The organism is Pseudomonas sp. LY-1 (assembly GCF_053502595.1).
On sequence record NZ_CP094353.1, the window covers coordinates 6,400,613 to 6,456,301 of the forward strand.

Below are 55,689 nucleotides of genomic sequence, written 5' to 3' on the forward strand. Positions count from 1 at the left end.
GCTGAACATGGTCCTGCACCATTTCGCCGCCCCCGCCGACGCCCTCAAGCAGATGGCGAATTTGCTGCAACCCGGCGGTAGCCTGCTGGTTACAGATTTATGCAGCCACAACCAGAATTGGGCCAGGGAGGCCTGCGGTGATCTCTGGTTGGGTTTTGAACAGGACGATCTGGCCCGTTGGGCCACCGCTGCGGGACTCGTTCCCGGGGAAAGCCTCTATGTAGGTTTACGTAATGGTTTCCAGATTCAGGTCCGCCATTTTCAGCGACCGGCTGGCGACACTCACCATCGGTAAATATCAGGAAAACATCGAGATGAGCGAATACTCCCTTTTCACCTCCGAGTCCGTGTCTGAAGGGCATCCGGACAAAATCGCCGACCAGATTTCTGATGCGGTGCTGGACGCCATCATTGCTGAAGACAAGTTCGCCCGTGTGGCGTGCGAGACTCTGGTGAAAACGGGCGTGGCGATCATCGCCGGCGAAGTCACCACCACGGCCTGGGTCGACCTGGAGCATATCGTCCGCGAGGTGATCACCAACATCGGCTATAACAGCTCCAACGTCGGCTTCGACGGCGCGACCTGCGGCGTGATGAACATCATCGGCAAGCAGTCCCCGGACATCAACCAGGGTGTCGACCGCGCCAAGCCAGAAGACCAGGGCGCCGGCGACCAGGGCCTGATGTTCGGCTACGCCAGCAACGAAACCGACGTGCTGATGCCAGCGCCGATCACCTTCTCGCACCAACTGGTGCAGCGCCAGGCCGAAGCCCGCAAATCCGGCCTGCTGCCGTGGCTGCGTCCGGACGCCAAGTCCCAGGTGACGTGCCGTTATGAAGGCGGCAAAGTGGTCGGTATCGATGCTGTCGTGCTGTCGACCCAGCACAACCCGGACGTTTCCTACGCCGACTTGCGCGAAGGCGTGATGGAACTGATCGTCAAGCACGTGCTGCCGGCTGAACTGCTGAACAAGGACACCCAGTTCCACATCAACCCGACCGGCAAGTTCATCATCGGTGGCCCGGTGGGCGACTGCGGCCTGACCGGGCGCAAGATCATCGTCGACAGCTATGGCGGCATGGCCCGTCACGGCGGTGGCGCGTTCTCCGGCAAAGACCCATCCAAGGTTGACCGTTCGGCGGCCTACGCCGGTCGCTACGTGGCCAAGAACATCGTTGCCGCTGGCCTGGCCGAGCGTTGCGAGATTCAGGTGTCCTACGCCATCGGCGTGGCCCAGCCTACGTCGATCTCGCTGAACACCTTCGGCACCGGCAAGATCAGCGATGACAAGATCGTCAAACTGGTGCGCGAGATCTTCGACCTGCGCCCTTACGCGATCACCACCATGCTCGACCTGCTGCACCCGATGTACCAGGAAACCGCGGCCTACGGCCACTTCGGCCGTACCCCGGCGCAGAAGACGGTCGGCGACGACACCTTCACCACCTTCACCTGGGAAAAAACCGACCGCGCCAACGACCTGCGTATCGCTGCCGGCTTGTAATCGCTTGCGCTACCCAAAGCCCTGCCGGGTTCGCCCGGCGGGGCTTTTTATTGTCGGGAGTTTCGCCTCGGTGTTCACATTTTTTGGATCCAAACCTTGCAGGCTAAATAGTGGCCCACTAGAATCCGCGCCCTCTCGGGCCCTCCACCTTATTCTGGATATTGCACTGCGCCGGCTCGGGACTCATCAGCGCGCAGGCAATCGGACATTGAGGTTTTCATGCAAATTTCCACGCTCGCCCCTGCCGCCCTGCTGCTCAGCCTGTTTGCCCTGCCGGTGAACGCCGCCGACCTGAGCGCACTGAGTGGCGCACTGAGCTCCCAGCTCGGTGGCGGCAACTCCGGCGACTGCCAGCAGCATGCCAAAGACCTGCAAACCAAGATCGACGCGGCCAACGCCAAGAACGACGCGTTGAAAGTGAAGGCCTTCGAAGCTGCGCTGGAGCAGGTCAACAAAGGCTGTAACAAACTCGCCGAGTCCCAGGCCAACGTCGATGCCAAGCAGCAAAAGCAGCAGGCCAAGGCAGAAAACAACGATGCCGTGAAAGCCCTGGGTGGTCTGTTCAAGTAAGCAGAAACACCCGGTAAAAAGCCCCGCTCTGTCGGGGCTTTTTTGTGGGCGCGAAGATCCCTTAGGCTGAACGCCCCTTACCGAGCAAGGATGCTCCCGATGCGCTTGCTGATCGTTCTTTTACTCAGTGTTCTAACCGGGTTGGCCAGGGCTGAAGAGTGCCCCGATGACGCACGGGCGCAAATCGGCCCGCTGGCTCGGCAAATCAGCCTCTGGGACGACAGTTACCACCGGCTCGGCCATTCGCCCATCAGCGACGAACTCTACGACCAGGCCCGCCAGCGCCTGGCTCACTGGCAGCGGTGTTTCCCGCAACCGGCGGCGGTGGCCGACAAGCCTCTGGCCAGCTCACGGGGCACCTCGCCGCACCCGGTGGCCCATACGGGCCTGGACAAATTGCTCGACGAACACGCCGTCGGCGAATGGCTCCAGGTTCGCCAAGATGTGTGGGTCCAGCCCAAGGTCGATGGTGTCGCCGTGACCCTGGTGTACCGCCAGGGGCGCCTGCACCAGGTGATCAGCCGGGGCGACGGCCTGCTCGGCCAGGACTGGTCGGCCTGCGCGAAAAAAATCCCCGGTATCGTCCAGCAACTGCCGGAGCCCATCGACCTGGTGCTGCAAGGTGAGCTCTATTGGCGTCTCGACGACCATGTGCAATCAAGCCTGGGCGGGCTCAATGCGCGCAGCAAGGTGGCCGGTTTGATGAACCGTCGACAGTTGAGCGACGCCGAGGCCGCCGGGATCGGTCTGTTTGTCTGGGCCTGGCCCGACGGCCCGGCGGACTTCACCGAGCGCCTGGCCACCCTGGCAGGCTGGGGCTTCATCGACAGCCAACGCTACAGCCGGCCCATCCAGGACATCGCCGGCGCCGCCCGCTGGCGCACCTACTGGTACAACCATCCACTGCCTTTTGCCAGTGATGGCGTCGTGCTGCACCAGGCCACGCGCGCACCCGCCAAGCGCTGGCAGGTCAGTGCGCCTTACTGGGCAGTCGCCTGGAAATACCCCGCCGCCAAAGCCCTCGCGCTGGTACGCAAGGTGCAGTTCAACATCGGCCGCACCGGGCGCATCACCCCTATCCTGGAACTCGAACCGGTGCGCCTGGACGACCGGCAGATCAGCCGCGTCAGCACCGGCTCCCTGCAACGCTGGAAAACCCTGGATATCCGCCCCGGCGACCAGGTCGCCATCAGCCTCGCCGGCCAGGTCATCCCGCGACTGGACGAGGTGGTCCTGCGCAACGAGACCAGAGTGGACATCCAAGTTCCCAACGCCCGGGACTTTCACGCCCTGAGTTGCTGGCAACTGGACCCTGGCTGCGAAGAACAGTTGCTGTCCCGCCTGACCTGGTTGAGCGGCAACCAGGGCCTGGGCCTGCCGCATATGGGCCGGGAGACGTGGAACGTATTGATCCAGGCCGGTCTAATCGCAGGCTTCCTCGATTGGTTGACCCTCGATGCGGCAGAGCTTGCTAACATTGAGGGCTTCGGCGATCGCAGCCGTGCGCGGGTGCTCGACAGTATCCAAAGCGCGCGGCAACGGCCTTTCGCTCAATGGCTCAAAGCCCTGGGCGTACCGCCTGCGGCACGCAATAACCTGGAAGGCGACTGGCAGGCGCTGGTTGCCAAGGACACCCAAGCCTGGCTGGCCCTGGATGGCATCGGCCCGGGCCGCGCGGCGCAACTCAGCGCTTTTTTTCGCGACCCGCAGATACAGGCTTTGGCTGAGACACTACGCGTGGCCGGAATAGACGGGTTTTGAACCCGACCCGGCCATCAGATTGCGACTTTGGAGCTCCATATGAAATTTTTAGCCCCTTTTGCCCTGCTGACCGTCGCATGCTTCATGGCGACGCCGCTGCTGGCAGCCGAAGAAGCAACCCCGCTGACCGGCTGCGCCGCCAAGCGCCAGGCCATCAGCACCCAGATCGAACAGGCCAAGGCCCATGGTGACAGCGCGCAACAGGCCGGCCTGGAGAAAGCCCTGAGTGAAGTCACGGCCAACTGCAACGACGCGACCTTGAAAAAGGAACGCGAAAACAAGGTGCTCGACGCCAAGCATGACGTCAGCCGCCGTCAGGCCGACCTCGACAAGGCGATGAAAAAAGGCGACGCGGACAAGATCAACAAACGCAAGGACAAACTGGCCGAGTCGCGCAAAGCACTGCAGGATGCGGTGGAAGAACTCGACCAGTAAACCGGTCAGTGGTCCCGGAACTGCTTATGACAAGCGCTGCAGGCATCTTCGACTTTCTGCACTGCAGGCGAAAGGTTACTGGCCTTGTAAGGCTGCACCTTGCTTGCGATCACCAATTCACCGGTGGCCGCTTCGAGGTCGCGGGCCATTTGCTGGAATTGCGCCTGTTTTTGCCAGACGTCGTCCTTGGCGCTGGTGTGGTCTTCCTCACGCACGCTCGGAAAATGCTTCCATGGCTCATGGGACAGCGCATCGAGCTTGACCGCGCCTTCGGCGAACTTCGCGCCGTCGAACGGGATGCGCCCACGCAACATGCCACCCAGGTCTTCGCCGGTCTTGAGCATTTGCTTGAAAATCGCTTTGCGCTGGCCCAGGGGCGAATTCGGATCAACGCCGCCACAGGCGGACAGCGCCAGGCAGGCCAGCAGTACAACAGTCAGTTTTTTAAAAGTCATGGTGGCTTCGAGGTCACGGGAAACGGCGGCCAGTATCCTCGCCCCACCCGCAAAGACCAATAGCCCTATTAACGATAAGGGTTGCCCAAACGCGTCGACGCACGGGCAATCGCTTCAGGAATTGCTTGTATGAATATCGCTTTGAAACCCTGGAGCCGCCGTCTGGCGTGGGCTCTACCGATGATCGCGGTGCTGGCCGGCTGCGATGCGGGCAAGGACACGCACAAAGATGAAACAATCAAACCCCATGCGGTGGCCACCTATGTGAACGCACCGTGGGAAGCCCTGCCGGCAGTGTCCGACAGCGAACTGCTGGCCGGGTTTGAGTCCTGGCGCAGCGCCTGCCAACGCCTCAAGGCTGACCCGGTGTGGGGCACGACCTGCGCGGCGGCAACGGCGGTACCAGGCGATGCCGCGGCAGTTCGCGGTTTTCTCAAAGAACGCCTGGACGTATTCGGCCTGCGCTCGGCCGACAACACACCGAACGGCCTGATCACCGGCTACTACGAACCCGTCTACCCCGGCAGCCTGACCGAAACCCCCACCGCCCATGTGCCGGTGTACGGCGTGCCGGACGACCTGATCATCGTCAACCTCGAAAGCATCTACCCGGAACTCAAGGGCAAGCGCCTGCGCGGCCGCCTGGAAGGTCGTGTACTCAAGCCGTATGACGACGCCAGCACGATCAACGGCCAAGGCTCCACCGCCAAGCCGATCGCCTGGCTGACCGACCCGATGGACCTGCAGTTCCTGCAGATCCAGGGTTCGGGGCGGATTCAACTGGCAGGCGGGCGCCAATTGCGCATCGGCTATGGCGACCAGAACGGCTACCCCTACCGTCCTATCGGCCGCTGGCTGGTGGAGCAAGGCGAACTGAAGAAAGAAGACGTGACCATGGGTGCCATCGGCGCCTGGGCCAAGGCGCATCCGCAGCGCATTCCGGAACTGCTGGCGAGCAACCCCAGCTACGTGTTCTTCAGCGCCCGCCCCGACAGCAACGAAGGCCCTCGCGGCTCGCTGAACGTGCCGCTGACCGCCGGCTACAGCGTGGCGGTGGATCGCAAGGTGATTCCGCTGGGCAGCTTGTTGTGGCTGTCGACCACACGCCCGGACGGTGCGCCGATCGTGCGCCCCGTCGCCGCGCAGGATACTGGCGGCGCAATCACCGGCGAAGTGCGCGCAGACTTGTTCTGGGGCACAGGGGCGGCCGCAGGCGAACTGGCAGGGAATATGAAGCAGCAGGGGCAGATCTGGATGTTGTGGCCAAAGGGCGCCGCATTACCCCAGGTACCGGATGCCCCGGCCGGCACCTGACAGACGCTGATCGACAGTGTGGGGCAAGCCAGCCCCCACACTGCGGCAAGCGTTAGATCGAGACGAAGAAGAAACTCGCAATCAGCGCCATGCCCACCGCCCACACCAACGAGCGCAGGATGGCCCAGTCCGCCAGGTAGCAGATGATGTACAGCAGGCGGCTGGTGATAAACAGCACCGCGAGGACATTGATCGTGACCAGTTCGGCGGTGCCGGCCAGGTGCGCGATGATCACTGCGGCAGCAAACGCCGGGGTCACTTCAAAGCTGTTGAGCTGCGCGTTATGGGCGCGTTTGGCGAAGCCTTCCAGGGTATCGAGGAAGGCACGCGGGTCATGGTTCTGCCGTGGCCCGAACTTGCCGCCACTGAATTTGGCCACACCGGTACACAGGTACGGCAGAAAGATTGCAATCAATACACACCAGAAAGCGACAGTCATCACTCATTCCTTTTTTGGTTTTATCAAGGCGATCAACGCTTTATCACAAACATGCAGATCCGCATCCAGCCACAGGCTCTGCGCCCAACCGCATGGCCCAAAGCACTCAAGCGTAGCTCATCAAAACGCACACCCCCAACCGCCATGGGTTGTGTCGGCAGCGCGTTGATTCTGCCGCTCACTGATCCTTATTGATCCGCTGCGGATGCCTCGGGTCCGCTGCAACCTTACCCGGCAAGCTGCTTTCGCTGCGGATCTGCGCATGACTGATCAGCGCAAAGATACAGCTGCCGCCAATGATATTGCCGGCCAGGGTCGGCCCGGCGAATATCAGCCAGAAATCCTTCCACGGCAGTTCACCGGCAAATACCAGGTAAGACACTTCCGCCGAGCCGACCACGATGTGGGTGAAATCCCCCAGCGCCATCAAGTAGGTGATCAGGATGATGATCCAGAGCTTGGCGCTTTCCATCGACGGAATCATCCACACCATGGTGGCGATCATCCAGCCGGAAACGATGCCCTTGGCGAACATCTGGCCGGGGGCGTTTTCCATGACTTTGCGTCCGATCTCAAGGAAGGCCTGATCGGTCTTGGTATCGAAGATCGGCAGGTGCAGCATCACATAAGCCACCAGCAAGGTGCCGCACAGGTTGCCCACCAGCACCACCGTCCACAGCCGCAGCAAGCGCCCGGCATTGGCCAGGGTCGGTTTGCTCATCACCGGCAGCACTGCGGTCAGGGTGTTTTCGGTGAACAACTGCTGACGCGCGAGAATCACCGCCAAAAAGCCCGCGCAGTAACCGAAACTGGCGATGACTTTGAACCCTTCACCGTCCGGCAGGCGCGAATTGAGCAGGCCCATGCCCATCAATGACAGGCCCATGGTCAGGCCGGCCGCCAGCGCCGACCACCACAATGCCGCCACCGTGCGCTCCAGTTCCTGGTCGCCCTGGGTGCGGATGATTTCATGCAGCACCGCCGCGCGGGGTGGCTGGTTCTTGTCGACGTCGTGCTGCTCTTCCTTCGACAGGTTGGGGGTCTTGCCGTCGTCGTGCGTGGCCATGATGCTCCAGAGTCCAAGGGGTGCCTGTAGCTACGACAGGCTGGAACGATGGCTGTTCAGTGGCCTGGCAACTAAACCGGTATGCGCCAGGCCTTGGCCATCTCCACCGTGGTCGAGCTGAACGGTTTTGACCAGGGCTTGTTGCGCGCGCCGTAGTGCCGAATGATCTCGTCGAGCACCCGGTTGAACGCCGCGGGGGTGGTCGCCTTGGCCAAATCCGCCGCAGCGCGTTGCAGCAGGTCGACATTGGCGTCGGTCTGGCCCGGCCGGTACAGCGATGGGTAGATGACCTCGCGGGTGAAGTTTTCGGCCTTTACCGCGATGTCGCGCCGTTTCATTTCGGCGACCGCACTGGCCATGACGCTGGACATCGGCGAGGCGCCCGAAGCCTGCTTGGCCGCCACCTGCAACAACTGCTGAAAATTGCGCTGCCCCACGGCATTCAATCGACGCCCCAGCCACTCGACGTGCTCAGGCCGGCTGGCGAGCGCATCCAGGTTACGCAGCGCGGCAGACAGCTCAGGGGTGAAGATCAGGGTGTCGTGGGCCTGGTTCACCTTGGCAATGGCACTGTCCAGGGTTTGCAGCGCTTGTTGTGCGTTCTGTCTGAACATCAACACCGCGGCGGCGGCCGGGTCTTTCTGCAAGGTTGCCTGCGCACTGGCCAGCATCGCATCGTCCATTGCCAGCACCGCGTCATCCAACGAGGCGAACGTGTGATGCTCGCGCACCGTGTCGCGTTGTTCCAAGTGCGCCGCCACGGTTTTGCGCGCCTGTGCCTGTAGATGCTGCTTGTCTTGCGCGCTCATGGTGAAATTCACGGTGCCGTTGAGCGTGCCGCGAAAGTCCCCCTTATCCGTCTTCAGCGGCAGGACCACGGTCTGCTCGGCAAACGCCTTGAGCCGCTCATTTTGATAGGCCTCGGCGGACGCATGGGGCGTTCCGGTCAGCTTGTCGACGAGGCTGCTGAAAAAACCGCCGCCTTTTTTCGGCGTCGCTGCGTCTTCGGCTTCAAACTTGACGATCAGAGACTCGTGCTGGCTCAACGGGCTTTCTGCAAACGAGGGCTCGATCACCCCGGGGGCCGGCGTGTTGAGCAGCAGGCCGCCGTCCTGGAATGCAGTGGCTTCGGCGGTTTCCTGGAAGGCATGCCCCTGCTCGCCAGGGCGCTTGAAAAGCACCGGCAACGACGCCGAGATGTGCGCGGCGCGGGCGATGTCCATGTCCGGGGTCAGGCTGGCGTTGAACGTCACCAGTTGCGGGCGGCCGTCGAACATCCCTGTGCCGGTGATATTGAGCGGTTTGATCGCCGGGATATGTCGGTTCAACACCTCAAGATCGCGAAACGTCAGAGCCTCGCCGGCGCTGATCCGGTCGGCGATTTTCATGACTTCACCAGGCCGGGTGGCCCTTGGCGTAGCGGCGATATGGGCAAGGACCGATTGGCGCGACTCATCGCGCAGCAATTGCTCCAAGGGACGCGCCTCGGTTTGCAGGCGCGGCATCATGGTCAGCAACAATTGAGAGATATTGCCCGCCGGGCCTGGCAAGCGCCTGGTGAGTTTGCCCAGGCGAGCACTGGCCTCTTGCAGCCAGGCTGTCAACGGGTCGTCGCTGTTCAACAGGCTCGGCAGGTCGATGCGGTTCGATAGCTTGCCGAAGACCTCGGCGTTCATGCCGCTGGCGAGCAACGAGGCAGAAATCGCGCCGGCGGATGAGCCGGAAATAACCTGGATACCTTGCAGCTTCCCACTGTCCTCCAGCGCCTGCACCATTCCCGGATAGGCAATGCCTTTGGCACCTCCGCCGCTGAGCACCAGATGGCTGGGCGGTGGCGGCGACAACACCACCTCCACCTGGCCGTCAATATTGCGGGAAAGACTCAGTTTGCGCGGTCCCGCGGCCTCAACCAACGTGGTTTTCACGTCTTGGCTGAGGGGGGCTTGCGATGACTGGAGCGAAAGCGGCTGCATCTGCTCAGCCGGATTGGACGACACTCTCATACATAGGCTCTCGATACAGAACGTAGTCCTGAGTCGTGAGAAAGCCTGGGAAAGATCCACGCGGAATGATTTGGTAAAGCAATCAAACCGCTGTGCGGTTACACAGGAGGGCTGTCTTCCTTGAACTGGTCTTTCACGTATTTGATCTCGGTCCGGCCGTGAGGCGCGGGCAAACCGTCTTCGCCGAGGTTGACGAAGACCATTTTTTCCACGGTGAGGATGCTTTTGCGGGTGATCTTGTTGCGCACTTCACAGGTCAGCGTGATGGAGGTGCGGCCGAAATCGGTGGCGGTGATACCCAGCTCGATGATGTCGCCCTGGCGCGAGGCGCTGACGAAGTTGATTTCGGAAATGTACTTGGTCACCACGCGCTGGTTGCCCAATTGGACAATCGCGTAGATGGCTGCTTCCTCGTCGATCCAACGCAGCAGGCTGCCGCCGAACAGGGTGCCGTTGGGGTTGAGGTCTTCAGGTTTTACCCATTTGCGGGTGTGGAAGTTCATGGTCACTCCAAAGCGTCTTGCCGAATGATGGGCAATATCATGGCAGAGCCTGGGCGCAAGCTCTATGCGCCATTGCCTATCGCCCCCATGCGGGATCTTCATATCGCCGACAGAAAGGCTTGGGAAGTGCCGCGTACACAGCTATAATCGCACCCGCTTCAAAACGGTCATCTTCAGTTGATACCGTTCTCCCGCCACCTGTCCGAGGGGCGCTGCAGCAGGTTAGACCTGTCAGGCTCGGATGGGGCGTTGTCCGGCCTGGTTGTCCTGGCCTGATACTAAACGCACAACGGCGCCCATTCGCACACTACGAATGGAGGCTCTTCATGAGCGCTGTAATTACGCCTGCAGATTTCAACGACTACAAAGTCGCCGACATGTCCCTCGCTGCCTGGGGCCGTCGCGAAACCTTTATCGCCGAATCCGAAATGCCTGCGCTGATGGGCCTGCGTCGCAAGTACGCCGCTGAGCAACCGCTCAAGGGCGCGAAGATTCTCGGCTGCATCCACATGACCATCCAGACTGCCGTGCTGATCGAAACCCTGGTTGCCCTGGGTGCCGAAGTGCGTTGGTCGTCCTGCAACATCTTCTCGACACAAGACCAGGCCGCCGCCGCCATCGCTGCTGCCGGTATCCCGGTATTCGCCTGGAAAGGCGAGACCGAAGCAGAGTACGAATGGTGCCTGGAGCAAACCATCCTGAAAGATGGCGCGCCTTGGGATGCCAACATGGTCCTCGACGACGGCGGCGACCTGACCGAGCTGCTGCACAAGAAGTACCCGCAGATCCTCGACCGCGTCCACGGCGTGACCGAAGAAACCACCACCGGCGTACACCGCCTGCTGGACATGCTGGCCAAGGGCGAGCTGAAAATCCCGGCCATCAACGTCAACGACTCGGTGACCAAGAGCAAGAACGACAACAAGTACGGCTGCCGTCACAGCCTGAACGATGCGATCAAGCGCGGCACCGACCACCTGCTGTCGGGCAAGCAAGCCCTGGTGATCGGCTACGGTGACGTGGGCAAGGGTTCGTCCCAGTCCCTGCGCCAGGAAGGCATGATCGTCAAGGTCTCCGAAGTCGACCCGATCTGCGCCATGCAAGCCTGCATGGACGGTTTCGAAGTGGTTTCGCCGTTCATCGATGGCATCAACGATGGCAGCGAAGCGAGCATCGACAAGGCCCTGCTGGGCAAGATCGACCTGATCGTCACCACCACCGGTAACGTGAATGTCTGCGATGCCAACATGCTCAAGGCCCTGAAGAAGCGCGCCGTGGTGTGCAACATCGGTCACTTCGACAATGAAATCGACACCGCTTTCATGCGCAAGAACTGGGCATGGGAAGAAGTGAAGCCACAGGTACACAAGGTTCACCGTACCGGCTCGGGCGATTTCGACCCGCAGAACGACGACTACCTGATCCTGCTGGCCGAAGGCCGCCTGGTAAACCTGGGTAACGCCACTGGCCACCCAAGCCGCATCATGGACGGCTCGTTCGCCAACCAGGTACTGGCGCAGATCTTCCTGTTCGGCCAGAAGTACGCCGACCTGTCGCCGGCCCAGAAAGCCGAGCGTCTGACCGTGGAAGTGCTGCCGAAGAAACTCGACGAAGAAGTGGCCCTGGAAATGGTCCGCGGCTTCGGCGGCGTGGTGACTCAACTGACCAAGACCCAGGCCGACTACATCGGCGTGACCGTCGAAGGTCCGTTCAAGCCGCACGCTTACCGCTACTAAGTAACCAGCTCCACCTGCTCTAACCTGTAGGAGCGAGCTTGCTCGCGAAAAACCCAAGGGCACCGCGTACAGCCTGTTTGACGCGTTATCGTTGACGTTCTTCGCGAGCAAGCTCGCTCCTGCAGTGCAGGTGGGTTGCACAGTCGGCTTCTGAGTTTCCAAGGGTATTACCATGTCCCAAGACCGTCGCTACAGCTTCGAGTTCTTTCCGACCAAGACCGATGCTGGGCATGAAAAACTGATGGCGACTGCCAAGCAGTTGGCCAGCTACCACCCCGACTTCTTCTCCTGCACCTACGGCGCTGGCGGCTCGACCCGTGACCGCACGATCAACACCGTGTTGCAGCTGGAAAGCGAAGTCAAAATTCCCGCCGCGCCGCACTTGTCGTGCGTGGGCGACAGCAAGGCCGACCTGCGCGCCCTGCTGACCCAATACAAAGGCGCCGGCATCAAGCGCATCGTCGCCCTGCGCGGTGACCTGCCATCCGGCATGGGCATGGCCAGCGGTGAGCTGCGCTACGCCAACGACCTGGTGAGCTTCATCCGCGAAGAAAGCGGCGATCACTTCCACATCGAAGTGGCGGCTTACCCGGAGATGCACCCACAGGCGCGCAACTTCGAAGACGATCTGCAGAATTTCGTGCGCAAGGCCAACGCCGGCGCCGACAGTGCGATCACCCAGTACTTCTTCAACGCCGACAGCTACTTCTACTTCGTCGAGCGTGTACGGGCCATGGGTGTGAACATCCCGATCGTGCCGGGCATCATGCCGATCACCAACTACAGCAAGCTGGCGCGCTTCTCCGACGCCTGCGGTGCTGAGATCCCACGCTGGGTACGTAAACAACTGGAAGCCTATGGCGACGACGTCAAAAGCATCCAGGCATTCGGCGAACAGGTAATCAGTGAGATGTGTGAACAATTGTTGCAAGGTGGTGCGCCAGGGCTGCATTTCTATACCCTGAACCAGGCTGAACCTAGCCTTGCCATCTGGAACAACCTCAAGCTGCCACGCTGAAGTTTGCCCGGCTGTGCCAAGGCCCTCGTTTCTACGAGGGCCTTTGTCGTTTTACATGCCCACGGAACCCAGCAGTCCATGAATACAGTGCCCTCGACTTCCCGCCCGCAACTGGTGTATCTGGTTTTCGGTGCCCAGACCTACCATCAGGAAGCCGTCTTCAGTATCGCCAGCGCCTTGGCTTTTCTGCAGGACACCCCGGACGCCGTCGTGGACATCCAGGTATTCAGCGACAACCCCGAACCCTATCGCCTGCTGCCGGTACGCGTGCGCCCGCTGGACGACGCCACCCGCAAACGCTGGAGCGAGCCCCACGGCTATCACTTCCGCACCAAACACGTGGTGCTGCGCCAGGTGCTGGAAGAGTCGTCGACAGCCCTGCTGATCGACACCGACACCTTCTTCCACCATTCGCCCACAGCCCTGTTCGAGCGCGTGCAACCCGGCACTCTGCTGTGCAACGCCTTCTACACCAAGTACGGCGACAATCACGAAAGCATCCTCTATAGCGCCCTGCACCAGCGCCTGCTGGACATGGGCGTGGCCGACGATGACATGATGACCCTCAACTCCGGCGTCATCGGCCTGACGCAACAGGACGCGCACATCCTCGATCACTCCATCGAGTTGATGGATGAACTGTTCCCCCACGCCCAGGGCGCCTACACCCTGGAAGAGTTCTGCCTGTCGATCGCCGCCTACCGCACCGTGAATGTGCGCGAGTGCCCGGACCTGATCCACCATTACTGGAGCCGCAAGCAGCTGTTCCGCGCCAAGGTCAAGGCGTGGATCGCCAAGCATGCGGCCGCCCCCACCAGCGCGCAGGCCCTGGCCGACACGCGTCAGGTTTCCTCGCACCTACCGCGCCCGCCGCGCTTGCAGCGCCTGATGTACAAACTGATCACCCTGCTCTTGCCCAAGCACCAGCAGCAGTTCATCCGCGAAGTTCTCTACGGTTGCTACGAGCACGAGAACGAGTTCGACCAGGCGTGTGGCCCGGTGTGGTGGGACAAGGCGCGGCAGAATCAGGAAGAGCGCCAGCAACGTCCGCTCGACGCCCACCAACTGGAGCACTGGTTCGCCAACCCGGTGGTCAGGCTGATTCTGGGCGAGCGGCGCAGCGCGATCTACGAACATTTGATAACCTCGCCCGCCAAATAACGATCCTTGCAGATGCGCGTGCCAGAGCTTCTCTTTCATTCAGGAGCATCGTAACCTCAGGCCATGTCCGCCCTTCTGAAGCTGTTGACTGCGACTCTTTTTACTTGCCTGAGCCTGGCCGCTCACGGCGAGAAATTGCGCATCGTCACCGAACCGTGGGCGCCTTACGTGTATGACGACAACGGCACGATGCGCGGGCTGGACTATGAAACCACGGTGATCGTGTTCCAGCGCCTGGGCGTCGATGTGCAGTGGCAATTCCTGCCGTGGAAACGCTGCCTGGCGATGCTCGAACAAGGCCACGCCGACGGCGCGCTGGACATTTTCCACAGCCATGAGCGCGATGCCCTGCTGCTGTACCCCAGCGAACCGCTGTCGGAAGTGGAGTTCGTGCTGTTCTACGCCAATGAGCGGCCCCACCCGGTCCAGACCCTCGACGAGTTGCGCGGGCTGACCGTGGGCACCTCGCCGGGTTACCTGTACGGCGCCGAATTCAGTGAGTCCAGCGTGTTCCAACGCGAGCCGGCGCCGAGTCATGAAGCGAACTTCGGCAAATTGCTGCTTGGCCGCATCGATCTGCTGGTGACTGACCGCAGGGTCGGCCAGCATGTGATCGCGGCCTTGGGCCTGGAAGGCCAGGTCAGCCAGGCGCCCGCCGTGATCCGCCGCCAGCAGCAGTTCCTTGCCGTGCGCCGTGGCGCGGGCATGGACCTGCTGGTGCAGCGCTTTGCCGCCGAACTCAAGCGTTTCAAGCAAGAGCCGGCCTACGCCGCCTTGAGCGCCAAATATGGTGGTATTCAAAGCGCAGCGGCGCCGATTACACTGCACGAACACACCGTTGAGCAGCAGGAAAGCAGCGCGCGGTGATTGCTCTGTTATACTCGGACCTTCCCGCCAGGCTTACGCCCGGCCGCTGAGGTCTTGAAAAAGACACCCAACCCAGCTACTGCGCAGCTTTGCGGCCCGCGCGAGCCATTGGAGTGTCCGCCAGACGCAGCAGGACCGGACGGGGTTGCGCTCCCCTAAGCGCCATTCACGCCCGGCAAGATTATCCCTTTGGGCCAAGCCCTAACTAAAACAGGATTACTCATGTCCTTTGCTTCCCTCGGTCTCTCCGAGGCTTTAGTCCGCGCCATCGAGGCAGCGGGCTATACCGAGCCTACTCCGGTGCAACAGCGGGCTATTCCCGCCGTGTTGCAAGGTCGCGACCTGATGGTTGCGGCTCAGACAGGTACTGGTAAAACCGGCGGCTTCGCCCTCCCGATTCTGGAGCGGTTGTTCCCCAATGGTCACCCGGACAAGTCCCAGCGTCATGGCCCGCGCCAACCGCGCGTACTGGTCCTGACCCCTACCCGCGAACTCGCCGCCCAAGTGCACGACAGCTTCAAGCTGTATGCCCGCGACCTGAAGTTCGTCAGCGCCTGCATCTTCGGCGGCGTCGGCATGAACCCACAGGTTCAGGCCATGTCCCGTGGCGTTGACGTCCTCGTCGCCTGCCCGGGTCGCCTGCTCGACCTGTGCGGCCAAGGCAGCGTCGATTTGTCCCACGTGGAAATCCTCGTGCTCGACGAAGCCGACCGCATGCTCGACATGGGCTTTGTCCATGACGTGAAAAAGGTCCTCGCCCGCCTGCCGGCCAAACGTCAGAACCTGCTGTTCTCGGCAACGTTCTCCAACGACATCACCGCCCTGGCCGGCAAGTTGCTGCACAACCCGGAGCGCATCGAGGTCACGCCGCCGAACACCACGGTCGAGCGTATCGAACAACGCGTGTTCCGCCTGGCCGCCAGCCACAAGCGTTCGTTGCTGGCGCACCTGATCACCCACGGCGCGTGGGAACAAGTGCTGGTGTTCACCCGCACCAAGCACGGCGCCAACCGCCTGGCCGAGTACCTGGACAAGCACGGCCTCACCGCCGTCGCCATCCACGGCAACAAGAGCCAGAACGCGCGCACCAAAGCGCTGGCCGACTTCAAGGCCGGTGAAGTACGCATCCTGGTGGCCACCGATATCGCCGCACGCGGCCTGGATATCGACCAACTGCCGCACGTGGTCAACTTCGAGCTGCCTAACGTCGACGAAGACTACGTACACCGTATCGGCCGTACCGGCCGTGCCGGTCGTTCGGGCGAAGCCATCTCCCTGGTTGCGCCGGACGAAGAAAAACTGCTGAAAAGCATCGAGCGCATGACCAAGCAGAAAATCGCCGACGGCGACCTGATGGGCTTCGATGCCAGCACCGTTGAGGCCGAGAAGCCTGAGGTGCGCGAGCGTCCGGACGTGCGTAACCCACGCAACCCACGCGGTCCGAAGGGCGATGGCCCGAACGGCGGCGGTGGTGGTGGCGGTCGTCGCGACAAGGGCAAGGACAAGGGCGGCAAGGAAAAAGCGCCGACCAACGGCCGTGGCGAACGCCCGGCCCGCGAGCAGAAGCCCCGCGAAGGCACCCCGGCCCGCGAACAGCGTCAGCCGAGCCAGCCAAGCCAGCCAAGCCAGCCGCCACGCGCCAGCGCCGACCGCGCGCCGGACGAGTTCCTCGACGACGATGTGGATAACTTCGGTAACCGCGTCGACTACGTGCCCCAGGCCAAACCGGCCCAGGGCCGTGGCCGTCGTCCAGGCGCTCCGGCTCCGGGCGCTGGCACTGGCGCACCGCGTGGCGGCCAGCCACAGGGCGCGCGTCAGAACGGCCCGCGCAACAGCAGCGGCGGCACCACCGGTACGCCACCGGCCAAGCGCAGCGGCCCGCGTAACGGCGCACCGCGTGATGGCCAAGCGCGTCGCGAAGACTCGCGCAGCAACAACCGCCGCCCGGCCCGTGACGACCAGCCACGCTTGTCCGAGCCAGCGGTGCAGAACCCGCGCGGCGGCCCTGCGCCGAAGATCATCCACAAGGAGTCGAAAGCCGACCGCTTCCCGACACCAGAGCAGCTGGATCAGCTGCCAGGCCGTCCTCGTGGTGAAAAACCAGCGCTGCTGACCCGCAACCGCGAAGCATAAAAAAAAACCCGTATCGCGAGATACGGTTTTTTTTGCCTGTAGGAGCGAGCTTGCTCGCGAAGGTCGTCAACGATAACGCTGGCAGCCTGAAAAAACGCGGTGTCTCTACGTTTTTCGCGAGCAAGCTCGCTCCAACAAGTGAAGCGTTACTTCGCTTTCACACCTTCAAACGTCACGTACAGCTCAACATTGTTGGACGCTGGGCCCAGGTCCATCTGCTTGCCGAAGTCTTGGCGATTGAAGCTGGTAGTGCCTTCAAAACCGGCACGGTAGCCGCCCCATGGATCCTTGCCTTCACCCAGGAAGGTGGCCTTGACGACGATCGGCTTGGTCACGCCGTGCAGGGTCAGGTCGCCGGTCACGTCGGCAGTGACTTGGCCCGCAGCATTCTTACCGGTGGTTTTAACACTGGTGGAGACGAACTTGGCATCGGCAAACTTGCCAACGTCCAGGAAGTCTTTGCTGGAGATGTGCTTGTCACGCTCAGCGTGGTTGGTGAACACGCTGGCGGTGCGGACGTTGAACTCAATCTTGCTGTCTTCAGGCTTGGCGGCATCGAAGCTGAACTTGCCGTCCAGGTCCTTGAACGTACCGGTGATGAAGCTGTAGCCCAAGTGGCTGATCTTGAAGTCGACGAAGGCGTGCTGGCCTTCTTTGTCGACAACATAGTCAGCGGCCATCACCTGGCCTGCGGACAGCAGAGCAGAACCGATTGCCAGAGCAGCGAGTGTCTTTTTCAACATGCTTTCTATTCCTTGTGAGTCGAGGTTGAACATCAGGCTTTGCGCCCCAGCATTCGCGTGAGGGTCGCATCACGATCGATAAAGTGGTGTTTCAACGCGGCCACGCCGTGCAGGCCGGCGAAAACCACCAGCACCCAGGCGAGGTACAGATGCACCACGCCTGCGGTGTCTGCCTGGTCCGGCAAGCCGGAAACCAAGGCAGGAATCTCAAACAGGCCAAACACCGGGATACCCACACCGTCCGCGGTGGAAATCAGGTAACCGGCGATCATCACGGCAAACAAGCCGACATAAAGGAACCCATGGCCAAATGCAGCACCGATCCGCGTCAGCCGGCTGTAGCTGGCCAGCGCCGGTGGCGGCGGGCTGATCAGGCGCCAGACGATACGCACCAGCATGATGGCGAACAGCGTGATGCCTATGCTTTTGTGCAGATCCGGCGCGTCTTTGCGCCATGCGCTGTAGTAGTCGAGACCGACCATCCACAAGCCCAGGGCGAATAGACCAAACACCACCAGGGCCACGCCCCAGTGCAATACCATGCTGACCCAGCCGTAGCGGGCTGGTGAGTTACGTAGCTGCATGTACTTAATCCCGTAAGAACTGTGCTCAAGACTAACGATTTACCTATCGAATTAAAGCGCAATTTTTTGCTTTGAAATATCGAGAAATATGATCATAAGCCTAGGCACAATACGTTAACGAGGGATTAAGACTATTCCTAAGAAACGTGACAGACCGTCCTGTGTTTACTGCGAATTGCCCCACAATGGCTTGTGACACGGGCCTCCATTGCATAGGCTTGCGCGATTGTTTCACCTGCGCCGGGCGCAGGACCGCTTCGAGGAGATAGACGATGGGCTTGAACAACCAGTGGATGCAACGCGACCTTGCGGTGCTGTGGCATCCCTGCACCCAGATGAAAGACCACCAGCAACTGCCGCTGATCCCGATCAAGCGCGGTGAAGGCGTGTGGCTGGAAGACTTCGAAGGCAAGCGCTACCTCGACGCCGTCAGCTCCTGGTGGGTCAACGTGTTCGGCCACGCCAACCCGCGCATCAACCAACGCATCAAAGACCAGGTCGACCAGCTGGAACACGTGATCCTCGCCGGTTTCAGCCACCAGCCGGTGATCGAACTGTCCGAGCGCCTGGTGGCGATGACGCCCGCAGGCCTGACCCGGTGCTTCTACGCCGATAACGGTTCGTCGTGCATCGAAGTCGCGTTGAAGATGAGCTTTCACTATTGGCTCAACCGCGGCCTGCCGAACAAAAAACGCTTCGTCACCCTGACCAACAGCTACCACGGCGAAACCATCGCCGCGATGTCGGTGGGCGACGTGCCGCTGTTCACCGAAACCTACAAAGCGCTGCTGCTCGACACCATCAAGGTGCCAAGCCCGGACTGCTACCTGCGCCCCGAGGGCATGAGCTGGGAAGAACACTCGCGCAACATGTTCCTGGCCATGGAACAGACCCTGGCGGACAACCACGACACAGTCGCCGCCGTAATCGTCGAACCGCTGATCCAGGGCGCCGGCGGCATGCGTATGTACCACCCGGTATACCTCAAGCTGCTGCGCGAAGCCTGCGACCGCTACGGCGTACACCTGATCCACGACGAAATCGCCGTGGGCTTCGGCCGCACCGGCAGCATGTTCGCCTGTGAACAAGCCGGCATCCGCCCGGACTTCCTGTGCCTGTCCAAGGCCCTCACCGGCGGCTACCTGCCGCTGGCGGCGGTGGTCACCACCGAAGATGTCTACAGCGCCTTCTACGACGACTACCCGACCCTGCGCGCCTTCCTGCATTCCCACAGCTACACCGGCAACCCGCTGGCGTGCGCAGCGGCCCTGGCGACCCTGGATATTTTCGAAGAAGACAACGTCATCGAAAACAACAAGGCCCTGGCCCAGCGCATGGCCACGGCCACCGCGCACCTGGCGGACCACCCCCATGTGTCAGAAGTGCGCCAGACCGGCATGGTGCTGGCCATCGAGATGGTCCAGGACAAAGCCACCAAGACCGCCTACCCCTGGCAGGAACGCCGTGGCCTGAAGGTGTTCGAGCACGCCCTGGCGCGCGGCGCGCTGCTGCGGCCGTTGGGCAGCGTGGTGTACTTCCTGCCGCCGTATGTGATTACGCCGGAGCAGATCGACTTTTTGGCGGAAGTGGCCAGCGAAGGGATCGATATCGCCACCAACAGCAAGGTGAGCGTTGCCGTGCCCAAAGACTTCCACCCAGGCTTTCGCGATCCAGGTTGATTTGCCCTTCAAGCTTTGTATTTTTTCCAGAGAACAGACATGAGACTGTCCCGCTTTTTCACCGACACCCCGCTGAGCCTCGGCGATCACGAATTGCCTGAAGCCCAGGCGCACTACATCAGCCGCGTGCTGCGCATGGGCGAAGGCGATGCCGTGCAATTGTTCGACGGTTCCGGCCAGGAGTTTCGCGGCACGTTGCTGGAGGTCGGTAAAAAACACGTCAGCGTGCAACTGACCGAGCAATTCGCCGGGCAGGCCGAATCGCCGCTGCACATTCACCTCGGCCAGGGCCTGTCCCGCGGCGAGCGGATGGATTGGGCGATTCAGAAAGCCACCGAACTGGGCGTCAACGCCATCACGCCGATTTTCAGCGAACGCTGCGAAGTGCGCCTCAAGGACGAACGCGCCGACAAACGCCTGCTGCACTGGCGCCAGGTGGCAATCAGCGCCTGCGAGCAATGCGGGCGCTCGACGGTGCCGGTGATTCATCCACCGCTGCTACTGGCCGATTGGCTGAAGCAGACCGAGGCGGACCTGAAGCTGGTGCTGCACCCGGTGGCCGAGCCGATGGTCAGCCATGCCAAGCCATCGAGCCTGGCGTTCCTGATCGGGCCCGAAGGCGGCTTGACCGACCCTGAAGTCGACACCGCCCAAGACGCCGGCTTCCACGCCGCCCGCCTCGGCCCGCGCGTGTTGCGCACCGAAACCGCGCCGGTCGTCGCGCTGGCCGTCGCCCAACAACTGTGGGGCGACTTCTGACCGGCCCGAGGAGCGGGTTTATTCCACCGGGTCGCTGACCGGCGTGGCGAAGATCGCCTTCAACTCGGCGGTCATCGGAAACTCCAGGTTCAGGCCCTTCGGTGGGATCGGCTGTTCAAACCAGCGCCGGTAAATCCCGTTGATCTCACCGGTGCGGTACAGATCGCCCAAGGTGTCGTTGACCACCGCGAGAAACTGCGGATCGTCCTTGCGCACCATGCAGCTGTAGATCTCCCGCGACTGCTCCTCGCCCACCACCACCCAGCGATGCGGGTCCCTGGCCTTGGCGCGCTCGCCGTAGAGCAACGCATCGTCCATATAGAACGCGGCTGCGCGGCCGGTCTCGAGCATCTTGAAGGCTTCGCCATGGTCCTTGGCGCTGATCACCGACAGGTTGCCGTTGTGCTCGGCGTTGTAACTTTTGAGGAAGCGTTCGTTGGTGGTGCCGGCGGTCGTCACCACGTTCTTGCCCTTGAGGTCGGCGAAGCCTTGGATGCCACTGTCTTTCGCCGTCAGCAGTTGCCCCTTCACGTAGATGAAGCCGTAGGAAAACGCCACCTGCTTCTGCCGCTCGGCGGTCACCCCGGTAGAACCGCACTCCAGGTCGACGGTGCCGTTCTGCACCAGCGGGATACGGGTCTGGGAAGTCACCAGGTTGTACTTCACGCTAAGGTTGGCCACCCCGGTTTTCTGCTGGATGCGCTCGACAATCTTGTTGGCCAGGTCCACCGAATAGCCCATGGGCTTGCCGCTCTGGTCGCCCACGTAGGAAAACGGCACCGACGCATCGCGATAACCCAAGGTGATGGACTTGGTGCTGGCGATCTTACTCAACGTGCCCTCTGCCGGCGGTTCATTCGCCTGAACCGGCGCGCCGAACAAAAGCCCCAGGGTGCAACCGGTCAACAGGATTTTTCTCATTGTTATTCTCCGTTGGTGTGTGACGATTCAAGCGGCGCGGGGCGCCAGGCCCTGCATATCAATTGATGGCATGTGCTGGCTGATCAGTTCGGCCAGCAGTTGGCCGCTGCCGCAGGCCAGGGTAAAACCGAGCGCGCCATGGCCCAGGTTCAGCCACAGGTTGCGATAGGCACTGGCGCCGATCAGCGGCACCCCGGTCGGCGTGGCGGGACGCATGCCGGCCCATTCGACCGCGTGGGCGTAGTCGCCGGCCAAGGGGAATGTCTCGACCGCCTGGCGCCTGATCAACGCGAGCCGCTTGGGCTCGAGGCCGGCGTCGAAACCGACGATATCGACCATCGCCGCCACCCGCAATTGCTCGCCGATCCGGGCGTACACGATCTTGCGGTCGTAGTCGGTGATGCTCACATTCGGCGCCCGATGCTGCGCGCCAATCGGCACGCTCAGGCTGTAGCCCTTGAGCGGATACAGCGGCAGCGCCAGCCCCGGCAACCCCAACTCAGCGCTGCGATGCCCGGCGGCGAGGACCAGTTGCTCGACCGGCATTACCTCCTCGCCCAACTCAATGGCCTGCACCGCACCGGCGCTGTGACGGATCCCGGTGACCTTGCGCCCCAGCAAGAAGCGACAATGCCCCGACGCTTGCAGGCGCGCCGCCAGGCGTTGGCAGAAGGCGTGACAATCGGCCACTTCCTCGTTCGGCGTGTAGATCCCACCGACAAAACCACCGCTCGCCAGCGCTGGCTCCAGGCGGGTGCAATCGGCCGCCGACAGCACCTGCTGTTGCAGGATATCCGTGACCTTGCGGCGCGCATGCTCGAAGGTGTCGGCGTTGCGAAACGTCACCAGCTTGCCGTTGCGCCGCCAGTCGAAGCCGTCCAGACGATCATCCTCGCGCCACTGCTCCAAGGTGGCCTGGCTCAGGCTCGCCAGGCGCAGCAGGTGGGCGGCATTGCGCCGGTTCACCGAGCCACGGCAGGCGCCGAGGAACGCCGCCATCCAGCGCCATTGCTGCGGGTCGAGGCGCGGGCGCAGCTTCAATGGCGAATCACCGCGCAGCAGCCAGCCAAGCGCTTGCAGCGGCACGCCGGCATCGGCCAGCGGCGCAACGTAGCGATACGACAACTGCCCACCGTTGGCGAAACTGGTTTCGCTGCCCAGGGTGTCGCGCGCGTCGATCAGCGTCACATCATGCCCGGCGCGCACCAGCGCGTAGGCGCTTGCCAGGCCGATGACCCCACCCCCAATGATACAAACCTGCCTGGCCATCCCCGCTCCTCGCCGTTGAATAAGACGGCTCAAGCGTAGGGGCAGGTGACAGGCCCGCGACAATGAATAAAGATGGGTCACCTATAAGCAAAGGTTATGGACTCGCCATGCGCTTGCGTCATATCGAAATCTTCCAGGCCATCCGCCAGACCGGCTCCATCAGCGCCGCCGCGCAATTGCTGCACGTTTCGCAACCGGCGGTGAGCAAAGTGTTGCAGCACGCCGAGTTGCAACTGGGCTTCCCGCTGTTTCTGCGCGTGCGCGGCAAATTGCAGCCCACGCCAGAAGCCCTGGCGTTGGAACGCGAAGTCGAGAAAGTCAGCGAAAGCCTGCAAGGCGTAAGGCGCCTGGCCAAGAGTCTGCGCCGGTCGCCGGCGCAGAGTGTGCGGATCGGCGCGATCCCGGCGCTGGCGCTGTCGTTGCTGCCACCGGCGATTCTGCAGTGGAAACGCGCTTACCCGGACATCGCCTGCGAACTGTCCAGCGACCATAGCCGCGAGTTGGTGCAGAAGCTGTTGATGCGCGAAATCGACCTGGCGCTGACCCTCAACTTCGCCGGCCACCCGGGGCTCACCACCCAAGTGCTGGCCAACGGAGCCTTGGTCGCGCTGGCGTCCAAGGGCTATTGGAGCGACGCACAAACCCGCCAGCCGCTGCCGTTGGCGGAGCTGGCGGGAGCGCCGTTGATTGGCCTGTCCAGCGCCGACCCGTTGGCGGCAAAGCTCGACAGTTACCTGGAGAAAGTCGACCCGCCACCACGGGTGAGCCTCTCGGTGCAGACCTACTCCCTGGCTCGCGCGATGGTCGAATCCGGCGCCGGCCTGACCGTCATCGACCCCTTCACCGCCCTCGGCGCGTCGACGGCGACCACCTGCATCCGCACGCTCACACCGCCGCTGCCGATCACCCTGTACGCCCTGACCCGCGCCGACGAACCGCCGCCGCACATGTTGGCCAACCTGCTGCAGATCTTCGGTGAGCGTGCCCGGGAGTTGCTCGAACGCCTGTAGTCAGCGCCCTCACCCCACTGAAGAACCAATGTGGGAGGGGGCTTGCCCCCGATGGCTGTGGTTCAGCCAGCATATTTGCCAACTGACACACCGCCATCGAGGGCAAGCCCCCTCCCACATTTTTTTAGACCGCGTCGTGCGTTAGAGCACGTAATGCATGATCGCCACGAAATGCAGCAAACTGCCGCCGATCACAAACAGATGCCAGATCCCATGGGAATGCCGCAGGCGATCCTCCAGGGCAAAAAAGATAATGCCGACGGTGTACAACACCCCGCCCGCCGCCAGCCAGATAAACCCCGCCGTGCCCAGCGCGGCGATCAGCGGCTTGACCGCCACCAGCACGATCCAGCCCATCACCGCATAGATCACGATCGACAGAACCCGTGCTTCAGAACGCGGTTTGATCTCCTGCAGAATGCCGATCACCGCCAGCCCCCACACGATCCCGAACAACGTCCAGCCCCACGGCCCTCTTAAACTGACCAGGCAAAACGGCGTGTAACTGCCGGCGATCAACAGGTAGATCGAAAAGTGATCGACCTTCTGCATGATCGCTTTTCGCCGCCCCTGCACGCTGTGATACACCGTCGACGCGCTGTACAGCACCATCAACGTAAACCCATAAATCGCCACGCTGACAATCTTCCAGGGGCTGCCGTCCAGGCTCGCCACCACCAACATCCACACCGCGCCCACACACGCCGCGACTGCACCGAGCAAATGGCTCCAGGCGTTGAATCGTTCCCCGTGGTACATCTGTCACTGACCTCCCGTAACCGTTGACCGCTGGCTGACAAGCGTCCCGCCTTGCGCATCAGAGTGCAAGGGCCTTATGACGTTCCGGCGACGCCGCACGGTTTTGCGCGCACAATCGGCAGCATTCGAACAAGAGCCACGGCCATGTTGATCGACGAAGAGTTCACCCTCAAAAAGCTGGAAATCTTCCTGGCCTTCATGCGTACCGGCAACCTGGCCCGCGCCGCTGCCGAGCTGCAAACCAGCAACGTCAGCGTACACCGCGCCATCCACTCCCTGGAAAACGCCCTGCGCTGCCCGCTGTTCAAGCATGAAGGCCGCAACCTCACCCCGCTGGAAAGCGCCTACGTGCTCGAAGAGCGCGCACAAAAGCTGGTGCAGGACGCAGTCGACAGCATCCGCCTGACCCGTGAAGCCGCCGGCTTCTCCGCCGAACGTTTCAAGCTCGGCTCGCTGTATTCGCTGACGGTGAAAACCGTGCCGCAACTGATCATGGGCCTGAAACTGCGCCGCAGCGAACTCAACATCGACCTGATCCTCGGCTCCAACTTCGACCTGCTGTATAAGCTCAAGAACATGGAAGTCGACGCGATCCTGATCTCCCTCGACGAACGCGCCAACGACCCCGATTGCGAACAGATCGCGTTGTTCTCCGACGACATCTTCCTCGCCACGCCCGCCGACTCGCCCTTCGACCGCGACCAGCAGATCGACCTGGCCGACGTGCGCGACGCCACGTTCATCACCCTCACCCAAGGCTTCGCCACCCACCAGGACGGCAACCGTGTGTTCAAGCAAGCGGGGTTCGAGCCGAAGGTGGCGATGCAGGTCAATGACATCTTCACCCTGCTGAGCATGGTCAGTTCGGGGGTCGGTTATGCGCTGCTGCCGGGGCGGATTGCGGCGGTGTATGAGAACCGCGTGAAGCTGATACCGCTGCAACCCCGGTATCGGTTGCAGCAGCATATCGGGGTGGTGTTCTTGAAGGCCAAGGAGCGTGATCCGAATTTGCTGGCGTTATTGGCGGAGTGTCGGATGTATGCCAATCGGCAGGTGACAGCCTGACAGACCGTCATCGGGGGCAAGCCCCCTCCCACATTGAAACGCACTCCAAATGTGGGAGGGGGCTTGCCCCCGATAGCGCCAGCCCAATCACCGCAACACCCCAAAGTCAGCCCACCAACCCTCGCACAATGAAGTACAGCAACGAAGGCCCGAGCAAACAGCCAAGCCCGGTGTGGAACGTCGCGGTCAGCGCGCCATACGGCACCAGGCGCCGATCCGTCGCCGCCAGCCCCGCCGTCACGCCACTCACCGTACCGGCCAGCCCACCGAACACCATCGCCGAACGCGGGTTATCCAGGCCCATCCAACGCGCCGCAACCGGCGTGCCGACCATCACCAGAATCGCCTTGATCAAGCCAGTGGCAATCGACAGCGCCATCACATCCGAGGTCGCGCCGATCGCCGCACCGGTCACCGGGCCGACGATGTAGGTCACGGCGCCGGCGCCGATGGTGGTCATGCTGATCGCATCGCGATAACCGAACACCCAAGCCATGCTTGCACCGACGATAAACGGCAGGATCGTGCCCAGCAGCAGCGCAATCACACCGATCATCCCGGCCTTGCGCGCTTCGGTGGCTTGCACTTCAAACGCCGTGGCGACGATGGCGAAGTCGCGCAGCATCGCGCCGCCCATCAGGCCGATGCCGGAGAACAGCGATATATCCGCCAGGCCTTTTTGCCCGCCGGTCATGGTGCCGCCGACCCAGGCCAGCACCAGGCCGATCACGATGGCAATCGCCGAGCCGTGAACGCGCCCGAACGTCAGACGCTTGGACAGCACCACGGAAATCCACATCACCACGCCCACGAACGCAAAGGCGGTGACCAGGCCGTTATGCTCCAAACCCTTTTCAATGAGAGCCCACATATCAGCGGCCTCCCACGACAGGTGTCGGTGTGATCAGCGGTTCTTCATCGGGCAGCGGTTCGCCCTTGTGCGTGCGGCTGATCAACGCGATGGTGCAACCACACACCACCACCGAACCAATCGCCGCGAGCACCGCGACCGGGCCGCCGTGCAGAGCGGTGACCACATTTTGTTGCGCGGCCATCGCCACCACCACGGGGATGTACATCGCGCCCCAGAAGCCGACGCCCATTTCGCAATCCTTGGTCATACCGCCGCGTTTGTGCATCCACAGCCGTGCGCAGATCAGCAGGATCATCGCGATGCCCACCCCGCCCACGTTGGATTTGACGCCGAGCAACACGCCAAGCATGTCGCCCATGATCACGCCCGCGAGCGTGCAGATCGCCAGCAATGCCACACCGTAAATAATCATTGTTGTTGTCCTCAAAGTGCTCGATCGATTTTTTGTTGTTGTGCTTCGAAAGCCTTGGGTGGTGCTTTATCGGTGGCGGCGCTCCTCCTCTTCCAGCAGGGCCTGCAAGGTGTCCAGGCGCGCACCTTCGCAGGCGATCACCGTGCCGTGTTCGAACACGCGGCGTGACAAGCCGGTGAGAACGGCGCCGGGGGGCAGTTCGATCTGCAGGCGCACGCCGCGCTCATAGGCGCTTTGCACGGTGCCGCGCCAGTCGACGACGCGGCACATGTTGAAGGCCAGGTCGTCGCGCAATTGCGCAGGGTCGCGGATCGGCCGCGCCCGGGTACTGCTCAAGTAGCTGATGCGCGGTGCATTGAGCGTGACGAACGCTTCAGCCAGCACCTGGGCCGGGCGCTCCAGCAGCGCGCAATGGGACGGCACGCTGACGGCCAGGCGCTTGGCGATGCCGTTGCCTTTGACGCGCTGGGCGACACGCTGCATCGCTTCATCGCTGCCGGCGATCACCGTCTGGTTGTCGGCGTTGATATTGGCCAGGTACACCGGGGTTTCGGGGCTATGGATGTCGGCCAGCAGGGTTTCGACAGTGGATAAATCCGGGCCGATCAGGGCGGTCATACCGTAGCCCTGTGGATAAGCCTGCTGCATCAGTTCGCCACGCAGGCTGACCAGCCGGACGGCGTCGGCAAAGTCCAGGGCACCGGCAATCACCGCCGCCGGGTAAGCACCGATGGACAAACCCGCCACATAGTCCGGCGTGCGCGCCAACAGGCGCGCATGGGCCACACCCGCAATCAACAGACACAACTGCACAGCGCGGGTACTGGCCAAGGCTCGCGCAGAGTCGAGTGGGCGAACGTCTTCAGCCAAGGCCTCGCTGGCTTCGTCCAGCACCGACGCGGGCAAATGCAGAAGCATGCCAGGGCGTTGCGCGCCCTGCCCCGGAAATACCAGCAGGCTGCTCATATCAGCGCCTGCCAGGGATCGATGACCAGGTGCGCGCCGCTGGCGGTTTTGAGTAATACGCGACGTGACGAGCCGGCCCATTCGCGCAAGGCGACGGCGCCAAACGGGGTTTGCAGTTGCAGGTCCACGGCGCAGACCACCGTGTCCAGGATCGCCAGCAAGTCCCCGGCGTCGCGTCGCTCCAGCGGCTCGGGGGTGTGCAGGATCAAATCCAGATCGCTGGCGTCATGCAGCGCTTCGATGCCCGTGGCCAATTCAAAACCCGCACTGCCGCTGACGCCCCAATCCTTCTGCGCCAGCAGCGGCCGCAGTTGAGCCAGCGCCTGCAATGCCGGCAAATCCCGTGGCGATGTCACCTCGCGCAGGGCTTGCGGCGTCACGCGCCGGCGCACCAGCGCCAGCGGCATCTGCGCGGCGAAACGCTGCTCGCGCAAACGCCCGCGCACGCCGACCGCCACCTGGCCCGGTTGCGCAATGGCGCGGCGGACCACCACCGGCTGCCCGGCGCCGAGCGCCTCCAGCACCCAGGCCGGCGCATCGGCAGGCACATGCGCCGGGGTCATGCCCCAGAGCAGGTCGTGGGCGTTCACCATTGCGCCCGCAGCAGTTGGCGCACATGGCTGGAGGCGGCGCGATGGGGCGCACCCAGGCGACCGCTCAAATCGCGGCCATCGACATCCTTGATCGCACTGACCAGGCAGTCGCTGACCCGCGCCACATCGTCCTTCGTCGGCTGTTCAATCTGGCTGACCGACAAGGTCTCCCAGAGCAAACCGAGGCTGGCATAACTGTCGATGTCATAGGCCATCGGCGGCACACTGGCGGCCAGGGCTTCGAGCTCTTCGACGCTGCGCAGGGTCACCCGCGCCGCCGAGGCCTTGCCCATGGCGTGAACCATCACGCCGGGGTCGCGCAGGGCGATCAGGCGGTTGGCCTGGTAGCCGTGGGCGAGGAACGCGCCGGACATGGCCTTGCCCACCAACAACCCGATCACCGGGTGCCCGGCCAGACGGGCGCGAGCGTAGCTGTCGACCGCGGCGGCCAGGGCTTGATGGATGCCGAGGGCTTCTTCGCGACGGCCATAGGCCTGGCTCGGCACATCGACGATGGCGATCAACGGGCGCTGGTCGCCGCTCGCAATGGCTTCATCCACGACTTTGGCCAACCCCCAGCCTTCGAGCAGGCCGACTTCGCCATTGCGTGCGCGAGGGAAGCGGTTTTGCGCGTCAGGGACCACGGCGATAAAGCGCACCTTGTGTTCACCCAATACGCCATCAGCGACTTTCAGCGAGTCCGGCAACCCTTCCACGGGTTGGGCGCCGGCACTCAACGCGTTGAACCACTGCAAGCCTCTCATGAGTGTTCTCCCTGATACAGATCGCGAACCGTCGCCGGGTCGATTTGCGGTTCGGCGTCCAGTTCAGCCAGGCGCGCCAGATAGAAGTCGGCGCGGCGACTGCGTTGTTGGGCGGGCAAGCCGAGCTGCAATAGCGCGCTGACGGTCTGCTGAATCTGCGCGACATCATCCGCCACGTAACGGTCGGCCAAGCCGCTGTTGAAGCGTTGTTCGCCGCCGGTCAGGCTCCAGATAAAGGGCCGGTCGCGGGAATCGTATTCATCCAGGCCGGCTTCCTGCTCGATCACCTGCGGACCGTTCAAGCCCAGGCGCGCTTCGCGGGTCACCAGCAGATAGCTGCACAGCCCGGCGGCGATGGACATCCCGCCAAAGCAACCGACGCTGCCCGCCACCACGCCGATCACCGGCTGATACTGGCGCAGATCGACAATCGCGGCGTGGATATCGGCAATCGCCGCCAGGCCCAGGTTGGCTTCCTGCAGGCGCACGCCACCGGTTTCCAGCAGCAGCACGGCGCGGGTCGGAATGCCGTTGCGGTTGTCTTCGGCCGCCAGTTCAAGGGCACCGGCGATTTTTGCGCCGCCGACCTCACCGAGGCTGCCGCCCTGGAAGTTGCCTTCGATCGCGGCGATCACCACCGGCTTGCCGGCGATGTTGCCTTTGGCGATCACCACACCGTCGTCGGCCTGGGGCACCACGCCCTGACGGCTGAGCCAGGGCGACATGACCCGCTCGAACGGGTCGATCAGTTCACGGTAAGAACCTGCGTCCAACAAGGCCTTGGCCCGCTGCCGTGCGCCCAGTTCGACGAAGCTGTGTTTGCTGAGCAAGTCAGTCATGGCCGATCTCCTCGAAGCCTTGTTCCAGGCGCAGGCGCACCACGCCGGGCGTGGCACCGAAGTCGTGGATATCAATGTTCAACGCGGGCGGCGTGTGCTCCTGGAAGATCCGCTCGAACAGGTGCTGCCAGCGCTGTTCGGCGCCATTCACCGAGGTCTCTACCTGAATGCTCAGGATGCCGGGCGTGCCCGGTTCCAGCAGCACTTCGAGGTCGCCCGAACCGACACACCCCACCAGCGCGCGACCTTTGGGCGGTTGCCCGGCGGGAAATTCAAAGGATAAGGTTTCCATCAAAACGCTCCATCGAGGCGGTCGATAAACAGGCAGGCGGCCAACAGGTCGGCGGCGCCGCCGGGGGAGGCATTCAGGGCCAACAGCTGTTGGTCGAGTTCGTGCAGGTGGCGGCGACCGGCCAGGGTCGCGCTGCCGCCTGCGTCGAGCACCGCTTGGGCGCCGTGTTGCATGGCGTGCAGGCCCGCAGTGCCGGCGCGGTAGAGCACGCAGGTGTCGGCCAGGGCGGTCATGATCGCGAGCAACGCATCCAGGCGCGCGTTCTGTTCACCGGCCTGTTGCTGGCGGCTTTTGTGCAGTTGCGGCAGGCCGCGTTGCAGCACCGAGGGGAAACCCTGCTGGGCTTCCTCACGGGCACCGCGTGCGCCGTAGCGTTGCGCCACCTGCGCGCCGTGGCTCATGGGTTGCGGGGCATGGCGATCGTCGAGCAGGGCCAGTTTTGCCGCTGTCAGGGTTACGGCATTCGGGTGAAGGGATTGGGGTTCCAATGCCGCTGCCGCAGTGAGTAAGCCGAGGGCCCAGATCGCACCGCGATGGGTGTTCACGCCGAGGGTGGTGACGAGCATCGCCTGTTCACCCTCACGACCGATGCGGCCGAGGGCTTCGCGCAGGGGCAAGCCGACTTCACCGATATCGCGGGCGGCTTCGGCCATTGCCAGGAACATCGGCCACAGCGACAGCGCCGAGGCATGCATCAGGCCCAGGTGCAAATCGCGGTGGGCGCCGTTGCCACGACGGTCCACCAGGGCCGGTTTGGGCGACAGGTCGGCTTCGTCGATCAGGGCGTCGACGGCCAGGTCCGCCAGGCGTTCGGCAACGCTGAGTGGGTGCAGTTTGAGGGCGCGCATTTACCAGCTCCTGAACTTGGCGGGAGGGTTGTACAAACCGCCGGACCACTCCACCAGGTCGGCCACGCTCTTGGCGGCCAACAACTCGCGGGTGGCGTCGGTGCGGCGGATGCCGAGGTCTTCGGGCCAGGCGATCAGGCCTTCACGGCGCATGCGCGCGGTGTCCTTGGGGTTATGGCGCATGCCGATGGCGGTCACCCCGGCGACGGCGGCGATCATCGCCTGGCGCTCTTCCAGGGAGCGCGCCTTGTACAGGTAGGCAATGCCTTCTTCGGTGAGCAAGTGGGTGACGTCGTCACCGTAGATCATGATCGGTGCCAGGGGCATGCCGCTTTTGCGCGCCACCTCCACCGCGTCGAGGGTGCTGACGAAGGTCGGTTTGCCGCCTTCCTGGAACGTCTCGACCATTTGCACCACGAGCTTTTTGCCGCGCTCCAAGAGTGCTTCGGGAGCATCCTCGTGACGCATGTCGAGCCAGGCCGGGGTGCCATGGCGGCGGCCACGCGGGTCGTGGCCCATGTTCGGTGCGCCGCCGAAACCGGCGAGGCGCCCGCGGGTGACCGTGGAGGAATGCCCGTCGCCGTCGACTTGCAGGGTGGCGCCGATAAACAGGTCCACCGCGTATTGGCCGGCCAGTTGGCAAAACATGCGGTTGGAGCGCATGGAACCGTCGCGGCCGGTGAAGAACACATCCGGGCGGGCGGCGATGTAGTGCTCCATGCCCAGTTCAGTGCCGAAGCAATGCACGCTTTCGACCCAGCCGCTTTCGATGGCGGGGATCAGCGTGGGGTGCGGGTTGAGGGTCCAGTTGCGGCAGATCTTGCCCTTAAGGCCCAGGGATTCGCCGTAGGTGGGCAGGATCAATTCGATGGCGGCGGTATTGAAGCCGATGCCGTGGTTGAGCGACTGCACATTGTGTTTTTCGTAGATGCCGCGGATTGCCATCATCGCCATCAGCACATGCACCGGCTTGATGTGGCGCGGATCACGGGTGAACAGCGGTTCGATGTAGAACGGCTTGTCGGCCACCACCACGAAGTCGACCCAACTGGCCGGGATGTCGACGCGGGGCAAGTCGGTGACGTCATCCACCAACTGATTGACCTGCACAATGACAATGCCATCGCTGAACGCTGCCGGCTCGATCAGCGCCGGGGTGTCTTCGGTACTCGCGCCGGTGTAGATATTACCGGCGCGGTCGGCCATGAAACCGGCCGAGAGCACCACATTGGGGATCAGGTCCACCACCAGCCGGGCATAGAGTTCGATGTAGGTGTGGATCGCGCCGATTTCCAGCAGGCCGTCTTCCAGCAACTGGCTGATGCGCAGGGATTGGGTGCCGGCGAAAGAGAAGTCGAGCTTGCGCGCGATGCCCTTTTCAAACAGGTCCAAGTGCTCGGACCGGCCGACACTGGGCATGATCATGTGCAAATCGTGGAGCTTGGCCGGGTCAGCCTTGGCCAGGGAGCGCGAGAGGAAATCCGCCTGCTTCTGGTTATTGCCCTCCAGCACCACGCGGTCGCCGGGGAGAATCAGGGCTTCGAGGGCCTCAACGATTTTGTCGCTGGGCAGCACGACCCCATCCGCATACTGCTTGACCAGCCCGAGCCGCCGCTGCTTCTCGTCGCGCCGCCGCGTCCAGCGCGAGTCGGGGGTAATTATTGTTGTCATGGTCGCTCCACGGGTTTGCTGTCGTGGGCTGTACCTTAGGAGTGATTCAAAGGGGCATCAATCAAGCTGGGCGGCGGATCGTTACGGCTGGAGTAATGAATCGACGACAGACACGGGGTTAAGCCTAATGGGGAGCAACATGCCCCCCAAAGCAGCCCACGGCGCTACTCGAAGCGAGGTAAATGCGGAACCACAGTCGGCTTTTGCGCACTCACCCATGCGTCGAACCCTCCGGTGATCGATGTTACGTGCAGGTAGCCCATATCAAGCAGCGATACAGCCGCGAGTGCTGCACGACCACCCGTTTTGCAGTACAGCACGACCTTAAGGTCCCGCGAACTGAGTGCGGTATCGTTGGACAGTTTAAATTCCAGCATTCCGCGCGAGGCATGCACAGCGCCCAAGATATGACCTGCGGCATACTCGTCGGCTTCACGTACATCAATAAGTACATCCGCATTCTGGATAGCCAGGTCAACGTCTTCGATGGCAACTTCTTCGATACGGGCTTTAGCGTCTACTACAAGATCGTGGGCAGTTTTAATCATGGTATTTGGGAAGCGTCCAGTTGGGAGAGTTAGCCGACGTTCAAAGCGGCGCCGCAACACCTGCGCGGCTGCCATCGGTATTAATCATGTGGTCGGCCATTTCGGAAAACATACGTTGCAGCTTCGCATTCAGGACTGCGTCATCCACCTGCTCGTTGATTGCCTGACACATGCACAGCATCCATTCGTCGCGCTCGACAATACTGACTGCAAAGGGCGCATGTCGCATGCGCAAACGCGGGTGGCCACGTTCCTGTTGAAACAGTGGCGGGCCGCCAAGCCAGCCACTCAGGAACTTGAATAGACTGTCGGCGCTGCCGGCAAGACTCGGCGGGTGCATCTGGCGCACTCTTCGCGCCTCGCACAGCACCTCCATCAATTCGTAAAAGCGGTCGACCAGTTTATGGATACCCGCCTCTCCCCCTAACTGGAGATAAGTACTGGTGTTGTTCTTATGCACGGTACTCAATAGTTCAGTCATATCGTCAGCACTCAATGTTGGAACTTTATCCCGCCCGCAAGCGCATGTGTCACACAGCACTGCCATTGGCAGATGACGTCGCCGTCGTTTATCGGAACGGGCCATGACCAGGCAGTTAGCACGCGCCATGCCAAGAGCGGAAATGTGTTTTTTATTGATTGATAACAAATACTTAACTATTCGAGCACGAAGATGGCAGATGCGTTGGCAGTCACATCTTCTGCCAATCGGCTATGACGGCAGTGGTTGGCAGTCAGGGTGCGGGCGAGCGCCTACGACGTGTGGCAGGCCGAGCATTGGGAGCAGCGGATTGATTGAGCTCTGAAGACGAGCGCTAACCTGTGTGGGAGGGGGCTCGCCCTCGATGGCAGTGGCTCAGTTACAGATACTGAGACTGACACACCGCCATCGGGGGCAAGCCCCCTCCCACATTTGTTCGGTGGTGTCTTTTAAATAGCGGTCCCCAAAAGGGAGTGATCAGTCGCTGTTTGGGAACGTTTCAAGATGCTGGAGAAGGGCTGACTTGATCCCGCGCTCTGTCGACCAGCAACTGCCCCAAAGCCGCCATTTGCTGGATTCCGAGCATGATTGCGCGCTGCGAGCGACACGTTCATGCAGGGCGCAAAATATTGCAGGAAGAATCCGAACGCTGACTCATCACAACTCCATCACCACCTTGACCGCTCCAAGACCTTCGAGGGCGTAGCTGTTGTACTCATACACGCCCCCCTGAATATCCAACCGAAGCACGCCCTCATGCTCACTTACTTGCACATCGGGTTCTTTGGTTTTTAGAAATGGATGAGCCGACACCAACCCTGTGAGTATTTCCTGATCACTCCCCAGGTCCTTATGAACGTAGTACCTGTAGGAAAAGCCCACCGTCGCACCACCCTGCCCATCCCGCGCGCCGTAGATTGAGGTGCCGTTGCCCAAGGAATGTTTCAACACCACCTCATCCAGATCCGGTGTCCCGGGCGACATGACCCAACTGCCCGCGATATAAATCAGGCAGACCACTAACAGGCAGTTACGCAGGATCGGTATGAAGCCTTCAGTGGCCTTGAGAAATCGCATACTCAATACCTCTCCTTATCCAATATTGATCTCGCGGGTCATCACCAAAAGGATCACCTCCCCACCATGATCCAAAATCCGGATGGGTGGTTTTTGCGATGGTCTGAGCAACACCAGCGGCGCGCAGCAACACGTGCTCAGGAATGCCCAACACCGTACCAGTTGCACCGTAATTGAAGTTACCAAAAGCCTCGTATTGGCGCCCTCGCTTCTTGTAGTTCCATGGCCCGGCAGCTCTGACCTGAGAATAAAACCAGGAGTAGGCGAACGCCGAGCCTGACTGGAGATGAACACGCTTGCATTTGGCTATTGCCATATTTTCTAGAAGTGAAACACCAGGCGGCATTAACGGTACGGCCATGTGCCGGTCCTTGTTGGCAGTGAGGGGTGCTGAAATTAGCATCCCACTCAGGCCAGAAAACCTGTCCAATCCAGGCAAAGAACTTGCCTACATAAACAACATTCAATTCTGACATCAGTGCGCTCAACGCCAACCTGTGTGGGAGCAAGCCCCCTCCCACATCGGGATCATCGCAAGGCTTATGTTCAGGCCAGGCCGGATTCAACCAGCAGGGCTTCTAACCCCATCAAATCCGGCACTTTCGCCACATGCTCCCCCACCTGCACCGCCGCCAGTTCCAGCGGGCACAGCGGCACATCCACGTAGCTCAACTGGCTATCGAGTTTGTAGGAGCGGGGAATCCCCTGGATCACCATCGCAATGAACTTCAATGACGGCCGCCCGCCCAGGGCGTTCAGTACGACGATGCGCGAGCGCTCGCCGGTCACGCTGGCTTCACCGCAGGCCGCTTCGAAGCTGATCAGCGGCAATTGCCGGTCGCGCCAGGTCACTTGCCGCAGGTACCAGGGCGGTGCGTCGCTGGCCGGTTCGCCGCGCTGGAAGTCGATCAGTTCAGCGATGGCGACGTTGGGCAGCACCAGGTGGCGGTCGGCGAGGGGCAGGAGCAGGCCGGTGAGTTGGCTCGTGCGGTGGTCAAGCATGGGACTTGCTCCAATAGGCGATGCTTTCCAGCAGCACCGACTCCTGATACGGCTTGCCGAGGTAGTCGTTGACGCCGATGGCCATGGCGCGGTCGCGGTGTTTCTGGCCGGTGCGGGAGGTGATCATGATGATCGGCAAGCGCATCAGCCGTGGGTCGTTGCGCACCTGGATGGCCACTTCGAAACCGTCCATGCGCGGCATTTCGATGTCCAGCAGCATCAGGTCCGGGGTGTGTTCTTCCAGCACGGCCATGGCGTCGATGCCGTCCTTGGCGGTGAGGACGTTCATGCCGTTGCGCTCGAGCAGGCGGCTGGTGACTTTGCGCACGGTGACCGAGTCGTCCACCACCAGCACCAGCAGCGGGCGCTTTTTCAGCGGCGCGTTGAGCAGCAGCGGGACGTCCACCACCTGGGCCGGCAAGGCCGGTTGCCGGGCGCGGATGTGGGCGAGCAGGTCGATGATCAAGACCACGCGGCCATCGCCGAGAATGGTCGCCCCGGAGAGCCCCTTCACCCCGGCAAACTGCGGCCCCAGGCCCTTGACCACGATTTCCCGGCTCCCCGCCATGCTGTCCACCTGCACCGCCACGTGCCGTTCGTTGTACTGCACCAACAGCACCGGCAACGGTTGGTACTGGCCCAGCAGTTTCGGGCGGGCGACCGTGTGCAACAGGTCACCGAGGTAAAACAGCTCATAGCGCTGGCCAGCGTATTCATAACGCGGCGGGTCCAGTTGATAGTGCCCTTCCAGCTCATGGGGCAACACGCGCACCAGGCCTTCGATGGTGTTGAGCGGCATCGCGTATTGATCGTCCGCGCACTGCACCATCAGCGCACGGTTGACCGACACGGTGAACGGCAGGCGAATACGAAAATGCACGCCCGCCCCCGGTATCGAATCGATAAACATCGAGCCGCCAAGCTGGCGCACTTCTTCATGCACCACGTCCATGCCCACGCCGCGCCCGGAAATCTGGGTGATCTTTTCCGCGGTGGAGAACCCCGGCTGCAGGATGAACTGCAACACGTCATGGTCGCTGATCTCTTGATCAGCGGCGAGCAGGCCGCGCTTGATCGCCTTGCGCCGTACCGCATCGAGAGACACGCCGGCACCGTCGTCGCGCAGGTCGAAGAGGATATCGCCGCCTTCGTGGGTCAGGTCCAGGGTGACGCGGCCCTTCTCGGGCTTGCCGGCCAGCAGCCGCGCCTCGCGGGACTCCAGGCCGTGATCGACGGCGTTGCGCAGCATATGTTCCAGCGGCGCGACCATGCGTTCCAGCACGTTGCGGTCCATCTCGCCCTCGGCATTGCCGACCACGAATTCCACGTCCTTGCCCAACTCCTGCGCGACCTGGCGCACGATGCGCTTGAGGCGCGGCAGCATGCGTTCAAAGGGCACCATGCGCGTTCGCATCAGGCCTTCTTGCAATTCGGTGTTGATGCGCGCCTGTTGCTGCAACAGGTCGTGGGCATCCTGGTTGCGGCGTTCGAGGGTTTCCTTGAGGTCGAGCAAGTCGGAGGCAGACTCGAACAACGCCCGGGACAGTTGCTGCAACTGTGAATGACGGTCCATTTCCAGCGGGTCGAATTCGTCATAGTCCAAGCGCTCGGCTTCGGCCTGCTGACGGCTGAAGAGGCGGCCCTGGGTTTCGCTGTCGAGCCGACGCAGTTGGTCGCGCATGCGCTCGAGGGTGGTTTCCACCTCGTTGAGGGCAACCTGCGCGTCGTTGACCTGCTGTTCGATTCGGCCACGGAAGATCGAAGTTTCACCGGCCAGGTTGACCAGGTCGTCCAGCAGGTCGGCGGAGATTTTCACCATGTCGGCCGTCGGTTCGACAGCCACTTCGGCCTTGCCCGTCACCAACGCCACCGCCGCCACCGGCTCATCGCTGGGGTGGACCAGGCTCTTGATGCGCTCGATGAGTTTGTCCACCGAGCCCACCGGCAAGCCCGCCGCCACCGCATCGATCATCTGCGCCAGGCGGTCGTGACAACCTTGCAGCAAGGCGAACAACTCAGAGGACGCCACGAGCAAACCGGAGGACAAGCCTTCGTAGAGAAACTCCAGCTCATGGGCCAAGTCGCCGATCGGGCCGATCTCGACCATGCGCGCACCGCCCTTGAGGGTGTGCAGGTCGCGCAGCAGGGTTTCGACTTCCTGGCGGTTGTGAGGCTCAGCCTGCCAGCGCAGCAACGCCGCGCCCGAGCTGTCGAGAATGTCGGCAGCTTCTTCGAGGAAGATATCCAGCAACTCAGGGTCGATGCCCAAGGTATGCGCGGTCGCGACCGGCGCCGTGGGCGAACCGCTGTGGCGCAACGCCCGGACTTTGGCGATCAACTCACTGGAATCGCTCAGCGCCTGATGCTCTTGCAACTGGTCCAACTGCAACGCCAAGTGCTCATGACTGGACATCAGCACCTGGGACAGCTCGCCGGAATAGCTGTAGCGGCGGTCCGCCAGGCCTTCGTAAAGGCCTTCCAGCTCGTAGGCAAGGTCGCCGACCGGCCCGATTTCGGCCATGCGCGCGCCGCCCTTGAGGGTGTGCATATCGCGCTGCAACGAGGTCAACGGCGCTACGCCCTCGGGTTCCAGCAGCCAGCGCTTGAGGGATTGCCCGGCGCTGTCGAGGATATCCACGGCTTCTTCGAGGAAGATCTCGACGATCTCATCATCTACCACCGCGTGCCGATCCAGGCGGGCCGTCGCGGCGCCCAGTTCGGAGATGCTCAACGCACGGCTGCCGTCGCTTTTGATCAGGCCGGTGGCGGACGGGTCGAGGGCGCCATCCAGCAGCTCGCGCAAGGCTTGCATGCGCGCCGGGGCCGGGCTGATTTCCTGGCCGGCGGCCAGTTGGTCGAGCATGTTGATCAGCGCTTCGTGGGCCTGTTCGGCCTCCTGGAAAAACCGCTCGCTGACCGCCAGGCTGCTTTCTTCCACGGCGCCGTAAAGGTCGAGCAGGGCTTCGCACAGTTCGTCGATGGCGTGCAGATCGGCGAGGTGCGCGCCCTGCCCCAGGGTGGTCAATTCATCCAGCAGCGCGGTCAGTTCCTGGCGTTCGCCGGGGTGTTGTTGCCAGCGGCGCAGCAGGCTTTCGGCGTCGAGCAGGATGTCCATGCCCTGGGCCAGGAAGTTGTTGATCAGTTGCGGATCACGCTTGATCCGCAGCCCGGTGCTCGGCGCTTCGAGCTGGGCTTGAAGCTGCTGATCGAGCAGGCTTTGGGTGCGACCGATCAGGTCGGCGGCCCCTTGGATCGGCATCAGCGGGTCGCCGTTCAACTGGCGCAAGCCCCGTTGGAACAGGCCCTCGGCCTCCAGCAGCAGTTCCACTTCATCCAAGTCCAACGGCAGGCGGTGGGCCTTGTACTCGCGGGTCAGGTGATCGAGCGGGCGCGCCAGTTCGGCGATTGGCAGCACGCCGGCCATGTAGGCGCTGCCTTTGAGGGTGTGCAAGGCGCGTTGCAGCTCATCGCTGACTTGCAGCGGCACATGCTCGGCGGCCTGGCGCAGGAAATGGTTGAGGCTGTCGAGGTGGCTCTGGACTTCGTTGCGGAAGATCTCCAGCAGCATCGGGTCATGGGGTTCGGCAGCCGCCACGGCAGCGCCGCTGGCCAACGCGTGGGCGCGCGCGGCCAGGGCGTCGACCGCGTCCCGCTGGCGCTGGGCACCGGCGGCGAAGTCGGCGATCAGTTCCGGCAGCAGGGCCACTGCTTCATCCAGCACCTGTTGCACCTCGGGGCCGGCGGCCACGCTGCGCTCCAGCACGCGGTTGAGCAGGTTCTCCACGGCCCAGGCCAGTTCCGCCAGCACCAGGGCCCGCACCATGCGGCCGCTGCCTTTGAGGGTGTGGAAGGCACGGCGCATTTCGCCGAGGGCGGTTTTATCGACGCCGCTCGGCAGATGGTGGTGCAGCACCTCGAGGACTTCGGCGGTCTCTTCGAGGAACACTTCACGCAGTTCGTCGTCGATCGGCTCTTCACCGGCCGGCGGCGGCAGCAGGCTGCCGGGGCGTTGCAGGGCGGGCGGGTTCAAGCGCGAAGCGGGATTGGCCAGCGCGTCGAACTGGGACTGGCTCGGCGTGCTCTCGCTCGACAGCGCACCATCCGGCGCCACCAGCGCCTGGCGCCAGGGCTTTTCGGCAGGCAGATAACCCAGCGCGGCCAGGCCCCGGGTGGCCAGCTCCAGCACCCGTTCGCCAGCGGCGTCGGGGTCTTGGAGCATGCGCTCCAGGTAGTACTCCAGGCCGCTGATCACGTCGGCGAAATGCTCCAACTGCTCTGCGGACGGCACAGCGTCGTTGATCATCAGTTGTTCATCGACGTAATCAGTGCAACCGCGCATCAGGCTCGCTGCGCGTGGCAGTGGAATCATCGCCAGGGCGCCGCGCACCTGGCTCAACAGCTCCGGCAGGGACTCCAGGCGCTGGCGCTCCCACTGGGCGTCGATGCAGTCGATCACCAGCTCTTTGGCTTGCTTGAGGCACTGGCAGGACTCGCGGATCACCAACTGATGAATCTGCGTCAGGTCGGTGGTGGGCAAACGGCTTTCTTCGCGGTTTTCCGGCTCGACCGTGCCCGCCATCCCGGCCAGCGTGGCTTCGACGTAGAGCAAGGCGCCGGCGACATCCATCAGCACCGCATCGTTGGGTTCGCGCTGGCCCTGGGCCAGGCTCAACACCACTGCAAGCTGGTCGATGATGACTTTGCGCGGCTGGCCAAAGCCCAGCACCGCAAGGGTATCGGCGATTTGCCGCAGCGGCGCCAACAGCGCATCGAGGTCGCTGGTGTGTTGACGGTCGCTGCGCACGAACAGGTCGAGGCGTTCCTTGACCCGCACCAGCTCCTCGCACAACGCGCCGAGCACCGAGCCCATCGCATTGCGGTCCGGCCCGGCCAGGCGCGCCCGTTCGGCATCGACCACGGCGCTGTCGGGCAAGGCTTCATCGAGGCCGTAGCGTTCTTTCAGGCTTTGCATGCGCGGCGTTGGCCGGGTGACTTTGGCGACGTAGAACAGCAGGCTCTTGAGCAGTTCATCCGGCGCCGGCTGGTTGATGCCGCCAATGCCCTGGACGAGCAGGCGCTTGAGTTGCTTGTCGCTGGCCTTGAGCAGGCTGCGCAGCGCCGGGCTGTTGGCGATCACGCCGGTCAACATGCCCTCGACCAGCGCCGAGGTGACTTGCCACAGCGGCAACAGCGGCGCGCCCTGGCACAGCGCTTCGAGGCGCGCGAAGACTCGCGCCATGTCTTCCAGGTTGCTCGGGCCGTGATCTTCGCGCAGCAACCCGGCCAGGGCTTGTTGCAGCAGCAGGTGCCACTGGCGCACCTGCTCGTTCAGGTCGGGCGGCGCGCGTTGCGCCAGCGTTTCTTCGGACAACGGCGCAATCGACAGCAGTTGCGGGCTGAACAGGCTGGTTTCGGACAACAGGCTTTCGCCGCGCGCACTGCGCAGGTCGTTGAGCAGCGGCAACACCACCAGCGGCAAGTCGCGGCGCGCGCTGTGGATGCGGTCCAGGTACAGCGGCAATTGGCCAAGGGCTTGTTGTAGCAGGCGGATGCTTTCATCGCGCTGGCTGACGCGCCCGGCCTGCAGGGCCAGAGCCAGGGCTTCGATTTCTTCGGCGAGCAGCGCCGCGCCGTAGAACTCGACCATTTGCAAGGCGCCATGCACTTGATGGATGCACGCCAGGCAGTCGCCGAGGGTGTCGTTGTCGGTGGTTTCGACAAACGCGTCCAGCGCCGAACGGGCCTGTTTCAGGGTTTCGGCAATGTCGCCCTTGACCCATTCGAGGGCCACGTAGTCGTGCCGATCAACCATAACTGCTCCGCTTAGAATTCATGAGTTGCTGGTGTTCTTGAAACAAAGAGCGAGATCACATGTGGAGGGGGCTTGCTCCCGATGACGGTGTATCAGTCACCTGATTCATTGACTGACCCACTGCCATCGGGAGCAAGCTCCCTCCCACATTTGGATTGCATTTCAATCATCAGCCTGCTTAGCAGCCGGGAGGGTGAAGCCCGATACTGAGCGGCGCAGCTGGCTGGCCATCTTCGCCAGGTTGCCGATGCTCTCGGCGGTGGCGGTCGAGCCCGATGAGGTCTGGCTGGTGATCTGCTGGATGACGTTCATGGTCAGCGAGATCTGCCCCGCCGACGACGTCTGTTGCTGCGCCGCGTTGGAAATACTCTGGATCAGCGCCGCCAGGGTTTTCGACACGCCTTCGATCTCTTCCAACGCCACCCCGGCGTCCTGGGCCAGCCGTGCGCCGCGCACCACTTCAGTGGTGGTCTGTTCCATCGAGATGACGGCTTCGTTGGTGTCGGCCTGGATCGCCCGCACCAGGGTTTCGATCTGCCGCGTGGCCGCCGAGGAGCGTTCGGCCAGGCGTTGCACTTCATCGGCGACCACCGCGAAGCCGCGCCCGGCATCCCCGGCCATGCTTGCCTGGATCGCGGCGTTGAGCGCAAGGATGTTGGTCTGGTCGGCGATGTCATCGATCAGGCTGACAATGTCGCCGATCTCCTGGGACGACTCGCCCAGGCGCTTGATGCGCTTGGCGGTGTCCTGGATCTGCTCGCGAATGTTGTCCATGCCGTGGATGGTGTTGTGTACCACTTCATTGCCCTTGTTGGCGATTTCCACCGAGCGCTCGGCCACCGCCGAGGATTCAGCCGCGTTCGCCGACACCTGATCGATCGACTGGGCCATCTGCTTGATCGCGGTGGAGGCCTCGGCGATTTGCTGGGCCTGATGCTCCGAGGCCTGCGCCAGGTGCATGGCGGTGGCCTGGGTGTCCTGCACCGCGCCGGCGACCTGGCCGGCGGTGAGGTTGATGGTAGCGACAAGGTCGCGCAGTTGGTCCACGGAATAGTTGATGGAGTCGGCGATGGTGCCGGTGAAGTCTTCGGTCACCGAGGCCGTCACGGTGAGGTCGCCGTCGGCCAGGTCTTCAATTTCATCCAGCAGGCGCATGATCGCGTTCTGGTTGCGCTCGTTCTTCTCGGCGGTTTCCCGCAGTTGCTGGTTGGTGGCGCGGACCATCACCAGGCCGATCAGGATGATCGAGGCCAGCGCCAGCAAGCCCAGCACATAGCCGCCGATCGTGTCGAAGCTGCGCCCGCCGGCGAGGTTTTCAAAGCCGGTGGCCAGGAGCGAGGCTTCATCGAGCAGGGTTTGCGAGAGGTTGAAAATATTGCTCGCCGAGGCCCGGACCTGGAACAGTTGCGGCGAGGTTTCGAGGATCTCGTCCACGGAGCCGGAGACAAACTCGAACAGCTCGGCGATTTCCGCCAGGCGCGCCCGTGCGTCGTGGTCCTCGACCTGGGTGATGCGCAGCCCGGGGTTGCCCTGGAGCATGCCGGTGAGCACCTGGCCGAAGCGGTTGGCATCGCGGCCAAAGGCATCGGCGGCCTGCGCGGCGGTTTCGTCACCGGCCAGCACGGTGTTGACCGCCCCCAGGATCCGCTCGGCCAGCAGCGACTGGCGCTGGGCCAAGGCTACCTGGCTGGCCGGAGCGCCGCGTTGCAGCAGGATATCCACGACCTTTTCCGATTCCATCTGCAGTTGCGGCACGGTTTCGGCCAGGGTCGCGGCAACTTGATGCAACGACAGCACGGTCTGTTCGCTGGCGAGGATCGCGTCGGTGTTTTTCAGCAGCGCTTCCCAGTCGGTCTGCACCGCCCGCATCTCTGCACGTACCGCACTGGGCGCGGCGGGCAGGCCGGTGGCCGGGTCGCCCTTTTTCAGGTAACCCCAGCGCCGGGCAAAGTCATTGCGCGCCTCCGCCAGCAACTTGAACGCCGCGGCCTTGCCGGCGGCGGCTTCGGTGGCGTTCTTGGCGATACGCTGGGACAGCACCCGCAACTCACCGGCGTGGCCGATGTACTGCTTGTCGTAGGTGGACTGGGTGTTGAGGTACGCGAAGTTGGCGAACAGCAACATGATGAACACGATCAGCGCAATAAACAGCACGATGATCTGCGAGCGGCTGCGTGAGCCTGCCTGGGGTTTGGGCGTGGTAGCGGTGGTCATGCGGCAACATCCATGAAGCCAGGGGCCTGGGCCAGAGCGAAGGGGCTGAAGACCTGCCATTGCTGATCAGCGTCGAACCGGCCACTGATAAAGGGTACGCCGGGGGTGGCGCTGGGCAACAAGGCGTCTTGTGCGAAATGCTGCATACCCACCACCTCGTCCACCAGCAGCCCGATAAATATGTCCTGGTATTCCACGACCAATACCCGCCGCTGCTTGTCTGCCTTGGACAGCGCATGGCCGAGGAACCCGCCGAGATCCATCACCGGCAGCAGGCGCCCACGCAGGTTAGCGACTCCTCTGATCCAGGTCTTGACCCCGGGCATTAAAGTGCAGCGCGGCTCATGCAGCACTTCGGCGACTTCGCGCATGGGCGCGACAAACCACTGTTCGCCCACGCGAAAGCCGATCCCGCTCCAGCCTTGCAGGCGGGTTTCCTGGGACGGCAGGTCAGCGGCCAGCAGGCGACAGCGGCGGTCGATGTCCAGCAGCAGCTCGAAGGCGGTTAGCGACTCGGTCATGATGGCGTGCCGTCAGCGGGCCAAGACCTTGTTCAGGGTGGCGATCAGCGTGGCTTCGTCCACCGGCTTGGTCAGGTAATCCTTGGCGCCCTGGCGCGCGCCCCAGATTTTGTCGGTTTCCTGGTCCTTGGTGGTGATGATGATGATCGGGATGCTGTTGGTTTCCCGCTCCTTGGACAGCTGGCGGGTGGCCTGGAAGCCATTGAGGCCCGGCATCACGATGTCCATCAAGACCGCGTCGGGCTTTTCCTGGCGGGCCAGGGCCACGCCGTCGGCACCGTTTTCCGCTTTCAAGACCTGATGACCGTGCTTTTCCAGCATGCCGGTCAGTTTGTACATTTCGGTCGGCGAATCGTCGACGATCAGAACACGTGCCATGGTTTTCCCCACTACATTGGAAGACGCACGCCCTTGTGAGGTTGCGTCAGTGTGCTTGTTCTACTGCGGCGAAACCCGGCACGTAGGCCTTGATCGCGCCCAGCAGTTCTTCCTTGCTGAAAGGCTTGGTCAAAAACTGATCGACACCGACGATACGCCCCTTGGCCTTGTCGAACAGGCCGTCCTTGGAAGACAGCATGATCACCGGGATCGACTTGAACGCCGGGTTGTTCTTCACCAGGGCGCACGTCTGATAGCCATCCAGGCGCGGCATCATGATGTCGACAAAGATAATGTGCGGGTGATGATCCACAATCCGGGCCAGGGCATCGAAACCATCGATGGCCGTGATGACATCGCAGCCCACGTTCTTCAACAGGGTTTCGGCGGTGCGGCGGATCGTTTTCGAATCGTCGATCACCATCACTCTCAAGGCGTTGGAATGCTGTTCCATATCTGCTCTACCATCGCCACAGCGAATCGGTTTTCGGTGTGTACGGCCTGATACTGCCCAGGATGAGCGTCACAAGCCTTGGAATTCAGGGGCTGCTGCGCCGTGGCAGTCTTTTTAGCACAGTCTCGTGGAGCAATCTATCGAGCGACCCGCCAGGTGGTTTTTCCTTGACCCACAACAGTCGCAGCGCCACTCTGACGCCACTTTTATGCGCCCTAATTTGCTAGAGGAAATCCCCCATGAGCGTTCGCGTCGGCATTGTCATGGACCCTATCGCCAGCATTTCCTATAAAAAGGACAGCTCGCTGGCCATGCTCCTGGCCGCCCAGGCCCGCGGCTGGAGCCTGTTCTATATGGAACAGCGCGACCTTTACCAGGGCGACGGCGAGGCGCGTGCGCGGATGCGTCCGCTCGAGGTGTTCGCCAACCCTGAAAAGTGGTTCGAGCTGCAAGACGAAATCGACAGCCCCCTGAGCGACCTGGACGTGATCCTGATGCGCAAGGACCCGCCGTTCGACATGGAATTCGTCTACTCCACCTACCTGCTGGAGCAGGCCGAGCGCGCCGGCGTGCTGATCGTCAACAAGCCGCAGAGCCTGCGCGACTGCAATGAGAAGCTGTTCGCCACGCTGTTCCCGCACTGCACGCCGCCGACCGTGGTCAGCCGCCGCGCCGATGTGCTGCGCGAATTCGCCGCCAAGCACGGCGATGTGATCCTCAAGCCGCTGGACGGCATGGGCGGCACCTCGATCTTCCGCCACCGCGCCGGCGACCCGAACCTGTCGGTGATCCTCGAAACCCTGACCGCCCTGGGCACCCAGCAGATCATGGGCCAGGCTTATCTGCCGGCGATCAAGGACGGCGACAAGCGCATCCTGATGATCGACGGCGAACCGGTGGATTATTGCCTGGCGCGCATCCCGGCAGCCGGCGAGACCCGCGGCAACCTGGCGGCCGGCGGTCGTGGCGAAGCCCGGCCTTTGTCGGACAAGGACCGCTGGATTGCTTCCCAGGTCGGCCCGACCCTGCGGGAAAAAGGTTTGCTGTTCGTAGGCCTCGACGTAATTGGTGAACACCTCACCGAAATCAACGTCACCAGCCCGACCTGTATTCGCGAGATCGACAATGCATTTGGCACGAACATCGGCGAAATGCTGATGGCCGCGATTGAGCGCAAGCTACAAGCCAAGTGACATAGAACAGCCGGACACCCGCCAACATTGCGTTATCATGCGCCACCTGTGAAACACGCGATGTTGGTTTTCTTGTCATGACACTCCCGTCCGATCTGCCCTTCGAACCCTCCCCCAGCGGCGTGCGCCCGGCTGATCGGCTCGGATTTACCCTGTTTCTCGCGGCATTGATCCACCTGGCGCTGATCCTCGGCGTGGGTTTCACCATGGTCGAACCCAAGCAAATCACCAAGACCCTGGAAATCACCCTCGCCACGTTCAAGAGCGAAAAGAAGCCCGAGAAGGCCGATTTTCTCGCCCAGGACAATCAGCAGGGCAGCGGCACGCTGGACAAGAAAGCCGTGCCCAAGACCACCGAAGTGGCGCCGTTCCAGGACAACAAGGTAAATAAAGTCTCCCCGCCACCGACGCCCAAGCCCGAAGTCCCCCAGGCCGCGCCCAAGCCTGTGGTGACCACCGTCGCGCCGAAACCGCAAAAAGCCGCGACCCAGCGCGAGAAAACCAAGACCGAACCGCGACCCGAGCCCGTCAAGCCGGCGCCGACCTTCGACAGCTCGCAGCTCTCCGACCAGATCTCCAGCCTCGAAGCCGAACTGGCCAATGAGCAACAGCTGTACGCCAAGCGCCCGCGCATCTACCGCCTGAACGCAGCGTCCACCATGCGCGACAAAGGCGCCTGGTATAAGGACGAGTGGCGCAAGAAGGTCGAACGCATTGGCAACCTCAACTACCCGGATGAAGCGCGCCGCCAGCAGATTTATGGCAATTTGCGCTTGCTGGTGTCGATCAACCGCGACGGCACGTTATATGAAGTGCAGGTGCTCGAATCGTCCGGCCAGCCGCTGCTGGACCAGGCCGCCCAGCGCATCGTGCGCCTGGCCGCGCCCTTTGCGCCGTTCAGCGGCGACCTGAACGACGTGGACCGCCTGGAAATCATCCGCACCTGGCGGTTTGCCAAGGGCGACCGCCTGTCCAGCAACTGATAACCCCAATCAACACCAATCACTGTAGGAGCGAGCTTGCTCGCGAAAAACTTGAGAGCGACGCGGTTCTACCTGGAGCACTTCGTTATCGTTGGCGTTTTTCGCGAGCAAGCTCGCTCCTACAGAAAAGGCGACGGCGCTGTATTCGGATCACTCCCAGCTTGTCAGTTCGCCCCTCCAACGCCACACTAGCGGACATGAAAAATGTCAGCCCGACCTACCTCAAGCACCAATTCCTGATCGCCATGCCCCATATGGCCGACCCGAACTTTGCGCAGACCTTGACCTACATTGTCGAGCACACGGCCAATGGTGCCATGGGGTTGGTGGTGAACCGCCCGCAGGAGCTGAACCTGGCCGATATCCTCGAGCAACTGCGCCCGGAGATCGACCCGCCAGCCCGCTGCCAGGGCGTGCCGATCTATATCGGCGGGCCGGTGCAGACCGATCGCGGCTTTGTGCTGCACCCGACCGGACCGAAGTTCCAGGCCACGGTGGACCTCGACGGCGTGTCGCTGTCCACATCCCAGGATGTGTTGTTCGCCATCGCCGACGGCGTCGGCCCCGAACAGAGCGTGATCACCCTCGGCTACGCTGGCTGGGAAGCCGGGCAACTGGAGGCCGAGCTGGCCAGTAACGCCTGGCTGACCTGCCCCTACGATGCCGACATTCTGTTCAACACTGCCGCCGAACTGCGCCTGGACGCGGCCGCGGCCAAGCTGCGGGTCAACCTCAGCCTGCTGACCAGCCAGGCGGGGCACGCCTGATGGCCTTGCGTCTGATCCTCGGTTTTGACTACGGCACCAAACAGATCGGCGTCGCTGTCGGCCAGGTCATCACCGGCCAGGCCCGCGAGCTGTGTACCTTGAAAGCCCAGAACGGCATACCGGACTGGAACCAGGTCGAAGCCCTGATCAAGGAGTGGAAGCCCGACGCGGTGGTGGTCGGCCTGCCCTTGAACATGGACGGCACCCCCAGCGACATGTGCCTGCGCGCCGAAAAGTTCGCGCGCCGCCTCAACGGCCGCTACAACCTGCCCTTTTATACCCACGACGAGCGCCTGACGACCTTCGAAGCCAAGGGTGAGCGCCGCGACCGTGGCGGGCAGAAAGGCAGCTACCGCGACAACCCGGTGGACGCCATCGCCGCGGCCTTGCTGTTGCAGGGTTGGCTGGATGAAAACACCGCGTTATTTGAATCCTGACTGACGCGGCTTGCCGCGTCTTTTTACGTTTGAGCCCGGTCCTTGCTGGCAACCCCTGCCGCGCAAGGCCTTGAAGGAGCGACCATGAGCCTGCCAAACCCCGCCGAACTGATCAGCCAGATGGCGATTCGCCTCAAGGCCCACCTGAAACACCGTGGCATCAGCGAGCCGCGCTTCATCGGCATTCGCACCGGCGGCGTGTGGGTGGCCCAGGCGCTGCTGCAAGAGCTGGGCAACGATTCGCCGCTGGGTACGCTGGATGTGTCCTTCTACCGCGACGACTTCAGCCAGAACGGCCTGCACCCGCAAGTGCGCCCGTCGGCCCTGCCGTTCGAGATCGAAGGCCAGCACCTGGTGCTGATCGATGACGTGCTGATGAGCGGTCGCACCGTCCGCGCCGCGCTGAACGAGCTGTTCGACTACGGCCGCCCCGCCAGCGTGACGCTGGTCTGCCTGCTGGACCTGGACGCCGGCGAGTTGCCGATCAGCCCGGATGTGGTCGGCGCGACCCTGTCGCTTTCAGCCCAGCAGCGGGTAAAATTGTCCGGTCCCACGCCGCTCGTACTCGAACTGCAAGACCTTGCCCTTTAAACCGCCTTGTAAAGAGTCCCCGCGATGACGCCTCTAGATGCCAAGCGCCCGCTGCAGCTCAATGCTCAGGGCCAGCTGCAACACTTCTTGTCCCTCGACGGTTTGCCCCGCGAACTGCTCACCGAAATCCTCGACACCGCCGACTCGTTCCTCGAAGTCGGTGGCCGCGCGGTGAAGAAGGTCCCGCTGCTGCGCGGCAAGACCATCTGCAATGTGTTCTTCGAGAACTCCACGCGCACCCGCACCACCTTCGAACTGGCGGCCCAGCGCCTGTCGGCCGACGTGATCACACTGAACGTGTCGACCTCGTCGGCGAGCAAGGGCGAGACCCTGCTCGACACCCTGCGCAACCTTGAAGCGATGGCGGCCGACATGTTCGTGGTGCGCCACGGCGACTCCGGCGCCGCGCACTTCATCGCCGAGCACGTCTGCCCGCAGGTGGCGATCATCAACGGCGGCGACGGCCGTCACGCCCACCCGACCCAGGGCATGCTCGACATGCTCACCATCCGTCGGCACAAAGGCAGCTTTGAAAACCTTTCGGTGGCCATCGTCGGCGACATCCTGCACTCGCGGGTAGCGCGCTCGAACATGCTGGCCCTGAAAACCCTGGGTTGCCCGGATATCCGCGTGATCGCACCGAAAACCCTGCTGCCGATCGGCATCGAGCAATACGGCGTGAAGGTCTACACCGACATGACCGAAGGCCTCAAGGATGTGGACGTGGTGATCATGCTGCGCCTGCAACGCGAACGCATGTCCGGTGGCCTGTTGCCGAGCGAAGGCGAGTTCTACCGCCTGTTCGGCCTGACCACCACGCGCCTGGCCGGAGCCAAGCCGGATGCCATCGTGATGCACCCGGGGCCGATCAACCGAGGGGTGGAGATCGAATCGGCGGTGGCCGACGGCAACCAGTCGGTGATTCTCAACCAGGTGACCTACGGCATCGCCATACGCATGGCGGTGCTGTCCATGGCCATGAGCGGGCAAACCGCGCAACGTCAATTCGAGCAGGAGAAGGCCCAGTGAAGCTCAGCATTCTCGGCGCCCGCGTCATTGATCCGGCCAGTGGCCTGGATCAAGTCACCGATCTTCATCTGGAAGCCGGCAAGATCATCGCCATCGGCGCTGCGCCCGCTGGCTTCAGCGCCAGTGAGACCCTCGACGCCAAGGGCCTGGTGGCCGCGCCTGGCCTGGTCGACCTGAACGTCGCCCTGCGCGAGCCGGGTTACAGCCGCAAAGGCAACATCACCAGCGAAACCCGCGCCGCCGCCGCCGGTGGCGTCACCAGCCTGTGCTGCCCGCCGCACACCAAACCGGTGCTGGACACCTCGGCCGTGGCCGAGCTGATCCTCGACCGCGCCCGCGAAGCCGGCAATTGCAAAGTGTTCCCCATCGGCGCCCTGAGCAAAGGCCTGGAAGGCGAGCAACTGGCCGAACTGATCGCGCTGCGCGATGCCGGTTGCGTGGCCTTCGGCAACGGCCTGGAGAGTTTCCGCAGCACCCGCACGCTGTGCCGTGCCCTGGAATACGCGGCCACCTTCGACCTGACTGTGATCTTCCACTCCCAGGACCGCGACCTGGCCGAAGGCGGCCTGGCCCATGAAGGCGCCGTGGCCAGCTTCCTCGGCCTGCCGGGCATCCCGGAGACCGCGGAAACCGTGGCCCTGGCCCGCGATCTGCTGCTGGTGGAACAAAGCGGCGTGCGCGCGCACTTCAGCCAACTGACCAGCGCCCGCGGCGTCGCCCTGATCGCCCAGGCCCAGGCCCGTGGGTTGCCGGTGACGGCGGACGTGGCGCTGTATCAGTTGATCCTGACGGACGAGGCGCTGATCGACTTCTCCAGCCTGTATCACGTACAACCACCGCTGCGCACCCGTGCCGACCGCGAGGGTTTGCGTGCGGCGGTGAAGTCCGGTGTGGTGTCGGCGATTTCCAGCCATCACCAGCCCCACGAGCGCGATGCCAAGCTGGCACCGTTCGGCGCGACCGAGCCGGGTATCAGCAGCGTCGAGCTGTTGCTGCCGCTGGCGATGACGCTGGTGGAGGATGGCTTGCTCGACCTGCCGACGCTGCTGGCGCGCCTGAGTGCAGGCCCTGCCGAAGCCTTGCGCCTGCCAGCGGGCAAGTTGGCGGTGGGGGCGGCGGCGGACCTGGTGCTGTTCGATCCGGCCAGCTCGACGATTGCCGGCGAGCACTGGCTGTCCAAGGGCGAAAACTGCCCGTTCATCGGCCATAGCCTGCCGGCGAGCGTGCGCTACACCCTGGTGGACGGACGCATCAGCTACCAGGCCTAAAGCGGGCTCGGTAAAAAATGTGGGAGGGGGCTTGCCCCCGATAGCAGTGGGTCAGCTACAGATAAGCTGACTGGTCCACCGCCATCGGGGGCAAGCCCCCTCCCACATTGGGTTCTCTATAGAGCTTGAGAGATCAGCGCCCGCCTCTTAACTCGGCGTTACGGATCGATATCTGCGTATTCAACGTCCAGAAGTCATACAGCACCCCCACCAGGAACAGGCCGCCGGTCAGCAGGTACAGCAGGCCGGTGATCCATTTGCCCTGGTACATCCGGTGTACACCGAACACCCCGAGAAACGCCAACAGAATCCAGGCCACGTTGTATTCGATCGGGCCGGCGGTAAAACGCAGGTCGGCTTCACGGTCCATCGCCGGAATCAGGAACAAGTCGATCAGCCAGCCGATCCCCAGCAAGCCCAACGTGAAAAACCAGATCGTCCCGGTGACGGGTTTGCCGTAATAGAAGCGATGCGCCCCGGTAAAACCAAAAATCCAGAGCAGGTAACCGATCACCTTGCTGTGGGTGTCTTGCTGCGAAACATCCTGTCGATAGGTGTTCATGGCGTACCTCTTTTGCTGCGATAGATAAATTTTTTCACTTTCTTTGTGACTTTTTTACATGCGCCCGACGTATGGCCGATGGTATCTTCGCTCCCCTGAAAGCCTGATGCCACCTGACTTGTGTAGGACAATTGCGGCGATTCGTCGCGTATTTCCTGAGTTTGCCCCCAAGGTTCAGTCGACAAACGGCCTGAGAACGACACAAAAAGCTGTTATAAAGTTGCGCGCAAACCCATAAGAGCCACGCCTAATGCGACCATTTTTCAAGACATGGCTAACCATTTGCCTATTAATGCCACTGGCCGCCCACGCCACCAATCGTGAGCAACGACTTCCTAACGTCAACGGTTTCACCCCTAAAGTCCACAGCACACCCAGCACGGCCAAATCCGTAAAGCCCACCGTCAGCCGCCCGACTAAACTGAGCAAGGCCCACGGTAAGGCAACACCCGGCCTGATGGCGGGTAACACCAAGCAAAGCAGCACCGTCCTCAGCCGCGCCGTGAATGTGCTCGGTACACCTTATCGTTGGGGCGGCAGCAGCCCAAGTAAAGGGTTCGACTGCAGCGGCCTGGTAAAATATGCATTCAACGACGTTGCCGCGGTGGATTTGCCACGCACCTCCAACGCCATGGCCGCCGGCCACGGGCAGAAGGTTGACCGCAAGGACTTGAAGCCGGGCGACCTGCTGTTCTTCAAATTGAAGAGCCGCCGGGTTAACCACGTTGCCATCTACCTGGGCAACGACCGCTTTATCCACGCACCGCGTCGCGGCAAGTCGGTCAGCATCGATACCCTGAAGAAGCCGTTCTGGGACAAGAACTACGTGATCGCCAAGCGGGTTCTGCCGAAAGAACAGAACAACCTGCGGATCGTCCAACGCTGATCTGAAGCTGGAATACAGTACCCATGTGGGAGGGGCTTGCCCCTCCCTCATTTGATTTCATTGCCCACAAAATCTCATATATCTGTCGGCACCCTCGCCTTCTCCCGCGCCGCCTCCCGGCTGATCACGCCCTGCGTGACCAAGGCCTTCAAGCGCATATCCAACGTCTGCATCCCCGATGCGCCACCGGTCTGAATCGCCGATACGATCTGCGCCACCTTGTCTTCGCGGATCAAATTGCGAATGGCAGGCGTACACAGCATGATTTCATGGGCCGCCACGCGCCCGCCGCCGATCTTCTTGACCAACACCTGGGACACCACCGCCTGCAGCGACTCCGAGAGCATCGAGCGGACCATCGGCTTTTCTCCCGCCGGAAACACGTCCACCAGGCGATCCACAGTCTTGGCCGCCGACGCGGTGTGCAGGGTGCCGAAGACCAGATGCCCGGTCTCAGCCGCCGTCAGCGCCAGGCGGATGGTGTCCAGGTCACGCAGTTCACCCACCAGGATCACATCCGGGTCTTGCCGCAGTGCCGAGCGCAAGGCCGCCGAAAAACTGTGGGTGTCGCGATGCACCTGGCGCTGGTTGATCAGGGCCCGGCAGGGCTGGTGGATGAATTCGATGGGGTCTTCCAAGGTGAGGATGTGCTGGCGCCGGTGCTGGTTGAGGTGATCGATCAGCGCCGCCAGGGTGGTCGACTTGCCCGAACCGGTGGGCCCGGTCACCAGCACCAGGCCGCGCGGCAGTTGGGCGATACGTTGGAACACCGCGCCCAACCCAAGGCTTTCCAGGCTCTGAACCTGGGCGGGGATGTTGCGAAACACCGCGCCCATGCCACGCGCCTGCTGGAACACATTCACCCGGAATCGCCCGACACCGGGCAGTTCGAAGGCGAAATCCGTTTCAAGAGATGTTTCGAAATCCTTTTGTTGGTAGCGGTTGAGCAAAGGGCTGAGCAAATCCGCCACGTGCGTGGGTGACAGCACTGGCCCATCCAGGGACCAGACCTCGCCATCCATCCGCAGCATCGGTGCGAGGCCGGCCGACAGGTGCAGGTCGGAGGCGCCCCGGCGCACGCTGTGCGTGAGTAATTCAGTGATATCCATAGGGCTTTCCATTTCCAGTAGAATGCCGCGGACTCCATATCCACGGGCGCATCTTGAATGTCGACGATAGCAGACAACATTGGCCAGGTTCGCCAGCGCATCCGCGCCGCAGCCGACGCCGTGCAACGTGACGCAAACAGCATCCACCTGCTGGCCGTGAGCAAGACCAAGCCCGCGCAAGCCGTGCGCGAAGCCTATGCCGCCGGGATGTGCGATTTCGGCGAAAACTACCTGCAGGAAGCCTTGGGCAAACAGGCCGAATTAACCGACCTGCCCTTGAGTTGGCACTTCATCGGCCCCATTCAATCGAACAAGACTCGCGCGATCGCCGAGAACTTCGCTTGGGTGCATTCCGTGGACCGCCTGAAAATCGCACAACGCCTGTCCGAACAACGCCCGGCCGACCTGGCCCCGTTGAACATCTGCATCCAGGTCAACGTCAGTGGCGAAGCCAGCAAGTCCGGCTGCACGCCCGCCGACCTGCCGGCGCTGGCCAACGCGATCAGCGCCCTGCCGCGCTTGAAGTTGCGCGGTTTGATGGCGATCCCTGAACCGACCGAAGACCGCGTCGCACAGGATGCAGCGTTCGCCGCCGTCCGCGACCTGCAAGCCAGTTTGAACCTGCCGCTCGACACACTTTCCATGGGCATGAGCCACGACCTCGAGTCGGCCATCGCCCAAGGCGCCACCTGGGTGCGGATCGGTACCGCCCTGTTTGGCGCCCGCGACTACGGTCAGCCGTGAAATGGCCGACTTCCCTCTGAATAAGGACCTGTCATGAGCAACACGCGTATTGCCTTTATCGGCGCCGGCAACATGGCGGCCAGCCTGATCGGCGGCCTGCGGGCCAAGGGCCTGCAAGCCCAACAGATCCGCGCCAGCGATCCGGGCGCCGAAACCCGCGCCCGCGTCAGCGCCGAACACGGTATCGACACCTTCGCCGACAACGCCGAGGCCATCCAGGGCGTCGACGTGATCGTGCTGGCGGTCAAGCCGCAAGCCATGAAAGCCGTATGCGAAAGCCTGCGCCCGAGCCTGCAGCCGCACCAGTTGGTGGTGTCCATCGCCGCCGGCATCACCTGCGCCAGCATGAACCGCTGGCTCGGCGCCCAGCCCATCGTGCGCTGCATGCCCAACACCCCGGCGCTGCTGCGCAAAGGCGTGAGCGGTTTGTATGCCACCGCCCAGGTGAGCGCCGAACAGCGCGACCAGGCCCAGGAACTGCTGTCCGCCGTGGGCATCGCCCTGTGGCTGGAACAGGAAGAGCAACTGGACGCGGTGACCGCCGTCTCCGGCAGCGGCCCGGCCTACTTCTTCCTGCTGATCGAAGCCATGACCGCCGCCGGCGTGAAACTGGGCCTGA

56 protein-coding genes, 1 pseudogene and 1 riboswitch (2 of these 58 only partly in view) are annotated in these 55,689 nt (G+C 62.6%); of the genes and pseudogenes, 25 read left to right on the plus strand and 32 right to left on the minus strand.

Annotated elements, in window-relative coordinates:
- The 5 genes from MOQ67_RS29475 to MOQ67_RS29495 form a co-directional block, all read left to right on the plus strand.
- Positions 1–295 carry the 3' portion of an ArsR/SmtB family transcription factor gene (locus tag MOQ67_RS29475; RefSeq protein ID WP_026139787.1) on the plus strand. The gene continues 701 nt to the left of window position 1, outside the view, so the window shows 295 of its 996 coding nt (coding positions 702–996); its start codon lies off the left edge, out of view; it ends in the stop codon at positions 293–295.
- Positions 296–314: 19 nt separating this feature from the next.
- A complete protein-coding gene (gene metK, locus MOQ67_RS29480) occupies positions 315–1,505 on the plus strand; it encodes a methionine adenosyltransferase (protein ID WP_017844958.1) in 1,191 nt (396 codons plus the stop codon).
- Between the two features lie 219 nt (positions 1,506–1,724).
- Positions 1,725–2,075, plus strand: a complete 351-nt coding sequence (locus MOQ67_RS29485; RefSeq protein WP_017844959.1) for a DUF1090 family protein — start codon at positions 1,725–1,727, stop codon at positions 2,073–2,075.
- A 99-nt stretch (positions 2,076–2,174) separates the two neighbouring features.
- Positions 2,175–3,836 carry an NAD-dependent DNA ligase LigB gene (ligB, locus tag MOQ67_RS29490; protein ID WP_046381784.1) on the plus strand — a complete coding sequence of 554 codons (1,662 nt, stop codon included), beginning with the start codon at positions 2,175–2,177 and terminating at the stop codon, positions 3,834–3,836.
- Between the two features lie 39 nt (positions 3,837–3,875).
- Positions 3,876–4,271: a DUF1090 domain-containing protein gene (locus tag MOQ67_RS29495; RefSeq protein ID WP_017844961.1), complete on the plus strand. Its 396-nt coding sequence runs from the start codon at positions 3,876–3,878 to the stop codon at positions 4,269–4,271.
- Between the two features lie 5 nt (positions 4,272–4,276).
- Here MOQ67_RS29495 and MOQ67_RS29500 read toward each other — a convergent pair whose 3' ends face one another.
- The gene (locus MOQ67_RS29500) at positions 4,277–4,726 is read right to left on the minus strand and encodes a c-type cytochrome (RefSeq protein WP_448675751.1); all 450 of its coding nucleotides are present in this window, start codon (positions 4,724–4,726) and stop codon (positions 4,277–4,279) included.
- A gap of 129 nt (positions 4,727–4,855) precedes the next feature.
- On the opposite strand from MOQ67_RS29500, the gene mltA reads away from it, so the two are divergent.
- Positions 4,856–6,040, plus strand: coding sequence for a murein transglycosylase A (mltA, locus tag MOQ67_RS29505; protein ID WP_046487957.1), 1,185 nt, complete (start codon positions 4,856–4,858; stop codon positions 6,038–6,040).
- A 52-nt stretch (positions 6,041–6,092) separates the two neighbouring features.
- Here the strand turns inward: mltA and MOQ67_RS29510 are convergent, their stop codons facing one another.
- The 4 genes from MOQ67_RS29510 to MOQ67_RS29525 form a co-directional block, all read right to left on the minus strand.
- Complete coding sequence (locus MOQ67_RS29510) at positions 6,093–6,479, minus strand: MAPEG family protein (RefSeq protein ID WP_046381781.1); 387 nt, start codon at positions 6,477–6,479, stop codon at positions 6,093–6,095.
- A gap of 178 nt (positions 6,480–6,657) precedes the next feature.
- Positions 6,658–7,545, minus strand: coding sequence for a formate/nitrite transporter family protein (locus MOQ67_RS29515; protein ID WP_017844965.1), 888 nt, complete (start codon positions 7,543–7,545; stop codon positions 6,658–6,660).
- Positions 7,546–7,616: 71 nt separating this feature from the next.
- Positions 7,617–9,548 (minus strand): patatin-like phospholipase family protein, encoded by a 1,932-nt coding sequence (locus MOQ67_RS29520; RefSeq protein ID WP_104904313.1) that lies wholly within the window; start codon positions 9,546–9,548, stop codon positions 7,617–7,619.
- A gap of 98 nt (positions 9,549–9,646) precedes the next feature.
- Positions 9,647–10,051, minus strand: coding sequence for an acyl-CoA thioesterase (locus MOQ67_RS29525; protein ID WP_448675752.1), 405 nt, complete (start codon positions 10,049–10,051; stop codon positions 9,647–9,649).
- Between the two features lie 198 nt (positions 10,052–10,249).
- A riboswitch (S-adenosyl-L-homocysteine riboswitch) is annotated at positions 10,250–10,356 on the plus strand.
- A gap of 21 nt (positions 10,357–10,377) precedes the next feature.
- On the opposite strand from MOQ67_RS29525, the gene ahcY reads away from it, so the two are divergent.
- The 5 genes from ahcY to MOQ67_RS29550 all read left to right on the plus strand — a co-directional run bounded on the left by ahcY (position 10,378) and on the right by MOQ67_RS29550 (position 16,966).
- On the plus strand, positions 10,378–11,787 hold the full coding sequence (gene ahcY / locus MOQ67_RS29530; protein WP_017844968.1) for an adenosylhomocysteinase: 1,410 nt from the start codon (positions 10,378–10,380) through the stop codon (positions 11,785–11,787).
- Positions 11,788–11,959: 172 nt separating this feature from the next.
- Positions 11,960–12,805 (plus strand): methylenetetrahydrofolate reductase [NAD(P)H], encoded by an 846-nt coding sequence (metF, locus tag MOQ67_RS29535; RefSeq protein ID WP_017844969.1) that lies wholly within the window; start codon positions 11,960–11,962, stop codon positions 12,803–12,805.
- A gap of 78 nt (positions 12,806–12,883) precedes the next feature.
- Entirely contained in the window at positions 12,884–13,966 is a 1,083-nt protein-coding gene (locus MOQ67_RS29540) for a hypothetical protein (protein ID WP_104904312.1), read from the plus strand.
- 63 nt (positions 13,967–14,029) lie between these two features.
- Entirely contained in the window at positions 14,030–14,833 is an 804-nt protein-coding gene (locus MOQ67_RS29545; protein WP_017844970.1) for a substrate-binding periplasmic protein, read from the plus strand.
- 222 nt (positions 14,834–15,055) lie between these two features.
- Positions 15,056–16,966 carry a DEAD/DEAH box helicase gene (locus MOQ67_RS29550; RefSeq protein ID WP_079444860.1) on the plus strand — a complete coding sequence of 637 codons (1,911 nt, stop codon included), beginning with the start codon at positions 15,056–15,058 and terminating at the stop codon, positions 16,964–16,966.
- 146 nt (positions 16,967–17,112) lie between these two features.
- Here MOQ67_RS29550 and MOQ67_RS29555 read toward each other — a convergent pair whose 3' ends face one another.
- A complete protein-coding gene (locus MOQ67_RS29555) occupies positions 17,113–17,709 on the minus strand; it encodes a YceI family protein (RefSeq protein ID WP_017844972.1) in 597 nt (198 codons plus the stop codon).
- Between the two features lie 32 nt (positions 17,710–17,741).
- The gene (locus tag MOQ67_RS29560) at positions 17,742–18,293 is read right to left on the minus strand and encodes a cytochrome b (RefSeq protein ID WP_017844973.1); all 552 of its coding nucleotides are present in this window, start codon (positions 18,291–18,293) and stop codon (positions 17,742–17,744) included.
- A 272-nt stretch (positions 18,294–18,565) separates the two neighbouring features.
- On the opposite strand from MOQ67_RS29560, the gene MOQ67_RS29565 reads away from it, so the two are divergent.
- Together MOQ67_RS29565 and MOQ67_RS29570 are read left to right on the plus strand one after the other, a co-directional pair.
- Entirely contained in the window at positions 18,566–19,972 is a 1,407-nt protein-coding gene (locus MOQ67_RS29565) for an adenosylmethionine--8-amino-7-oxononanoate transaminase (protein WP_057003944.1), read from the plus strand.
- Positions 19,973–20,011: 39 nt separating this feature from the next.
- Positions 20,012–20,731, plus strand: coding sequence for a 16S rRNA (uracil(1498)-N(3))-methyltransferase (locus MOQ67_RS29570; protein ID WP_017844975.1), 720 nt, complete (start codon positions 20,012–20,014; stop codon positions 20,729–20,731).
- 18 nt (positions 20,732–20,749) lie between these two features.
- Here MOQ67_RS29570 and MOQ67_RS29575 read toward each other — a convergent pair whose 3' ends face one another.
- The gene (locus MOQ67_RS29575; protein WP_102617729.1) at positions 20,750–21,652 is read right to left on the minus strand and encodes a transporter substrate-binding domain-containing protein; all 903 of its coding nucleotides are present in this window, start codon (positions 21,650–21,652) and stop codon (positions 20,750–20,752) included.
- Positions 21,653–21,679: 27 nt separating this feature from the next.
- On the minus strand, positions 21,680–22,921 hold the full coding sequence (locus MOQ67_RS29580) for a D-amino acid dehydrogenase (protein WP_448675753.1): 1,242 nt from the start codon (positions 22,919–22,921) through the stop codon (positions 21,680–21,682).
- A gap of 107 nt (positions 22,922–23,028) precedes the next feature.
- Between MOQ67_RS29580 and MOQ67_RS29585 the strand changes: the two genes are divergently transcribed.
- Entirely contained in the window at positions 23,029–23,931 is a 903-nt protein-coding gene (locus MOQ67_RS29585) for a LysR family transcriptional regulator (protein ID WP_017844978.1), read from the plus strand.
- Between the two features lie 141 nt (positions 23,932–24,072).
- Here MOQ67_RS29585 and trhA read toward each other — a convergent pair whose 3' ends face one another.
- Entirely contained in the window at positions 24,073–24,690 is a 618-nt protein-coding gene (trhA, locus tag MOQ67_RS29590; protein ID WP_017844979.1) for a PAQR family membrane homeostasis protein TrhA, read from the minus strand.
- Between the two features lie 144 nt (positions 24,691–24,834).
- Between trhA and MOQ67_RS29595 the strand changes: the two genes are divergently transcribed.
- The gene (locus MOQ67_RS29595; protein WP_017844980.1) at positions 24,835–25,755 is read left to right on the plus strand and encodes a LysR family transcriptional regulator; all 921 of its coding nucleotides are present in this window, start codon (positions 24,835–24,837) and stop codon (positions 25,753–25,755) included.
- A gap of 106 nt (positions 25,756–25,861) precedes the next feature.
- Here the strand turns inward: MOQ67_RS29595 and madM are convergent, their stop codons facing one another.
- The 20 genes and pseudogenes from madM to pilG all read right to left on the minus strand — a co-directional run bounded on the left by madM (position 25,862) and on the right by pilG (position 45,501).
- The gene (madM, locus tag MOQ67_RS29600; protein ID WP_017844981.1) at positions 25,862–26,626 is read right to left on the minus strand and encodes a malonate transporter subunit MadM; all 765 of its coding nucleotides are present in this window, start codon (positions 26,624–26,626) and stop codon (positions 25,862–25,864) included.
- Position 26,627: 1 nt separating this feature from the next.
- On the minus strand, positions 26,628–27,041 hold the full coding sequence (madL, locus tag MOQ67_RS29605) for a malonate transporter subunit MadL (RefSeq protein ID WP_017844982.1): 414 nt from the start codon (positions 27,039–27,041) through the stop codon (positions 26,628–26,630).
- Between the two features lie 66 nt (positions 27,042–27,107).
- The gene (gene mdcH / locus MOQ67_RS29610; protein ID WP_448675754.1) at positions 27,108–28,007 is read right to left on the minus strand and encodes a malonate decarboxylase subunit epsilon; all 900 of its coding nucleotides are present in this window, start codon (positions 28,005–28,007) and stop codon (positions 27,108–27,110) included.
- Positions 28,004–28,600 carry a malonate decarboxylase holo-ACP synthase gene (locus MOQ67_RS29615; protein ID WP_448675755.1) on the minus strand — a complete coding sequence of 199 codons (597 nt, stop codon included), beginning with the start codon at positions 28,598–28,600 and terminating at the stop codon, positions 28,004–28,006. Before MOQ67_RS29615 ends, mdcH begins: the two co-directional genes overlap by 4 nt.
- On the minus strand, positions 28,594–29,364 hold the full coding sequence (mdcE, locus tag MOQ67_RS29620) for a biotin-independent malonate decarboxylase subunit gamma (protein WP_017844985.1): 771 nt from the start codon (positions 29,362–29,364) through the stop codon (positions 28,594–28,596). The genes MOQ67_RS29615 and mdcE overlap by 7 nt, the downstream gene beginning before the upstream one ends.
- Positions 29,361–30,203: a biotin-independent malonate decarboxylase subunit beta gene (locus tag MOQ67_RS29625; protein WP_102617732.1), complete on the minus strand. Its 843-nt coding sequence runs from the start codon at positions 30,201–30,203 to the stop codon at positions 29,361–29,363. Before MOQ67_RS29625 ends, mdcE begins: the two co-directional genes overlap by 4 nt.
- On the minus strand, positions 30,196–30,495 hold the full coding sequence (locus MOQ67_RS29630; RefSeq protein ID WP_017844987.1) for a malonate decarboxylase subunit delta: 300 nt from the start codon (positions 30,493–30,495) through the stop codon (positions 30,196–30,198). The genes MOQ67_RS29625 and MOQ67_RS29630 overlap by 8 nt, the downstream gene beginning before the upstream one ends.
- The gene (locus MOQ67_RS29635; RefSeq protein WP_448675756.1) at positions 30,495–31,343 is read right to left on the minus strand and encodes a triphosphoribosyl-dephospho-CoA synthase; all 849 of its coding nucleotides are present in this window, start codon (positions 31,341–31,343) and stop codon (positions 30,495–30,497) included. The genes MOQ67_RS29630 and MOQ67_RS29635 overlap by 1 nt, the downstream gene beginning before the upstream one ends.
- Positions 31,344–33,014 (minus strand): malonate decarboxylase subunit alpha, encoded by a 1,671-nt coding sequence (gene mdcA / locus MOQ67_RS29640; protein WP_448675757.1) that lies wholly within the window; start codon positions 33,012–33,014, stop codon positions 31,344–31,346.
- Positions 33,015–33,178: 164 nt separating this feature from the next.
- Positions 33,179–33,559: a rhodanese-like domain-containing protein gene (locus MOQ67_RS29645; RefSeq protein ID WP_046385155.1), complete on the minus strand. Its 381-nt coding sequence runs from the start codon at positions 33,557–33,559 to the stop codon at positions 33,179–33,181.
- 43 nt (positions 33,560–33,602) lie between these two features.
- Complete coding sequence (locus MOQ67_RS29650; protein WP_046487987.1) at positions 33,603–34,043, minus strand: group II truncated hemoglobin; 441 nt, start codon at positions 34,041–34,043, stop codon at positions 33,603–33,605.
- Between the two features lie 499 nt (positions 34,044–34,542).
- A pseudogene (locus MOQ67_RS29655) lies at positions 34,543–34,644 on the minus strand (DUF6124 family protein); the annotation flags it as partial.
- Between the two features lie 56 nt (positions 34,645–34,700).
- Positions 34,701–35,120, minus strand: coding sequence for a hypothetical protein (locus MOQ67_RS29660; protein WP_046381766.1), 420 nt, complete (start codon positions 35,118–35,120; stop codon positions 34,701–34,703).
- Positions 35,098–35,481, minus strand: a complete 384-nt coding sequence (locus MOQ67_RS29665) for a polymorphic toxin type 44 domain-containing protein (protein ID WP_079444867.1) — start codon at positions 35,479–35,481, stop codon at positions 35,098–35,100. The genes MOQ67_RS29660 and MOQ67_RS29665 overlap by 23 nt, the downstream gene beginning before the upstream one ends.
- Before the next feature lie 185 nt (positions 35,482–35,666).
- Positions 35,667–36,122: a chemotaxis protein CheW gene (locus MOQ67_RS29670; protein ID WP_017844993.1), complete on the minus strand. Its 456-nt coding sequence runs from the start codon at positions 36,120–36,122 to the stop codon at positions 35,667–35,669.
- Positions 36,115–41,934, minus strand: coding sequence for an Hpt domain-containing protein (locus tag MOQ67_RS29675; protein WP_046487803.1), 5,820 nt, complete (start codon positions 41,932–41,934; stop codon positions 36,115–36,117). The genes MOQ67_RS29670 and MOQ67_RS29675 overlap by 8 nt, the downstream gene beginning before the upstream one ends.
- Positions 41,935–42,096: 162 nt before the next feature.
- Positions 42,097–44,148, minus strand: a complete 2,052-nt coding sequence (locus tag MOQ67_RS29680; protein WP_017844995.1) for a methyl-accepting chemotaxis protein — start codon at positions 44,146–44,148, stop codon at positions 42,097–42,099.
- Positions 44,145–44,669 carry a chemotaxis protein CheW gene (locus MOQ67_RS29685; RefSeq protein WP_046381763.1) on the minus strand — a complete coding sequence of 175 codons (525 nt, stop codon included), beginning with the start codon at positions 44,667–44,669 and terminating at the stop codon, positions 44,145–44,147. Before MOQ67_RS29685 ends, MOQ67_RS29680 begins: the two co-directional genes overlap by 4 nt.
- 12 nt (positions 44,670–44,681) lie before the next feature.
- On the minus strand, positions 44,682–45,047 hold the full coding sequence (pilH, locus tag MOQ67_RS29690; RefSeq protein WP_046487806.1) for a twitching motility response regulator PilH: 366 nt from the start codon (positions 45,045–45,047) through the stop codon (positions 44,682–44,684).
- Positions 45,048–45,093: 46 nt separating this feature from the next.
- Complete coding sequence (gene pilG / locus MOQ67_RS29695; protein ID WP_010564379.1) at positions 45,094–45,501, minus strand: twitching motility response regulator PilG; 408 nt, start codon at positions 45,499–45,501, stop codon at positions 45,094–45,096.
- A 239-nt stretch (positions 45,502–45,740) separates the two neighbouring features.
- Here pilG and gshB point away from each other — a divergent pair, with 239 nt between their 5' ends.
- The 7 genes from gshB (at position 45,741) to MOQ67_RS29730 (ending at position 51,769) form a co-directional block, all read left to right on the plus strand.
- On the plus strand, positions 45,741–46,694 hold the full coding sequence (gene gshB / locus MOQ67_RS29700; protein ID WP_017844998.1) for a glutathione synthase: 954 nt from the start codon (positions 45,741–45,743) through the stop codon (positions 46,692–46,694).
- Positions 46,695–46,771: 77 nt separating this feature from the next.
- Positions 46,772–47,677, plus strand: coding sequence for an energy transducer TonB (locus tag MOQ67_RS29705; protein WP_017844999.1), 906 nt, complete (start codon positions 46,772–46,774; stop codon positions 47,675–47,677).
- Positions 47,678–47,874: 197 nt separating this feature from the next.
- Entirely contained in the window at positions 47,875–48,444 is a 570-nt protein-coding gene (locus MOQ67_RS29710; RefSeq protein WP_017845000.1) for a YqgE/AlgH family protein, read from the plus strand.
- Complete coding sequence (gene ruvX / locus MOQ67_RS29715) at positions 48,444–48,881, plus strand: Holliday junction resolvase RuvX (protein WP_005792259.1); 438 nt, start codon at positions 48,444–48,446, stop codon at positions 48,879–48,881. The genes MOQ67_RS29710 and ruvX overlap by 1 nt, the downstream gene beginning before the upstream one ends.
- An 84-nt stretch (positions 48,882–48,965) precedes the next feature.
- Positions 48,966–49,472 carry a bifunctional pyr operon transcriptional regulator/uracil phosphoribosyltransferase PyrR gene (gene pyrR, locus MOQ67_RS29720; protein ID WP_017845001.1) on the plus strand — a complete coding sequence of 169 codons (507 nt, stop codon included), beginning with the start codon at positions 48,966–48,968 and terminating at the stop codon, positions 49,470–49,472.
- Positions 49,473–49,496: 24 nt separating this feature from the next.
- Positions 49,497–50,501, plus strand: a complete 1,005-nt coding sequence (locus MOQ67_RS29725) for an aspartate carbamoyltransferase catalytic subunit (protein ID WP_017845002.1) — start codon at positions 49,497–49,499, stop codon at positions 50,499–50,501.
- Positions 50,498–51,769, plus strand: coding sequence for a dihydroorotase (locus tag MOQ67_RS29730; RefSeq protein ID WP_057003953.1), 1,272 nt, complete (start codon positions 50,498–50,500; stop codon positions 51,767–51,769). The genes MOQ67_RS29725 and MOQ67_RS29730 overlap by 4 nt, the downstream gene beginning before the upstream one ends.
- A 133-nt stretch (positions 51,770–51,902) precedes the next feature.
- Here the strand turns inward: MOQ67_RS29730 and MOQ67_RS29735 are convergent, their stop codons facing one another.
- Complete coding sequence (locus tag MOQ67_RS29735) at positions 51,903–52,331, minus strand: TM2 domain-containing protein (protein WP_017845004.1); 429 nt, start codon at positions 52,329–52,331, stop codon at positions 51,903–51,905.
- A gap of 250 nt (positions 52,332–52,581) precedes the next feature.
- Between MOQ67_RS29735 and MOQ67_RS29740 the strand changes: the two genes are divergently transcribed.
- Complete coding sequence (locus MOQ67_RS29740) at positions 52,582–53,217, plus strand: C40 family peptidase (protein WP_046487813.1); 636 nt, start codon at positions 52,582–52,584, stop codon at positions 53,215–53,217.
- A gap of 74 nt (positions 53,218–53,291) precedes the next feature.
- Here MOQ67_RS29740 and MOQ67_RS29745 read toward each other — a convergent pair whose 3' ends face one another.
- Positions 53,292–54,326: a type IV pilus twitching motility protein PilT gene (locus MOQ67_RS29745; RefSeq protein WP_448675758.1), complete on the minus strand. Its 1,035-nt coding sequence runs from the start codon at positions 54,324–54,326 to the stop codon at positions 53,292–53,294.
- A 57-nt stretch (positions 54,327–54,383) separates the two neighbouring features.
- Between MOQ67_RS29745 and MOQ67_RS29750 the strand changes: the two genes are divergently transcribed.
- Together MOQ67_RS29750 and proC are read left to right on the plus strand one after the other, a co-directional pair.
- Positions 54,384–55,070 carry a YggS family pyridoxal phosphate-dependent enzyme gene (locus MOQ67_RS29750; protein ID WP_448675759.1) on the plus strand — a complete coding sequence of 229 codons (687 nt, stop codon included), beginning with the start codon at positions 54,384–54,386 and terminating at the stop codon, positions 55,068–55,070.
- A 33-nt stretch (positions 55,071–55,103) separates the two neighbouring features.
- On the plus strand, positions 55,104–55,689 hold the 5' portion of the coding sequence (gene proC / locus MOQ67_RS29755) for a pyrroline-5-carboxylate reductase (protein ID WP_017845008.1). Its footprint extends 233 nt past the window's final position; 586 of the gene's 819 nt are visible here — the first part of the coding sequence; it begins with the start codon at positions 55,104–55,106; the stop codon falls past the right edge of the window.

Bases quoted from the DNA above. Each gene is read 5' to 3' on its own strand.
- metK (WP_017844958.1), top strand. From the start codon at position 315: ATGAGCGAATACTCCCTTTTCACCTCCGAGTCCGTGTCTGAAGGGCAT.
- MOQ67_RS29485 (WP_017844959.1), top strand. From the start codon at position 1,725: ATGCAAATTTCCACGCTCGCCCCTGCCGCCCTGCTGCTCAGCCTGTTT.
- ligB (WP_046381784.1), top strand. From the start codon at position 2,175: ATGCGCTTGCTGATCGTTCTTTTACTCAGTGTTCTAACCGGGTTGGCC.
- MOQ67_RS29495 (WP_017844961.1), top strand. From the start codon at position 3,876: ATGAAATTTTTAGCCCCTTTTGCCCTGCTGACCGTCGCATGCTTCATG.
- MOQ67_RS29500 (WP_448675751.1), bottom strand. From the start codon at position 4,726: ATGACTTTTAAAAAACTGACTGTTGTACTGCTGGCCTGCCTGGCGCTG.
- mltA (WP_046487957.1), top strand. From the start codon at position 4,856: ATGAATATCGCTTTGAAACCCTGGAGCCGCCGTCTGGCGTGGGCTCTA.
- MOQ67_RS29510 (WP_046381781.1), bottom strand. From the start codon at position 6,479: ATGACTGTCGCTTTCTGGTGTGTATTGATTGCAATCTTTCTGCCGTAC.
- MOQ67_RS29515 (WP_017844965.1), bottom strand. From the start codon at position 7,545: ATGGCCACGCACGACGACGGCAAGACCCCCAACCTGTCGAAGGAAGAG.
- MOQ67_RS29520 (WP_104904313.1), bottom strand. From the start codon at position 9,548: ATGAGAGTGTCGTCCAATCCGGCTGAGCAGATGCAGCCGCTTTCGCTC.
- MOQ67_RS29525 (WP_448675752.1), bottom strand. From the start codon at position 10,051: ATGAACTTCCACACCCGCAAATGGGTAAAACCTGAAGACCTCAACCCC.
- ahcY (WP_017844968.1), top strand. From the start codon at position 10,378: ATGAGCGCTGTAATTACGCCTGCAGATTTCAACGACTACAAAGTCGCC.
- metF (WP_017844969.1), top strand. From the start codon at position 11,960: ATGTCCCAAGACCGTCGCTACAGCTTCGAGTTCTTTCCGACCAAGACC.
- MOQ67_RS29540 (WP_104904312.1), top strand. From the start codon at position 12,884: ATGAATACAGTGCCCTCGACTTCCCGCCCGCAACTGGTGTATCTGGTT.
- MOQ67_RS29545 (WP_017844970.1), top strand. From the start codon at position 14,030: ATGTCCGCCCTTCTGAAGCTGTTGACTGCGACTCTTTTTACTTGCCTG.
- MOQ67_RS29550 (WP_079444860.1), top strand. From the start codon at position 15,056: ATGTCCTTTGCTTCCCTCGGTCTCTCCGAGGCTTTAGTCCGCGCCATC.
- MOQ67_RS29555 (WP_017844972.1), bottom strand. From the start codon at position 17,709: ATGTTGAAAAAGACACTCGCTGCTCTGGCAATCGGTTCTGCTCTGCTG.
- MOQ67_RS29560 (WP_017844973.1), bottom strand. From the start codon at position 18,293: ATGCAGCTACGTAACTCACCAGCCCGCTACGGCTGGGTCAGCATGGTA.
- MOQ67_RS29565 (WP_057003944.1), top strand. From the start codon at position 18,566: ATGGGCTTGAACAACCAGTGGATGCAACGCGACCTTGCGGTGCTGTGG.
- MOQ67_RS29570 (WP_017844975.1), top strand. From the start codon at position 20,012: ATGAGACTGTCCCGCTTTTTCACCGACACCCCGCTGAGCCTCGGCGAT.
- MOQ67_RS29575 (WP_102617729.1), bottom strand. From the start codon at position 21,652: ATGAGAAAAATCCTGTTGACCGGTTGCACCCTGGGGCTTTTGTTCGGC.
- MOQ67_RS29580 (WP_448675753.1), bottom strand. From the start codon at position 22,921: ATGGCCAGGCAGGTTTGTATCATTGGGGGTGGGGTCATCGGCCTGGCA.
- MOQ67_RS29585 (WP_017844978.1), top strand. From the start codon at position 23,029: ATGCGCTTGCGTCATATCGAAATCTTCCAGGCCATCCGCCAGACCGGC.
- trhA (WP_017844979.1), bottom strand. From the start codon at position 24,690: ATGTACCACGGGGAACGATTCAACGCCTGGAGCCATTTGCTCGGTGCA.
- MOQ67_RS29595 (WP_017844980.1), top strand. From the start codon at position 24,835: ATGTTGATCGACGAAGAGTTCACCCTCAAAAAGCTGGAAATCTTCCTG.
- madM (WP_017844981.1), bottom strand. From the start codon at position 26,626: ATGTGGGCTCTCATTGAAAAGGGTTTGGAGCATAACGGCCTGGTCACC.
- madL (WP_017844982.1), bottom strand. From the start codon at position 27,041: ATGATTATTTACGGTGTGGCATTGCTGGCGATCTGCACGCTCGCGGGC.
- mdcH (WP_448675754.1), bottom strand. From the start codon at position 28,007: ATGAGCAGCCTGCTGGTATTTCCGGGGCAGGGCGCGCAACGCCCTGGC.
- MOQ67_RS29615 (WP_448675755.1), bottom strand. From the start codon at position 28,600: ATGGTGAACGCCCACGACCTGCTCTGGGGCATGACCCCGGCGCATGTG.
- mdcE (WP_017844985.1), bottom strand. From the start codon at position 29,364: ATGAGAGGCTTGCAGTGGTTCAACGCGTTGAGTGCCGGCGCCCAACCC.
- MOQ67_RS29625 (WP_102617732.1), bottom strand. From the start codon at position 30,203: ATGACTGACTTGCTCAGCAAACACAGCTTCGTCGAACTGGGCGCACGG.
- MOQ67_RS29630 (WP_017844987.1), bottom strand. From the start codon at position 30,495: ATGGAAACCTTATCCTTTGAATTTCCCGCCGGGCAACCGCCCAAAGGT.
- MOQ67_RS29635 (WP_448675756.1), bottom strand. From the start codon at position 31,343: ATGCGCGCCCTCAAACTGCACCCACTCAGCGTTGCCGAACGCCTGGCG.
- mdcA (WP_448675757.1), bottom strand. From the start codon at position 33,014: ATGACAACAATAATTACCCCCGACTCGCGCTGGACGCGGCGGCGCGAC.
- MOQ67_RS29650 (WP_046487987.1), bottom strand. From the start codon at position 34,043: ATGACTGAACTATTGAGTACCGTGCATAAGAACAACACCAGTACTTAT.
- MOQ67_RS29660 (WP_046381766.1), bottom strand. From the start codon at position 35,120: ATGCGATTTCTCAAGGCCACTGAAGGCTTCATACCGATCCTGCGTAAC.
- MOQ67_RS29665 (WP_079444867.1), bottom strand. From the start codon at position 35,481: ATGGCCGTACCGTTAATGCCGCCTGGTGTTTCACTTCTAGAAAATATG.
- MOQ67_RS29670 (WP_017844993.1), bottom strand. From the start codon at position 36,122: ATGCTTGACCACCGCACGAGCCAACTCACCGGCCTGCTCCTGCCCCTC.
- MOQ67_RS29675 (WP_046487803.1), bottom strand. From the start codon at position 41,934: ATGGTTGATCGGCACGACTACGTGGCCCTCGAATGGGTCAAGGGCGAC.
- MOQ67_RS29680 (WP_017844995.1), bottom strand. From the start codon at position 44,148: ATGACCACCGCTACCACGCCCAAACCCCAGGCAGGCTCACGCAGCCGC.
- MOQ67_RS29685 (WP_046381763.1), bottom strand. From the start codon at position 44,669: ATGACCGAGTCGCTAACCGCCTTCGAGCTGCTGCTGGACATCGACCGC.
- pilH (WP_046487806.1), bottom strand. From the start codon at position 45,047: ATGGCACGTGTTCTGATCGTCGACGATTCGCCGACCGAAATGTACAAA.
- pilG (WP_010564379.1), bottom strand. From the start codon at position 45,501: ATGGAACAGCATTCCAACGCCTTGAGAGTGATGGTGATCGACGATTCG.
- gshB (WP_017844998.1), top strand. From the start codon at position 45,741: ATGAGCGTTCGCGTCGGCATTGTCATGGACCCTATCGCCAGCATTTCC.
- MOQ67_RS29705 (WP_017844999.1), top strand. From the start codon at position 46,772: ATGACACTCCCGTCCGATCTGCCCTTCGAACCCTCCCCCAGCGGCGTG.
- MOQ67_RS29710 (WP_017845000.1), top strand. From the start codon at position 47,875: ATGAAAAATGTCAGCCCGACCTACCTCAAGCACCAATTCCTGATCGCC.
- ruvX (WP_005792259.1), top strand. From the start codon at position 48,444: ATGGCCTTGCGTCTGATCCTCGGTTTTGACTACGGCACCAAACAGATC.
- pyrR (WP_017845001.1), top strand. From the start codon at position 48,966: ATGAGCCTGCCAAACCCCGCCGAACTGATCAGCCAGATGGCGATTCGC.
- MOQ67_RS29725 (WP_017845002.1), top strand. From the start codon at position 49,497: ATGACGCCTCTAGATGCCAAGCGCCCGCTGCAGCTCAATGCTCAGGGC.
- MOQ67_RS29735 (WP_017845004.1), bottom strand. From the start codon at position 52,331: ATGAACACCTATCGACAGGATGTTTCGCAGCAAGACACCCACAGCAAG.
- MOQ67_RS29740 (WP_046487813.1), top strand. From the start codon at position 52,582: ATGCGACCATTTTTCAAGACATGGCTAACCATTTGCCTATTAATGCCA.
- MOQ67_RS29745 (WP_448675758.1), bottom strand. From the start codon at position 54,326: ATGGATATCACTGAATTACTCACGCACAGCGTGCGCCGGGGCGCCTCC.
- MOQ67_RS29750 (WP_448675759.1), top strand. From the start codon at position 54,384: ATGTCGACGATAGCAGACAACATTGGCCAGGTTCGCCAGCGCATCCGC.